This is a genomic window from Streptomyces sp. NPDC001480, from assembly GCF_042894725.1.
Taxonomy (GTDB): Bacteria; Actinomycetota; Actinomycetes; order Streptomycetales; family Streptomycetaceae; genus Streptomyces.
In genome coordinates this window covers 1-57671 of sequence record NZ_JBIAVX010000031.1, presented here as the reverse complement: position 1 = coordinate 57671, position 57671 = coordinate 1, and the positions used below count along the sequence as shown (strand labels likewise).

At 67.9% G+C, this 57671-nt stretch carries 47 protein-coding genes and 6 pseudogenes (1 of these 53 running past the window's edge); 34 read left to right on the top strand and 19 right to left on the bottom strand.

What is annotated here, in order from left to right; genetic code table 11:
• A protein-coding gene (locus ACFY01_RS43115; RefSeq protein WP_390741236.1) for an alpha/beta fold hydrolase crosses the window boundary here: on the top strand, nt 1–231 show its 3' end. Its footprint begins 738 nt before the window's first position; the window shows 231 of its 969 coding nt (coding positions 739–969); its start codon lies beyond the left edge, outside the window; its stop codon occupies nt 229–231.
• A 157-nt stretch (nt 232–388) separates the two neighbouring features.
• Here the strand turns inward: ACFY01_RS43115 and ACFY01_RS43110 are convergent, their stop codons facing one another.
• A complete protein-coding gene (locus ACFY01_RS43110) occupies nt 389–982 on the bottom strand; it encodes a transposase (protein WP_390741235.1) in 594 nt (197 codons plus the stop codon).
• A 236-nt stretch (nt 983–1218) separates the two neighbouring features.
• A complete protein-coding gene (locus ACFY01_RS43105) occupies nt 1219–2058 on the bottom strand; it encodes a hypothetical protein (RefSeq protein ID WP_390741234.1) in 840 nt (279 codons plus the stop codon).
• 353 nt (nt 2059–2411) lie between these two features.
• On the opposite strand from ACFY01_RS43105, the pseudogene ACFY01_RS43100 reads away from it, so the two are divergent.
• The 5 genes and pseudogenes from ACFY01_RS43100 to ACFY01_RS43080 all read left to right on the top strand — a co-directional run.
• Nucleotides 2412–2744, top strand: a pseudogene (locus tag ACFY01_RS43100) (transposase); the annotation flags it as partial.
• Nucleotides 2745–3153: 409 nt separating this feature from the next.
• Entirely contained in the window at nt 3154–3915 is a 762-nt protein-coding gene (locus tag ACFY01_RS43095) for a transposase family protein (RefSeq protein WP_390741233.1), read from the top strand.
• A 39-nt stretch (nt 3916–3954) separates the two neighbouring features.
• Nucleotides 3955–4200: a DUF2283 domain-containing protein gene (locus tag ACFY01_RS43090; RefSeq protein ID WP_055589532.1), complete on the top strand. Its 246-nt coding sequence runs from the start codon at nt 3955–3957 to the stop codon at nt 4198–4200.
• 290 nt (nt 4201–4490) lie between these two features.
• A pseudogene (locus ACFY01_RS43085) lies at nt 4491–4592 on the top strand (transposase); the annotation flags it as partial.
• A 375-nt stretch (nt 4593–4967) separates the two neighbouring features.
• On the top strand, nt 4968–5705 hold the full coding sequence (locus ACFY01_RS43080; protein ID WP_390741232.1) for an aminoglycoside phosphotransferase family protein: 738 nt from the start codon (nt 4968–4970) through the stop codon (nt 5703–5705).
• Nucleotides 5706–5722: 17 nt separating this feature from the next.
• On the opposite strand, the gene ACFY01_RS43075 is transcribed toward ACFY01_RS43080, so the two are convergent.
• The 4 genes from ACFY01_RS43075 to ACFY01_RS43060 all read right to left on the bottom strand — a co-directional run bounded on the left by ACFY01_RS43075 (nt 5723) and on the right by ACFY01_RS43060 (nt 10567).
• Complete coding sequence (locus ACFY01_RS43075; RefSeq protein WP_390741231.1) at nt 5723–6496, bottom strand: hypothetical protein; 774 nt, start codon at nt 6494–6496, stop codon at nt 5723–5725.
• A 75-nt stretch (nt 6497–6571) separates the two neighbouring features.
• Nucleotides 6572–8245 carry an urease subunit alpha gene (locus tag ACFY01_RS43070; RefSeq protein WP_390741230.1) on the bottom strand — a complete coding sequence of 558 codons (1674 nt, stop codon included), beginning with the start codon at nt 8243–8245 and terminating at the stop codon, nt 6572–6574.
• Complete coding sequence (gene ureA, locus ACFY01_RS43065; protein WP_390741229.1) at nt 8242–8952, bottom strand: urease subunit gamma; 711 nt, start codon at nt 8950–8952, stop codon at nt 8242–8244. The genes ACFY01_RS43070 and ureA overlap by 4 nt, the downstream gene beginning before the upstream one ends.
• 28 nt (nt 8953–8980) lie before the next feature.
• Nucleotides 8981–10567: a B12-binding domain-containing radical SAM protein gene (locus ACFY01_RS43060; protein WP_390741228.1), complete on the bottom strand. Its 1587-nt coding sequence runs from the start codon at nt 10565–10567 to the stop codon at nt 8981–8983.
• Between the two features lie 125 nt (nt 10568–10692).
• Between ACFY01_RS43060 and ACFY01_RS43055 the strand changes: the two genes are divergently transcribed.
• The gene (locus ACFY01_RS43055) at nt 10693–11595 is read left to right on the top strand and encodes a phosphotransferase (protein ID WP_390741227.1); all 903 of its coding nucleotides are present in this window, start codon (nt 10693–10695) and stop codon (nt 11593–11595) included.
• 26 nt (nt 11596–11621) lie between these two features.
• On the opposite strand, the gene ACFY01_RS43050 is transcribed toward ACFY01_RS43055, so the two are convergent.
• Nucleotides 11622–13064 carry a condensation domain-containing protein gene (locus tag ACFY01_RS43050; RefSeq protein WP_390741226.1) on the bottom strand — a complete coding sequence of 481 codons (1443 nt, stop codon included), beginning with the start codon at nt 13062–13064 and terminating at the stop codon, nt 11622–11624.
• Entirely contained in the window at nt 13061–14809 is a 1749-nt protein-coding gene (locus tag ACFY01_RS43045) for an AMP-binding protein (RefSeq protein WP_390741243.1), read from the bottom strand. Before ACFY01_RS43045 ends, ACFY01_RS43050 begins: the two co-directional genes overlap by 4 nt.
• 99 nt (nt 14810–14908) lie before the next feature.
• Between ACFY01_RS43045 and ACFY01_RS43040 the strand changes: the two genes are divergently transcribed.
• The 4 genes from ACFY01_RS43040 to ACFY01_RS43025 all read left to right on the top strand — a co-directional run bounded on the left by ACFY01_RS43040 (nt 14909) and on the right by ACFY01_RS43025 (nt 19518).
• Nucleotides 14909–15214, top strand: coding sequence for a hypothetical protein (locus ACFY01_RS43040; protein ID WP_390741225.1), 306 nt, complete (start codon nt 14909–14911; stop codon nt 15212–15214).
• Nucleotides 15215–15304: 90 nt separating this feature from the next.
• Nucleotides 15305–15790 carry an SRPBCC family protein gene (locus tag ACFY01_RS43035; RefSeq protein ID WP_390741224.1) on the top strand — a complete coding sequence of 162 codons (486 nt, stop codon included), beginning with the start codon at nt 15305–15307 and terminating at the stop codon, nt 15788–15790.
• Nucleotides 15791–15915: 125 nt separating this feature from the next.
• Nucleotides 15916–18399, top strand: coding sequence for a GH92 family glycosyl hydrolase (locus tag ACFY01_RS43030; protein ID WP_390741223.1), 2484 nt, complete (start codon nt 15916–15918; stop codon nt 18397–18399).
• Nucleotides 18400–18948: 549 nt separating this feature from the next.
• Nucleotides 18949–19518 (top strand): DUF4232 domain-containing protein, encoded by a 570-nt coding sequence (locus ACFY01_RS43025; protein WP_390741222.1) that lies wholly within the window; start codon nt 18949–18951, stop codon nt 19516–19518.
• A 323-nt stretch (nt 19519–19841) separates the two neighbouring features.
• Here the strand turns inward: ACFY01_RS43025 and ACFY01_RS43020 are convergent, their stop codons facing one another.
• Nucleotides 19842–20375, bottom strand: a complete 534-nt coding sequence (locus ACFY01_RS43020) for an AAA family ATPase (RefSeq protein ID WP_390741221.1) — start codon at nt 20373–20375, stop codon at nt 19842–19844.
• 81 nt (nt 20376–20456) lie between these two features.
• Between ACFY01_RS43020 and ACFY01_RS43015 the strand changes: the two are divergent.
• From ACFY01_RS43015 to ACFY01_RS42970, 10 genes and pseudogenes are all read left to right on the top strand, one after another.
• Nucleotides 20457–21566: pseudogene (locus ACFY01_RS43015) on the top strand (IS630 family transposase); the annotation flags it as partial.
• Between the two features lie 110 nt (nt 21567–21676).
• A pseudogene (locus tag ACFY01_RS43010) lies at nt 21677–22006 on the top strand (transposase family protein); the annotation flags it as partial.
• 65 nt (nt 22007–22071) lie between these two features.
• Complete coding sequence (locus tag ACFY01_RS43005; RefSeq protein WP_390741220.1) at nt 22072–22611, top strand: winged helix-turn-helix domain-containing protein; 540 nt, start codon at nt 22072–22074, stop codon at nt 22609–22611.
• A pseudogene (locus tag ACFY01_RS43000) lies at nt 22608–22871 on the top strand (IS630 family transposase); the annotation flags it as partial. The gene ACFY01_RS43005 and the pseudogene ACFY01_RS43000, both read left to right, overlap by 4 nt.
• Before the next feature lie 224 nt (nt 22872–23095).
• Nucleotides 23096–24187 carry an IS110 family transposase gene (locus ACFY01_RS42995; protein ID WP_390741219.1) on the top strand — a complete coding sequence of 364 codons (1092 nt, stop codon included), beginning with the start codon at nt 23096–23098 and terminating at the stop codon, nt 24185–24187.
• A 17-nt stretch (nt 24188–24204) separates the two neighbouring features.
• A pseudogene (locus ACFY01_RS42990) lies at nt 24205–24489 on the top strand (transposase); the annotation flags it as partial.
• A gap of 136 nt (nt 24490–24625) precedes the next feature.
• Nucleotides 24626–25996: an IS701 family transposase gene (locus ACFY01_RS42985; protein ID WP_390741218.1), complete on the top strand. Its 1371-nt coding sequence runs from the start codon at nt 24626–24628 to the stop codon at nt 25994–25996.
• A gap of 990 nt (nt 25997–26986) precedes the next feature.
• Nucleotides 26987–27856 carry a hypothetical protein gene (locus ACFY01_RS42980; RefSeq protein WP_390741217.1) on the top strand — a complete coding sequence of 290 codons (870 nt, stop codon included), beginning with the start codon at nt 26987–26989 and terminating at the stop codon, nt 27854–27856.
• Complete coding sequence (locus ACFY01_RS42975) at nt 27853–32034, top strand: caspase family protein (RefSeq protein ID WP_390741216.1); 4182 nt, start codon at nt 27853–27855, stop codon at nt 32032–32034. Before ACFY01_RS42980 ends, ACFY01_RS42975 begins: the two co-directional genes overlap by 4 nt.
• A gap of 352 nt (nt 32035–32386) precedes the next feature.
• A complete protein-coding gene (locus ACFY01_RS42970; RefSeq protein WP_390741215.1) occupies nt 32387–33067 on the top strand; it encodes a hypothetical protein in 681 nt (226 codons plus the stop codon).
• 225 nt (nt 33068–33292) lie between these two features.
• On the opposite strand, the gene ACFY01_RS42965 is transcribed toward ACFY01_RS42970, so the two are convergent.
• Nucleotides 33293–34663: a hypothetical protein gene (locus ACFY01_RS42965; RefSeq protein WP_390741214.1), complete on the bottom strand. Its 1371-nt coding sequence runs from the start codon at nt 34661–34663 to the stop codon at nt 33293–33295.
• Nucleotides 34660–34920: a sigma factor-like helix-turn-helix DNA-binding protein gene (locus ACFY01_RS42960; RefSeq protein ID WP_390741213.1), complete on the bottom strand. Its 261-nt coding sequence runs from the start codon at nt 34918–34920 to the stop codon at nt 34660–34662. Before ACFY01_RS42960 ends, ACFY01_RS42965 begins: the two co-directional genes overlap by 4 nt.
• A 10-nt stretch (nt 34921–34930) precedes the next feature.
• Here ACFY01_RS42960 and ACFY01_RS42955 point away from each other — a divergent pair, with 10 nt between their 5' ends.
• Nucleotides 34931–35368 carry an aldo/keto reductase gene (locus ACFY01_RS42955; RefSeq protein WP_390741212.1) on the top strand — a complete coding sequence of 146 codons (438 nt, stop codon included), beginning with the start codon at nt 34931–34933 and terminating at the stop codon, nt 35366–35368.
• 579 nt (nt 35369–35947) lie between these two features.
• On the opposite strand, the gene ACFY01_RS42950 is transcribed toward ACFY01_RS42955, so the two are convergent.
• Entirely contained in the window at nt 35948–36598 is a 651-nt protein-coding gene (locus ACFY01_RS42950; RefSeq protein ID WP_390741211.1) for a helix-turn-helix domain-containing protein, read from the bottom strand.
• Nucleotides 36599–36739: 141 nt separating this feature from the next.
• On the opposite strand from ACFY01_RS42950, the gene ACFY01_RS42945 reads away from it, so the two are divergent.
• Complete coding sequence (locus tag ACFY01_RS42945) at nt 36740–37729, top strand: alpha/beta fold hydrolase (protein WP_390741210.1); 990 nt, start codon at nt 36740–36742, stop codon at nt 37727–37729.
• A gap of 10 nt (nt 37730–37739) precedes the next feature.
• Here ACFY01_RS42945 and ACFY01_RS42940 read toward each other — a convergent pair whose 3' ends face one another.
• Together ACFY01_RS42940 and ACFY01_RS42935 are read right to left on the bottom strand one after the other, a co-directional pair.
• Entirely contained in the window at nt 37740–38438 is a 699-nt protein-coding gene (locus ACFY01_RS42940) for a hypothetical protein (RefSeq protein WP_390741209.1), read from the bottom strand.
• Nucleotides 38435–38857, bottom strand: a complete 423-nt coding sequence (locus ACFY01_RS42935) for a hypothetical protein (RefSeq protein WP_390741208.1) — start codon at nt 38855–38857, stop codon at nt 38435–38437. The genes ACFY01_RS42940 and ACFY01_RS42935 overlap by 4 nt, the downstream gene beginning before the upstream one ends.
• Before the next feature lie 35 nt (nt 38858–38892).
• On the opposite strand from ACFY01_RS42935, the gene ACFY01_RS42930 reads away from it, so the two are divergent.
• Entirely contained in the window at nt 38893–42702 is a 3810-nt protein-coding gene (locus tag ACFY01_RS42930) for a DNA-binding protein (protein WP_390741242.1), read from the top strand.
• 517 nt (nt 42703–43219) lie between these two features.
• On the opposite strand, the gene ACFY01_RS42925 is transcribed toward ACFY01_RS42930, so the two are convergent.
• A complete protein-coding gene (locus ACFY01_RS42925; protein ID WP_390741207.1) occupies nt 43220–44002 on the bottom strand; it encodes a transposase in 783 nt (260 codons plus the stop codon).
• A gap of 293 nt (nt 44003–44295) precedes the next feature.
• Between ACFY01_RS42925 and ACFY01_RS42920 the strand changes: the two genes are divergently transcribed.
• The 6 genes from ACFY01_RS42920 (at nt 44296) to ACFY01_RS42895 (ending at nt 49268) form a co-directional block, all read left to right on the top strand.
• Entirely contained in the window at nt 44296–44820 is a 525-nt protein-coding gene (locus ACFY01_RS42920) for a GNAT family N-acetyltransferase (RefSeq protein ID WP_390741206.1), read from the top strand.
• A gap of 170 nt (nt 44821–44990) precedes the next feature.
• On the top strand, nt 44991–45905 hold the full coding sequence (locus ACFY01_RS42915) for an NAD-dependent epimerase/dehydratase family protein (RefSeq protein ID WP_390741205.1): 915 nt from the start codon (nt 44991–44993) through the stop codon (nt 45903–45905).
• A gap of 175 nt (nt 45906–46080) precedes the next feature.
• On the top strand, nt 46081–46485 hold the full coding sequence (locus tag ACFY01_RS42910; protein ID WP_390741204.1) for a Dabb family protein: 405 nt from the start codon (nt 46081–46083) through the stop codon (nt 46483–46485).
• 156 nt (nt 46486–46641) lie between these two features.
• The gene (locus tag ACFY01_RS42905; RefSeq protein ID WP_390741203.1) at nt 46642–47052 is read left to right on the top strand and encodes a nuclear transport factor 2 family protein; all 411 of its coding nucleotides are present in this window, start codon (nt 46642–46644) and stop codon (nt 47050–47052) included.
• A 4-nt stretch (nt 47053–47056) separates the two neighbouring features.
• Nucleotides 47057–48247, top strand: a complete 1191-nt coding sequence (locus ACFY01_RS42900) for a cytochrome P450 (RefSeq protein ID WP_390741202.1) — start codon at nt 47057–47059, stop codon at nt 48245–48247.
• Between the two features lie 43 nt (nt 48248–48290).
• Complete coding sequence (locus ACFY01_RS42895) at nt 48291–49268, top strand: IS3 family transposase (protein ID WP_390741201.1); 978 nt, start codon at nt 48291–48293, stop codon at nt 49266–49268.
• Nucleotides 49269–49939: 671 nt separating this feature from the next.
• Here the strand turns inward: ACFY01_RS42895 and ACFY01_RS42890 are convergent.
• Nucleotides 49940–50806 carry an alpha/beta fold hydrolase gene (locus tag ACFY01_RS42890; RefSeq protein WP_390741200.1) on the bottom strand — a complete coding sequence of 289 codons (867 nt, stop codon included), beginning with the start codon at nt 50804–50806 and terminating at the stop codon, nt 49940–49942.
• A 105-nt stretch (nt 50807–50911) separates the two neighbouring features.
• Between ACFY01_RS42890 and ACFY01_RS42885 the strand changes: the two genes are divergently transcribed.
• The gene (locus tag ACFY01_RS42885) at nt 50912–51388 is read left to right on the top strand and encodes a CGNR zinc finger domain-containing protein (RefSeq protein WP_390741199.1); all 477 of its coding nucleotides are present in this window, start codon (nt 50912–50914) and stop codon (nt 51386–51388) included.
• 398 nt (nt 51389–51786) lie between these two features.
• Here ACFY01_RS42885 and ACFY01_RS42880 read toward each other — a convergent pair whose 3' ends face one another.
• Nucleotides 51787–52398 carry a TetR/AcrR family transcriptional regulator gene (locus ACFY01_RS42880; protein ID WP_390741198.1) on the bottom strand — a complete coding sequence of 204 codons (612 nt, stop codon included), beginning with the start codon at nt 52396–52398 and terminating at the stop codon, nt 51787–51789.
• 93 nt (nt 52399–52491) lie between these two features.
• Here ACFY01_RS42880 and ACFY01_RS42875 point away from each other — a divergent pair, with 93 nt between their 5' ends.
• Both ACFY01_RS42875 and ACFY01_RS42870 read left to right on the top strand, forming a co-directional pair.
• A complete protein-coding gene (locus ACFY01_RS42875) occupies nt 52492–53241 on the top strand; it encodes an SDR family NAD(P)-dependent oxidoreductase (protein WP_390741197.1) in 750 nt (249 codons plus the stop codon).
• A 264-nt stretch (nt 53242–53505) separates the two neighbouring features.
• The gene (locus ACFY01_RS42870) at nt 53506–54615 is read left to right on the top strand and encodes an SDR family oxidoreductase (RefSeq protein WP_390741196.1); all 1110 of its coding nucleotides are present in this window, start codon (nt 53506–53508) and stop codon (nt 54613–54615) included.
• Between the two features lie 356 nt (nt 54616–54971).
• Here the strand turns inward: ACFY01_RS42870 and ACFY01_RS42865 are convergent, their stop codons facing one another.
• Nucleotides 54972–55553, bottom strand: a complete 582-nt coding sequence (locus ACFY01_RS42865; protein WP_390741195.1) for a TetR/AcrR family transcriptional regulator — start codon at nt 55551–55553, stop codon at nt 54972–54974.
• A 50-nt stretch (nt 55554–55603) separates the two neighbouring features.
• Here ACFY01_RS42865 and ACFY01_RS42860 point away from each other — a divergent pair, with 50 nt between their 5' ends.
• Nucleotides 55604–56560, top strand: a complete 957-nt coding sequence (locus ACFY01_RS42860) for a quinone oxidoreductase family protein (protein WP_390741241.1) — start codon at nt 55604–55606, stop codon at nt 56558–56560.
• Nucleotides 56561–57000: 440 nt separating this feature from the next.
• On the opposite strand, the gene ACFY01_RS42855 is transcribed toward ACFY01_RS42860, so the two are convergent.
• Nucleotides 57001–57426 (bottom strand): nuclear transport factor 2 family protein, encoded by a 426-nt coding sequence (locus tag ACFY01_RS42855; protein WP_390741240.1) that lies wholly within the window; start codon nt 57424–57426, stop codon nt 57001–57003.
• Nucleotides 57427–57671 lie beyond the last annotated feature (245 nt).

Sequence of the window (57671 nt, the reverse complement as noted above, 5' to 3'; positions counted from 1 at the left end):
AAGTCACGACCGCTCACTCTCCCCGTCCTGACGATTGCAGGAGCGGACAACTCGGGCGAAATGGTCGGCAACACTATGAGGCTCGCGGCCGACGACGTGCAAAGCCTCATCATTCCCGAGTGCGGCCACTACCCGCCGGAAGAGGCACCGGAAGCGATGCTGGCCGCCCTCACCACGTTTCTGGCCCCATACCGGGACAACCCGAACAATTCCCCGGCAATGTCGCGGTAGAAGGGCTCCCAGACACACACAGCCACCTCGGAAGAGCAGCTTCAACCCGCGTCGTCTTGCCGTCCCTCTGCGTTCGACCGGGCGGCGTTCGGTCCGGTCGTGACGCTCGCCGAACTCCTGAGAGGGCATTTGAAGTGGGCAGATTGCCGTTTACGTCCTAGTACGTTCCTCGCCAGGTGAGTGTCGTCTCGTCTGTTATGCGCCTCGCGAGGTTGTCGATCGAGGCGATGTGGATCATGGCCTCGGAGCTTGTGGTGAGGGTCTCGTAGTCGCGGGCGAGGCGGCGGTGCATCATGATCCAACCGATACTCCGCTCCACCACCCAGCGCCTTTTCACAACCTGAAAGCCACGGGTCGCCGGGTTCCGGTTGACGACTTCGACGTCGATCCCGAGGGTGGCACCGTGTTCGACGACGGCATTCTTGAAGCCGGTGTCGACCCAACTCTTGGAGATGGTCGGGTACGTCGCCTTCGCCTGGTCGAGGAGGCGGATTCCCAGGGCGTTCTCCGACAGGCCAGCGGCGGTGACGGTCACGGCGAGGATGAGGCCGATCGTGTCGGTGAGGATGCCGCGCTTCCGGCCGACGATTTTCTTCGCGGCGTCCGTTGCCTGGCTGGTCACGGGCACGTTGGTGGCTGTCCGGTCGGTCTGCGGTCGAGCCGGGCCTTTTCTCCAGGCCGTCAACGTCGGCTCGATCAGGGCCCATCGGGCGTCGGACAGGTCGCTGGGGTACGGATTGCGCTCGCTCACGGCGTAGCGTGATCAAGTGCGAGGCGGAGGGCTCGCTGTTCATTGGGCGATTCCGCGGCAACTTCAAATCAGACGGACTTCCAAGTACAGAAGCGAACGAGACGGATAGCCGAGCATCCGCTCTGGAGAGCGTCATTCGCCACCTACGGGATGAAGACCCTCAAAGCAAGGCAGGAGCGAGAGCCGCATATAGGGCTTGACCTGCATAAACGCCCTCTAAGGCCAGGGCCGTCCCGTCAGGGGGTGCCCTCCTGGGTCACGCCGATGTGGGTCCAGTCCCCGAACTGCCCGTCGGGGAAGTGCTTCAGGTGCACGTAGTTGCCGCTCTCATCGAGTTCGCCCGATGCGGCGGCCCGCGTGTCCCTGTTATAGAAGAAGAGCCGGCGGCGGGTCGGCACGACGTGGGTCCAGCTCCCGAACTGCCCGGCCGGGAAGCCCTTCAGGTGCACGTAGTTGCCGCCCTCGTCGAGCCTGCCCGATCCGGCAGCCCTCGTGTCCCGGCTGTAGAAGAAGAGCTTGGAGGCGTTTTGGTCGAAGGCGACGTGCGTCCAGTTCCCGAACTGCCCGGCCGGGAAGTCCTTCAGGTGGACGTAGCCGCCACCGTCGTCGAGCTCGCCCGATCCGGCAGCCCTCGTGTCCCGGCTATAGAAGAAGAAGCGGGCGAAGAAGTCGCCGCCGGCCCAGAGGACGTGGGTCCAGCTCCCGAACTGTCCGGCCGGGAAGTGCTTCCGGTGGACGTAGTCACCGCTGGCGGTAAGTTCGCCCGATGCGGCGGCCCTCGTGTCCCGGTTGTAGAAAAAGACCTGGGTGCCGTCGGGCACGATGTGGGACCAGTCCCCGAACTGCCCGGCCGGGAAATCCTTCAGGTTGACGTACTCGCCACCGGCACCGAGCCTGCCCGTCCCGGCGGCATGCGTGCTTCGGCTGTAGAAGAAGAGCTGGCCGTCGCCGGGCACGATGTGCGTCCATTTGCCGAACTGCCCGGCCGGGAAATCCTTCAGGTTGACGTAGTCGCCATAGGCGTCGAGCCTGCCCGTCCCGGCGGCTCCCGTGTCTTTGCTGTAGAAGAAGAACATGGCGTCGCCTCCTGCTTCCCCTGCCGTTGTTCCGTACGTGTCGGCGCCGACCACACCGACCGGACATATCGGCCGGGGCCCTACGGGCCATCTTGCCCACGCCGAGCCTCCACGGCGCGCGGGCGGGGCCATGCGGGTGAGCGGCGCCCGGCTCAAGGCTCGGTCTCGTCCCCGGTCCAAAGACGCACCGGCTCAGCCGACTGATCCCGCCGTCATCGGTGATCCGAACGACACCCCCTGTAGTGCTTCGTTACGTTGAGTCTCGCCTGGTGCTGGGCAGTTTCCTGGTATGAGGGGAGGCGGAACGGCTCCGGGGTGAGTTATCGGAGTTCGTTGCCGATGTCTTCGGGTCGGTGCGGCGGCGGGATCAGCGGCGGTGAGGGGCACGTCCGCGGGGATTGATGCGGGACGGCCGGCGTAAGTCGATCCAGCCGATGGGTGAGCGGCTGCCGGACGGGAACATGTAGGCCCTGCAGCAGTTCGTGAACCAGTCGCCGTGGGATCCGCTGCCGGTCAGGCGGCGGATCGCCCAGAGGCTGTCCGAGGCTGAGGTGTGGGTGATCGACGACGTGTCGTTCCCCAAGTGCGGCACCGCCTCGGTGGGGGTGGCCCGCCAGTACTGCGGAGCGTTGGGCAAACGGGCGAACTGCCAGGTGGCGGTCAGCGTGCACGCGGCCACCGACGCTACTTGTCAGGTGCACGAATCGGTCCTCGATGCCCTCAAGGTCCTCGTCCATGGGGTAGGGGTAGCCGGATTGGCCGTCCGTGAAGTCCTTGTGATTGCCGCTGACGAAGTACACCTGCTCTTCAGGGTGCCATCGGGCGTAATCGATGGCCGTGAGCCAAATCGCTGCGTCGCGACCCTCGATCCTTTGCTGCTTCTTCTGGCCGTCCGGCCAGGATTCATAGGGCGGAAGCGCATTTGCCTCTCGAATCACGGCCTGCTCCATGACTGGAAGGCTGCTCGGTAGCACTGAGCCTTTTCCAACCTCGCGGTGAGGGTGGCTGGTTGGTCGCGGAGGTCTGTACAGCGCAGTGAAGCTCCTGGTAGACGGGTTCACGACCAAGATCACCCGTTGTCTTCCAGGAGCTTCCGTGCTTGTCTACCCGTCGGGGATCGACCTGTCCAGTTCGACCCTACAGTTCCTCGCCCGTCACCTGCGTCTGCGTCGCCATGAGATCGGTAGCCGGTGGCGACGCCTGCCATCGGGACGTCAGGCGCTCCTCACCCTCGCACATCTGCGATGCGGCGACACCTACGGCCGGCTCGCCGCGGCGTTCAACGTCGGCATCGCCACCGTCTACCGGTACATCCGCGAAGCCGTCGACGTCCTGGCCGCCCTCGCCCCGGCGCTTGAACAAGCCGTCAGCGCCGCGGCGATGAAAGCGTTCGAGATCCTGGACGGCACCCTGCTGCCGATCGACCGCATTGTCGCCGACCGCCCCTTCTACTCCGGCAAGCACAAGAAGCACGGCATGAACGTGCAGGTCATCACCGACCCCTTCGGCCGCCTGCTCTGGGTATCGCCCGCACTGCCCGGAGCGGTCCATGACATCAAGGCCGCCTGCACCCACGGCATCCCCGCCGCACTGACCCAAGCGAGCGTCCGCTGCTGGGCGGACAAGGCGTACCAAGGGGCAGGCGGCACCGTCCGCGTCCCCTACCGCGGCCGCTGGGACAAACTCTCCGCAGGCCAACGAACTGTCAACGCCTCCCACGCCAAGATCCGCGCGCTGGGCGAGAAGGCCATGGCCACCCTCAAGACGTGGCGCCTCCTGCGCAAACTCCGTTGCGGTACGACCCGCGTCACCACCATCGTCAAGGCCGTCCTCTCCCTGCAACTCGCAGCGCACTGACGAGACCGGAACCAACAACACAGAGAGGACCCCTGCATCGTGCCTGACGTCAAAGTCACCTACGACAAGACCGTGAATGCGGCGTACATATACTTCACCGACCCGCAGGTCAGCGTGAGATCAGCACATACCTATCCCTGCGATCCGATCGATGTCGACGGCATGATCAACCTCGACTTCGACGAGCAAGGCCGCCTCATCGGCATCGAGGTCCTAGCCGCCACGTCGAAGCTCCCCGAGTACGTGCTCCAAGCCGCCGAGCGGCTGGACTCCGAGGGCAGTTGAGTCCCGGAGCAGCCCGGCGATTGTTAGCCTGCACAGCCGCCAGCACAGGTTGGAAAAGGCTCCCTACGTTGTTCTGCGGGACGCGGTGAGCCCCTCGTATGGTTCACCCACCCTGGGGTGCCGGGTGTGGTTCAAAAGGCTCTGCCGCTTGTGGCTTTCAGTGATTGGCCGCTCGGTGCCCCACGACGACTCGGCTGCCAATTAGGAATTGCGAATGATCGCTGAGTAGGGAATCGACAGCGAGGTCGTCCGTCGGGAGGCACCAGCACCACACCTCATGGAGGCACCACATGCCCGCGATATGCGCCGGCATCGACGCAGGCAAGACCCATCACCACTGCGTCGCGATCGACGAGAGCGGCCGTCGGCTGCTGTCACGACGCGTCGCCAACGTCCTCTGGGCTCTCCTACGCGACGGACGGACCTACGAGGCCGTGCCTCCCACCGCTCTCGCCGCTTGACAGGCAGCATTAGGCATCACTGATCGTGGTCGAGCGCTTCATGAGAGAGTGGGAGGCTGACGTGGTCGAATCTAGCGCTATGTACCCCGCCCCACGACCAGGCCAAGCCGAAACTTCACCAGGTAGGACTGGTCCTAACCCCCTACGCTCACGCCAGGTCGCCTGTCGTCAGGCCGAAGCCGTGGACGGGCTTTCGTTGCATAGACAACATCCTGTGCGCCGGTCCGACTCCTGCGGCTAGCATTACCGACGTTGCGGTAACTGCCGGGCGGTGACGAGACTGGGCGGAAAGGGCTGTTTGCTGTCGTGGCTGATACATCCAGCGGTGGGACGACGCTGAGCGGTGGCCGGATTACCGAGGGCGTCGTTCAGGTGGGCGACACCGTGCGTAGGCCCGTGAATTCCTCCTCGGAATTTGTCGCGTCCCTGCTGCGGCTTCTGGAGGAGAGGCACTTCGATGGCGTACCCCGCTATCTGGGGCAGATCGATAGAATGGACGTGTTCAGTTACATTGCCGGCGATGTGCCCAGCCGCTTCCAGACGTGGTCCGACGAGCAGGTTGCGACCGCTGGAGTCCTGCTCCGTTCCCTGCATGACGCAACCCGCGGGAGCGCGTTGGCTGGCCGCTGTCCGGTGGTCTGCCATCACGATGCAGGACCGAACAACGTCGTGTTCCGCGATGGCACACCCGTCGCCTTCATCGACTTCGACACGGCAGCCCCCGGCAGTCCCCTGGAGGATTTCGGTTACATGGCGTGGACTTGGTGCATCTCGTCGAAGCAGAGGCTGCCCGTGGAGAGCCAAGCAGCACAGGTCCGCGTCCTGGCCGACGCGTACGGCCTGGACAGAATCCAGCGCAGCGTCGTCGTCGACTGCATTCTCGAACGCCAATCACGCAACGCAAGATTCTGGGCAGAGATGTTGGTGTCCTCCGAGCGGGCGCCGGCCACTCACGAGGTGATCGGCACCCGCATCGCCTGGAGTCAGCGGGAACACGCCTTCACGCACGCCCAAGGCGATGTCTTCGCCCGCGCGCTGGCGTGAGCGGGCAAGGCGAGGCGTCAGCACTCCAGAGGTGAGGGCAGGACCGGCGCCGGAGGCAGCCCGAACATCGCGCCACTCGTGCGCGCCTGCGCCGCGATGTCCAGCGCGTCGTGCTGTGTACCGACGTAGGGTCGAGTCGGCTGGTCGAGGGGCGGATTGGCGAGGAACAACACTGTGATGCGCCTCGGCAGCCTGTGGTTGCTGACCTGGTGGTAGAGGGGTTGAACCTGACCGCCCGTCATCGCGGTGAGCAGGCTTCCCGGCATGGCGAGCAGCGCGCCGTCCTGGATTTCGGCTGGCTGCATGCGTCCGGCGATCTCGATTTCGAGTCCGGGGCCGTCCGAGGTGGCGAGTGTCAGGAGGTGGCCGTCCTCGTGCCGGTCCTGGAGCAGATCGCGTTGGTCGTCCCGCAAGTACCAGTTGACCTCCACATAGGACGAGCGTCGGATCAAGGGCCCCGGCTCTGTATATCCGTACCGATCGGCAAGTCCCGCGAGAATGCCTTCCGTGGCTCGGGCGGCGATCTCCCAGTACGCACTGAGGGCGTCGAGGAACGGCGTTATCCGGTTCCCGTTCGGGATTTTCGAACGGTGGTTCGCCCAATAGACGAAGGACTCGTTGAGGTCCGGGCGGTCGGGGCTGACCGAGTACTGCCGCCCATAGGGCCGGAAACCAAAGTTGAAGTCGGCGCTGCCGTGCTGTCGTTTGACGCTCTCGGGCAGGGAAAAGAAGGCGGCCGCCTCGGCGCGCAGTATGCTGAGGGCGGCTTCCGCGCCCGCCGGCGGAGTCACGTGGGCACGGCCCAGCTGGAGGATGCTTTCGGCGGTGTGTGTCAGGCACGGGTGAGCTCCTGAGTCTCGTGCGGGTCACAGAAAGTAGAGTTGGCTCAGCGGGGTGCTCTCCGTCGGAGGAGAGCTGAGGGGGGCGCCGTCCAGCGTCACGGCTCCGCCGTCGGGCTGGACGCGTACCTGGCTCAGCCGACCGTTGCGCACCATCCCGGCCAGTCCGATCGTCCGGGTGTCGCGGACCGCGACGCGGCGTCGACGCGTGGGAAGTTCGTCCGTACCGCTGTCCCGGGCGGCCTGGCTGACGAACGCGACCGACAGATCGGCGGCGGTCGCTCCGAAGGCGCCGAACTGCGGTCCCATGACGAGGGGCTCGCTGGTCTCGGTCGAGGCGTTGGGGTCGCCGGTCACGCCGTAGGCGGGATAACCCGCCTTGAGGACGAGCTGGGGTTTGGCTCCGAAGTACCTCGGGTCCCACAGCACGATGTCCGCCAGGCGGCCAGGAGTGAGAGCCCCGACCTCGTGGGCCATGCCATGGGCGAGAGCGGGGTTGATCGTGAGTTTGGCCATGTAGCGCAGGACGCGCTCGTTGTCGTCGGCGCCGGGCTCAGGATCGGTCGCCCTCATCTTGGCGGCCACCGCGAAAGTCCTGCGGACGGTCTCGCCTATGCGGCCCATCGCCTGGGAATCGGAAGAGGTGATGGGGATGACGCCCAGGTCGTGCAGGACGTCCTCAGCACCGAGCGTGCCGGGCCGGATACGGTCACGGGCCAGCCGGACGGAGTCCGGATCGTCGAGGTCGAGCCGGTGGACGGTCGCGATCATGTGCAGGTGTTCGTCCACGGTGTCTCGGGTGAAGGGCAGGCTGGGGTTGGTGGAGGAGCCGATGATGTTCGGCTCGCCGGCCAGCTCCAGCATGTCCGGAGCGTGCCCGCCACCGCATCCTTCGACGTGGAAGGCGTGCAGATTGCGTCCGGCCGCGACCGCGAGGGTCTCCTTGACGAAGAGGGCTTCGTTCAGGGTGTCACTGTGCAGTGCCACCTGGACGTCGTGGTCATCGGCCATGGTCAACGCGGTGTCGAGTGCGCGTGGGTGGGCCCCCATGTCCTCGTGGACCTTGAACCCGGACGCTCCGCCCTCGACCAGGGCACGCACCAGGGCCGCGGGACGGGAGGCCGAACCGCGCGCGAGGAGCGCGACGTTGACCGGCCACGCGTCGAATGCGCGGAGAGCGTGTCGCATCTCGGTAGGCGTCGTGATGCCGCAGCCCCACGTCGGCCCGAAGTTCTGGGTGACCACGGTGGTGACGCCCGCTGCCAGCGCCGCGTTCAGGATGCGCGGGGAAACCAGGTGCACATGGGTGTCCACGATGCCCGCAGTGGCGATCATGCCCTCACCGGCGATGATGGTGGTACTGGTGCCCGCTACGACGTCGATGTCCTCCAGGATGTCAGGGTTGCCCGCACGGCCGACGGCGCAGATGCGGCCCTCCCTGATGCCTAGCGATGCCTTGCGGATTCCCAACAGCGGGTCGACAAGGACGACATTGCTGACGATCAGATCGCAGGTGGCGTCGGTGAGATCGGCCTGTAGGTGGATGCCGTCGCGAGCGGTCTTGCCGTAGCCGGTTAGGAACTCGTCGCCCGCGCGCTGGGCGTCGGCCTCGACGCGAATAGTCAGTCCGGTGTCCGCCAGCCTGATCCGGTCACCGGTGGTCGGGCCGTGCACCCGTGCGTGCGGAGCGGTGTCCCTCATGCGGAGCCTTTCTCGGTGCGCGAACGAATGTCGAGATATCCGGCGGCGCGGGCCCGTGCGAGTGCCTTCTCCCGTGCCCCTGGGCTGTCGAGCGGTCCGTCCACCAGTCCAGCGAAACCGATGACGCGGCGTCGGCCCCTCAGCGGCGTCAGCTCCACCGAGCGAGTGGTGCCCGGATCGAACGACGCGACCGCGCCGACCGGCAGGGCGAGACGGTGGCCGTAGGCGGCGCGGCGGTCGAAGGCCAGAGCCCGGTTGGCCTCGAAGAAGTGGAAGTGCGAGGTGACGCCTATGACCCGGTCGGAGGTGTTGGTGACCTCGACGCGAATACGGTCGGAGCCGTCGGGCTGTGGCCGAGCGGCCGGCACTTTCGCTCCCGGTGTCTGGCTCGGCTCGTCCTCCGGCCGGCCGATCGGATCGGTGATGACGACGAGCTTGGTGCCGTCCCGGAATACAGCTTCGACCTGTATCTCGGACAGAATGGCCGGCACCCCCGGCATCACGTCCCGCGTGGTGAGTACGGCACGGGCCGCATCGATCGCCTCACTCAGCCGGGCTCCGTCTCGAGCGGCTTCACAGGCGGCGTGAACGATCAGCGCGGTGGCCTCCGGAACGTTGAGCTTGACGCCTCTGGCCCGGCGCTCCCGGGCAAGTTGCGCGGCGAGATAGGACAGGAGGCGGTCTTGCTCGGCGGGTGTCAGTCGCACGGATGCTCCTTGGTGTCTGGAAAGCGGATCACTCGCCGATGACGACGCCGAGACCCTTGGCGTGGGCGCGGATGGCCGACCGGGCTCCAGCCAGATCGTCGAACGCGAGGTCGGGCATCAGCGCCCGGGTGTAGTCCCGCATCGCGTCCTCCGGCGCGACGATGTCCTGACGTCGCCACGCGCCCGCGATCTCTTCGAGGGTGGCGTCGGACGCGACGGACAAGCCGAGGCGGGCGGCCCCATCCTTCGCCGCCGACGGCGACGTGAGGTAGGTGAAGTCACGAGCACCGGGCTGCGGTGACAGCACCTCGACGTCGACGGCCGAGAACACTCCGCCCTTGGCGCCCTCGGTGATCAACGCCAGGATTCGCTGCACGTTCTCGTCCAGTAGTTCCCGGGTCATGCCGATGTGGCCGATGACGAAGCCGGCGCGGATGAGGAGTCCATGGTTGCGGGCGACTGTGACGGCGTCCCAGTTGAGTGCATAGAGCCGCTCGGCCTCGGCAACCACCTCGCGACGTCGGCCGCCCACCGGCTTGTTCATCGCGGCCAACGACAGCGGCGCGCCCGCGTCCATGCCGATCATGATCTGCCGGATGCCGAGAGAGGTGAGCAGCGCGGTCCTGCGGGCGTCCGCTATACCGTCGGCACGGCCGTATCCCACGAGGACCGGCCGCTCGTCCTCCGGCAGGGCGGACCACCAGTGCGGGGCACTGCGGCTCATGCCGGACAGCAGTGTCGCGAAGGTCAGCGGCAACTCGTCCGCGGTCAGATAGAGGTAGTCGTACCCGTTGCGCCAGGCTCCCTCCATCGCCGACCACGCCTGGTGCGGGGAGAGCTGATTGCGCCACAGATGGCCCGGCTGGATGGAGCAGAAGCTACAGGCGTCGTCGCCGGCGAACTTGACGCAACCGCGGCCGATCTCCACCGGAACACCCGCGGTGACCCGGCGGCCGGTCAACTGACGCATGCGGGGAGCGATGCGCCGCTCGAAGTGCTTGGCGTACAAGGGCGTCTGTGAGAAGGCACGGTCCACCAGACCGTAGTCGTAATCCGCAAAAACGGGCTCGCGGCCCGGCGGCGTGATGTGCACCGCGCCTCCGCCGCGGTGCACCAGCCCGGGATGCGCGGCCGGGTCGATCGGCGCTCCCGCGCGGAGGGCGCTGATCAGACGGGTGAAGCCGTTCACGACCTCGTTGCCGACGAATCCGTAGTCCAGAGCGGGCGCACTCTCCATGCACAGGCGCGGCATGGCCGTGAAATGGTCGTTGCCGACGACGGTCGTGATGCGCGGGTCTGCGTCCTTCGCATGACGGGCGATCAGCAGACCGGCCTCGTAGTTCGCGGTCAGCACGCCGAGACAGACGGCGAGCAGGCGGCCGGCGTTGTCGGAGATGTACGCGAGCACGTCGTCCAGCGGAACCACGGTTCCGTCCAGGTAGACCGGCTTCAGCCCCGGCTCCTGCTCCAGGGCGGAGACCAGTGACAGGGCGCCCAGGCACAGGAAATCAGACCAGTCGCTGTGTTCCTCGGGACGGGTGACCGTCAGCAGTCGGCCGTCGATCACTGTGTTGGAATTGGGCGGGACGAACACGAGTACTTCGTCGCGCGTCACAAGCTGCTCGCTCTCTGCTCGGAGGGACGGGGATGCGGGAGTGCGCGCGGCGGGCAACGCGAGGAGTACGGGCTCTGAGGATCGGGGCGCGGTGACGAGCGGCGGTGGACGTGGTGCGGGCAACGGTGTCGGAGGCGGACGTCGCGCGGGTGTTGGCGGACTACGGGTTGCCGGTGCGCCGCGTGTGGCCGCTGACCGGTGGCATGGAGAACACCCATGTCCGAGTGGAGTCGCCCGGCGGGGACGTCGTGCTCACCGTGCTGCGCAAGAAGACTCGCGAAGAGGCGGAACACTACGCGCGGTTCCTCCGGGACCTGGCCGGTACCGGTGCTCCTGTGCCCCGCCTGCGGGCACGGCACGACGGAGGCTGGGTCAGCGCCCACAAGGGCCGACCCGTGATCGTCTGTGATCACGTTCCGGGCCGCAGCCTGGAGCGCCTCACCCCGGATCTTGTGTACGAGGCAGGCGTCATCCTGGGCGGGATACATCGCGGTGCGGCAGGGATCGACAGTCCGCTGCCCCCCTCTCTGCGGCTGACCGCAGGGGAGGCGCAGGCCATGGCGGCGCTGCCGGAGGGCCCCTTCGCCGAGTGGGCGACCTCCACCCATCGCGCGGTGTGGCAGGTGCTGGACCGGCCGGGGCCCCGCGTTCCGGTCCATGCTGACCTCTTCCCGGACAACATCATCGTGCGGCCCGACAACGGCCTCGTGTTCATCGACTGGGAAGACGGCTCCCTCGACCTGCCGTACCTGGACATCGGGATGGCGGTACTGGGACTGTGCGGCGGCTCGGTGTTCTCGGTCCGGGACGCTGGCCGTCTGCTGCGGGGCTACCAGGAGGGCAGCGGCTCCGACCTGGACCTGGAGGCAGTCCGGGACGCCGCGCTCCACGCGGCCGTGCTCACCGCCCTGCGGCGGTACCGCTGGCACCGGAACGGTCATGTCTCGGTTCATCCGCTGCGCTCCCACGCCGACATGCAGGCGCTTGCCGAGTCGCTGGCCGAACGCTGGGACGCCGTGCGTCCGTGAGCGGTCCTCGACGTCGTGCACGGCCGTCACCGGACGCCCTCGCCGGCTCGCAGGACCGGTTCCAGCGACGCCGCGACGTCCCCGACCGTGGTGTCGGCGTCACCGATCAGGCGTAGCGCCCGGTCGAGGTCGGTGAGACAGTCCCGGATCTCCTCCCGCGTGAAGGTGCCGGTCCGGTAGGTGAGGGTGCCGGCGAGCGAACCGGCCCGCTCCTCCAGGACCCAGCGCTGCTCGATGGTGGTCGGGGCGACCTTGGGGTCCATATCCTCCACGTCGAGGTCGTGGCACTCGAGGCCCGCGAGGCGAAGCGAACCGGCCCGCATGGTGTTCAGCGCGACCGTCACCTGGTACAGCGGTTCCGGCGCGCCTTCCTCACGAAGGGCGTGCCGCAGATCCTGGATGGGGAGAGCCTGGTGCTCGATGGCCTCGGTCACGGCGACGTTGGCCGCGGCGACCAACTGCCGCGTGGTCTGGGCCGGATCGATGTGGAGCCGGACGACCACCGTGTTCACGAAGTAGCCGATCAAGTGCTCGGTGTCCGGGCGGGAACGGTTGGCGATCATCATGCCGACGCGGATGTCGGTGCCGGCTGTCCGGTGGTGCAGGAGAATCGCGAGGGCGGCGAGGAAGGGTCCGGCGACGCCACCGCGGTGCTCGTTGTTGCGCGCCGACTCTCGGAGACGCCCGACCACGGCGGACGGAACGACGACGCGCTCGACGTCGACGTGGGACTCCGCAGTGCGGGAGAGGGCAGGCCGAGGGGAGAAACGCAGCGCCGGCCCGGGTGCGGCCAACCGCTCACGCCAGAAGGCGGACTGGCGCCGCTCCTCGGCGCCGCCGCGCTCACGGTGCATCCGCCGGCAGATCTCGGCGAAGCTGACCGGCAGCACGGGCAGATCCGTGGGTTCACCGCGCACCTCGGCCGTATAGAGGGCCGACAGGTCGCGATAGAGCACACTGACGGACCAGCCGTCGCTCACGAGATGGTGGATTTGGAGCAGAAGGACGTGGTGGTCTTCTCCCATGTGGACGAGATGACCGCGGAACAGCCGGGTGTGCCTCGGGTCGACGGTCTCCGCGAGGGTCCGCCGCAGGATGTCGTCGACCACCGGCTGCCCCCCTTCGTGGAAGCTGAGGGCGCCGCGGTCGGCCGTGCCGGGAGCGTGGGCGGTGACGAGCTGGACCGCTCTCGCGCCGGACAGGTGACGGAACGTGGTGCGCAGCGCGGACTGGCGGAGGATCAGCGCGCTGAACGCCCTGCTGAGGGCTCGCCGGTCCAGCGGACCGTTGATCACGACGGCACCGGTGTCTACGGGCCGCAGCCATGATCGCTGCCCGACGGCGGGCCAGGTCCCGTCGGGGAGGGCGAACTCGGCTTCGATGATGCGTTCCTGGCCCGGGGACAACGGCGCCGCGTCGCTGACCGCCGAAGAGGCGGACGCGTCGGATGCCGGAGGAACGCCGCTCATCGTCCGGCCTCCCCGTGTGGTGCGGGGACACCCCCGACGAGGGTGTGCAACAGGACGAGACGCTCGCCGTCCGGGAGCAGCCAGCGCACCGTCTCGAAGTCGACGCCGTGCACGGGGCACAGCCCGAGCCCGAGATCCGCCGCCGTGCGGCACAGCAGTTGTCCCATGTAGCCGGCGTTGAGAAGGGCGAGGGGTTCGGCGTCACGGCCGTACAGGGGCGCGGAGTCGGCGGGATCCGTGGTCAGGAACAGGGTGAATGCCGCGGAGGCTGCCAGGGGCCGATTGACCGGTCCTATGTGCAGGTTGGTGTCCAGGTCGATGTCCTGCACCTGCGGTATCAGATCATGGGCGTCGGGGTGATAGGTGTAGGTGCCCCCGGGGGTGCCGTCGATGCGTCCCGGCCGCAGGTGGACGTGAGCGCGGACGTTGTAGAGGCCCCCGGCGGATGGGTATGCGAAGACGGATCGGCCGTCCCTGTCGGTCCGGCGCATGCAGCTGAGCAGGCGGGACAGGGCTTGTGCCGATACCGGCGCCGGGGTGAACGAGCGGGGCGTGGCGGCGCGGGTGGTCGCCGGGGGCGACAGGGCGGGCAGGGTGCGCGTCGGCGGTGCGGGCGGATAGAAGGGCGCGGCCGCCCGGAAGTTCGCCCGGTCCGCGGGATCGGTGAGTTCGCGGAAGCTGGTCCACGGTGTGGCCGCGGTGGGGGCGTCCCCTGGGCTGTCCGGGGGGCCGGTGTGCTCCAGCAGGGTGCGGAGGACCGGGTTGCGGTAGAACGTCTTGAGGTCGGGCCTGCGGCCGTGCTTCTCCATGGCGTTCGCCAGCCGTATGAAGTCGACGGAGGTCAGTCCGAAGGCCAGCAGATCGTCGTCCAGGCCGGGGTGGCCGGGCAGGAGGTCGTTCAGGGTCTCCCGTACCAGTTGTTCGGTGACGGTGTTCCAATGCGGTGTGTCCGATGCCGGGGAGTGCTGAGGTGCCGGTGACGTCTGCGCGGGCGGCCGTGGCGCTGCGAGGGCTTCGGCGGTGTGCACGAGGGCGGCTCGGTCGAGCTTGTCGGTGGAACTCATCGGCAACGCCGCCAGCGCGGTCAGGGTGGCCGGCAGCATGTAGTCCGGCAATCGGCGTGCCAGGTCCTCCCGGATCTCGGGTGTGGGGCTTTCGCTGACCACGAACGCGGCCAGACGCCGGTCGTTGCGGTCCTCGGTCGCGACCACTGCCGCCTGCTCGACGCCCGCGAGCCCGGCCAGAGCCGACTCGACCTCGCGCAGTTCGATCCGGTGCCCGCGCACCTTGACCTGGGCGTCACGCCGGCCGAGGAACTCGATGGTGCCGTCGGGACGCAACCGTCCCCAGTCGCCGGTCCGGTAGAGACGCCGACCGGTGCGCCCGTCGAACACGAAGGACTCCCGCTCGCCCTCGGGGAAGCGCCAGTATCCGAGGGCGGTGCCGTGTCCGCCGATGTGGATCTGCCCCGGGGTCCACGTCGGGCAGGGCGTGAGAGCGTGGTCGAGGATCTGCACGCTCTGGCCGTTCATGGCCCTGCCGTAGGGGATGCTCGTCCAGTCGGGGGCGACGCGGTCGATCTCGTGGAGGATCGACCAGATCGATCCCTCGGTGGCGCCGCCCAGGCTGACGATGCGGCAGTCGCGGGTCCGTTCGCGGATCCGTTCGGGAAGGGACAGCGGGATCCAGTCGCCACTGAGCAGGCAGACCCGCAGACTGTCGAGGGCGGTGTCCGTGGCGGGCAGAGCGTCGAGGATGATCTACTCGGCGAGATAGGCCCGCCCGCCTCCGCCGCACTGCCGCGCCTGCGCAACCTCCTGACGCACGAATACGAAGGGGTTCGGGTGCACTGCGCGGCCGCGTTCTGGGAGATCGGCGGCGAGGCCGAGGCACCGGCCGTCCTGGACGCCCTGCTGCAGGCCATGGCCCAGAACTCCGCGACGGCGAACCATGTCGTGGCCTGCCTGGACCGCATGGGATCCCTCGCGGCACCAGCCCTGCCCCTGCTCCGCGAGCAACTAAGCCTGCCCCGGCGCGGCGGCAGGTTCCAGAGCGTCGACCACGACGAGGAACTCCAGCGGCTCGGAGGTACCCTCCTCGCCCGGCTCGATCCTCCAGCTCCGGTAGCCCCCGCTCCGCGAACGGCCTGAGGCTGCACCACCCTTCCTCCACCGGCATCGCACTTCGTGGCGGCTTTGGTCGTGTTCGGGCCGTGTGTGGAGGGAGCGGGTGTCGGTGGCGTGGTGGGTGCCTGCCGCTTCCCTCGAGCGGTTCTGATCCGGGCCCGCTTCCGGCAGACCTGCACCCGGGAGCTGCGCGCGTCCGCTGGGACGATCTTCGAGCAACTCGCTGAAGAGCCGGGGGACTGGCCCCGCTGGTTCGCTCCCGTCAACGACGTCCACTTCGAGGGACCGCCCCCGTACGGCGTGGGCGCCGCACGCTGCTTCCGGCTCTATCGCACCTTCCGGGCCCGCGTGCGGATCATCGCCTGGGACGCCGGCAGGCGCTTCGCCTACCATGCTTGTGAAGCCAACGTGCCCGGCGTCTCGGCGCAGGTGGAGCAGTGGACCCTGGAACCCGCGGCCGATACGGCGACCACCGTCAGCCGGACGCTCGCCGTCGATGCCGAGCCCCCGGTGCACCTGCTTCTGCGTGCGGGCCGGGGACACATCGACAAGCTCTTCCGGGAGGGGATGCGGCGACTCGAGGTCCTGTGTCGCGACTGACGACCGGAGAGCGGTGCGGCGTACCCGCCTCGTTTGCCTCATCCACTTGCTCACTCACAGCTCAACCCAGGGATACTCCTGGTGACGGGGTGGCTGTTGGGTCGATGTGGTCGAGGAGGCTCCGTATGCCGACGCCGGCGAAGTCGTGGCGATGGGGCCGGTTATTCCTGGCCATAGCCGTCGCCGCCGGAATACCGACCGCTGCCGCGGCCCCCGTCCGGGCGGCGACCGAAGACGGGACCGGCAGCATTCCGGGGGACCTCACCCAGTACGTCAACCCGTTCGTCGGCACGAAGAAGACCGGCACCACCGGATACGACGGAGGCAACACCTTCCCCGGCGCAGACGCTCCCTTCGGCATGGTGCAGTGGAGCCCGGACACCCACGGTCCCCAGCCCGGCGGCTACGCCTACACCGACCATGAGATCCGTGGCTTCAGCCTGACCCACCTCTCCGGCGCCGGCTGCACCGCCGCCCAGGACCTGCCTTTCATGCCCCATGCGGGCTCGGTGACCAAGTCGCCGGCCGCCGAGCCCGGCACCTATCTGGACGGCTTCTCGCACGACGCCGAGTCAGCGCGGCCCGGCTACTACGGCGTCACGCTCGCCTCCGGTACGAAGGTCGAGCTGACCGCGACCCAGCGTTCCGGCGCCGGCCGCTTCACCTATCCCGCCGGCAGCAGGGCATCACTCCTCATCGATGTCTCCGGCTCCGTGAATGGCGCCTCCGACGCCCGGGCGACCGTGGACCGGGCTCGCCGCACCATCACCGGCTACGTCACCAGCGGCGGCTTCTGCGGCAGTGGTAACCGCTACCGCGTGTACTTCTCGGCCACCTTCGACCAGCCCTTCGCCGCTGTCGGCACCTGGCACGACGCCGTCGTCTCGCCTGGTGGCGAGAGGGTCGACACGGCCCGGGCCGACTCGGGGGCCTACGTCACCTTCGACACCACCCGATCACGGACCGTGGGGGTCAAGGTCGGCCTGTCGTACGTGAGCATCGCCGGCGCCGCCGAGAACGCGGCGCAGGAGCAGGGGTCGGCCTCGTTCGACACCATTGCCGAGAAGACCCGGAAACAGTGGAACGCCCGGCTGCACCAGATCGAGGTCGCCGGCGGCACCGACGCCCAGCGGACGACCTTCTACACGGCCCTCTACCACTCACTCCTCCAGCCCAACGTCTTCGACGACGTGAACGGCCGGTACATCGGTTTCGACGGCCGGATCCACGAAGTCCGGGACGGCCACCACCAGTACGCCAACTTCTCCGGCTGGGACATATACCGCTGTGAGGCGCAGATGCTCGCCCTCCTCGCACCGGACGTGGCCTCGGACATCGCCCAGTCGATGTACAACCAGGCGCACCAGGCCCGTGACGTGTGGGACCGGTGGTCGGTCGACAACGACTTCACGGGCGTCATGAACGGCGACCCGTACCACTCGATACTCGCCGGCATGTACGCCTTCGGGGCGACCGACTTCGACGCCAGGGCGGCCCTGGCGTCCATGGTCAAGGGCGCGACCACCATCCAACAGACCGGCGCCCGTTACGTCGAGCGGCCCGGACTCGCCGACTACCTGTCGCTCGGGTACGTGCCCGACGACGTGTCGACCACCCTTGAGTACACCACCGCCGACTTCGGAATCGCGGCGCTGGCCGGACGGCTCGGCGACACCGGGACCCAGGCGACGTTCAGGAAGCGGGCACAACACTGGCGGAACCTGTTCCACCCGGCCGGCTCCTGGATTCAGCCGCGTGGCCGTGACGGCTCCTTCGGGTCCCATTTCGACCCGGCCGGCGAAAAAGGCTACGTCGAGGGGAACGCCGCCCAGTACCAGTGGATGGTGCCGTACGACCTCGCCGGGCTGTTCACGGCGATGGGCGGCGACGAGAAGGTCGTACGGCGGCTCGACGAGTTCTTCAGGAAGCTCAACGCCGGGCCGGACGAGCCGCACGCCTTCCTGGGCAACGAACCGTCCCTGAACTCTCCCTGGACGTACGTCTACGCGGGCGCCCCCCACCGCACCCAGGGCGTGGTCCGCCGCGCCGTCAACACGCTGTGGGGCCCCGGCCCGGACGGCGAGGTGGGCAACGATGACCTGGGCACCCTGTCGTCCTGGTACGTCTGGGCGGCACTCGGCATGTACCCACAGGTGCCGGGGCGGGCCGAACTGGTGCTGGCCAGCCCCCTGTTCCCGGCCGTCACCGTGCACCGTGACGGCGGTCGGTCGATCAGAATCGACGCGCCCGGTGCGGACGCGGACACGCCCTATGTGCATGCCTTGAAGGTCAACGGCGTCGCTTCCTCAAGGGCCTGGCTCCCGGAGTCCTTCGTACGTGACGGCGGGACCCTCGACTACACGCTCGGCGACACCCCCGACACGGCGTGGGGCGCCGCGCGAAGTGACGCCCCGCCGTCCTTCGGCGGGGGCGCAGACCCCGTCCCTCACAAGCGCACACCCGGCCGCGCGGCGCTCCGATCGGCCACCGGGCGCTCCTGCGCACCGCAGGGCTGCCACGCCGGACGACGCCACCATCACCCCGGCCGGGGCCGCCACCACCATCACGGCTGGCGTCACGCGGTCGGCCACCGTCCCGTCGACGGCTGACCGCCCAAGGCCCGAAGCGGCTCGCGCCACGAGGGACTCCGCTGTTGCGGAGGGGCGTGACCCGGCGTTGGAATCAACTGTGAGGCACTTCGGCAGCACCGTGTCCGCCGGTCGCCCCGCTCCCGGGACGGGGGCCGGGAGCCGCGACGGCGCATCGTTCACAGGTTCGATTTTATGATCCAGACCCTCAGCGGTCATGGCTCCTCTGGCTCGTTGTCCCGTGCCACTGAATCTCGACGTTTGCCACCGGACTTTGACGGACGCGAGTATGTGTCATCGGAGTTTGATCACCGCAGGTCAGCGACTCAGCGCACCTGCGGTGCGCGCCGGGGGCGTGGTAAAACCCGTGGCGCGCTGGAGGTTCTTCTGTCTGCCCTGACGGCCATCTGCACGGGTGCAGCCTGTCGTCACCGTTACGTCACAAGTAGTCGCGCACGGAACCTGCCGCTCTCCCGCCCTGTCTGCACTCACGTACCACGACCACGCGTACCGCGGGGCAACAACCGACGACCGAAACCCGCGGACGAGACGACTCAGGGGGACGACAGCATGCGTCACAGCAACGGCATTCGCAGGGCGGCTCTGGCGACGACGGCGGTCACCGCCGTCGCGGCGGCGGTGACCGGCATCCTGCCCGGCACCGCCATGGCGGCGAGCGCCACCACCTCCACCCCGCCGCCCGCCTGCCCGGCCTCCGCCCTCGAGGTCAGCGCCTGGCAGGCCGTCCACCGGCCCGTCGGGACCGGGACCGGGGCGGCGGTCGTGCAGTTCACCAACGTCTCTGGGAGGACGTGCGTCCTGAAGGGCCATCCGACGGTCGCGGGCGCCGGCAACGGCTCCCCCGCCCACAACACCCCGCTCAAGGTCACCCCCACCGGCAGGGCGGCCACCGTGACGGTCCGGCCGCACGGCAAGGCGTGGGTGAAGCTGACCTTCGTCCAGGTCCAGGGGGAGGCCGACGGCTACTGCGTGTCGGGCAAGGACCCGGTGACGTATCCGACGATGGTCATCGGGCTGCCGCACTCCGGGAAGCACCAGGTCGCCCTGAACGACGGGGTGTGGGCCGAGTGCGACAACAAGGTGACCGTCACCCCGGTCTCGGCGGTCAAGCCTTCCTGACCCCCCGTCCCACAAATCGAGCAGCCTGCACGACGATCGCAAGGCTCTGACCTACACGCTTACGAGGAACTGCGCATAAGTGCAGGTCAGCGACTCAGCGCACCTTCGGTGCGCTGAGTCTCTGACCTGCGGTGATCAAACTCCGGTGCCACAAACACGCGTCCGTCAAAGTCCGATGGCAGACGGTCAAGAGCCAGTGGCACGGGACACTCGCGGTGAAGGACTGAGCGGTCTCGCCGATTCCTAGTGCCGCATCAGGCAACGTTTGCCCTGCGGCTGTTGAACTCGCTCTGCCTTGCGCAGGGCGTGCGGTTGCAGGCTTCTCAGGAAGCGGGCTGTGGAGGTTGTGCTGCTTCGGTCAGATGCTCCTGGGCCTTCGTGACGTTCGAGGCCAGGTCGGCGATCGAATCGAGCACCAGTCGGTGCTCGGTCCAGGGCTCGTACTCGGCTCGTCGCTCCTGAATCGCTTGCCAGGTCGGCTCCTCGAAGCCCACGATGCCCCGGGAACGGCGCTCCAATCGCTGCTGGTGCACCCGCAAGTCTGAGCACACCACCTCGACGAACACCACCGGCACCCGGTGCCGGTCGGCCAGTGTCCGCCACTGTTGGCGAGCCGCCTCCACCGCGTTGACCGCGTCGATGATCACGCTTTGGCCCAGCGCCAGCACACCGTCGGCCACTGCCTCGGCAACGAGGTAGGCCGCCAGACCCGTTGGCTGACCGCGGTCCACGCCAGCACTCCACATCGCCGCCTCGATAGGGTCGACCGGCACCACCGCAGCGGGCAGCGCCCGTCCAAGCCTCTCGGCAACCGAGCTCTTTCCCGCTGCGGGTAGACCGGCCATCACGATCAACATGTCGGCACTGTCGCATACCCGGCCGTTGGCGTCCGGTCGGGCGTCGATCCGCTCGGGCGCCCGCGGTAGACACTGGTCGGCATGGCCGAACGGGTGCGAGTGCGCGAGATCGGTGATGACGAAGGGCGACGCCTGTTACGCATCATTCGTAGAGGCACCGGGTCGGTGGTGACCTGGCGAAGAGCCCAGATGGTGCTGTTGTCCGCGCAGAGCATGCCGGTGGCGAAGATCGCCGAGGTGACGTTCACCGGCACGGACCGGGTCCGGGACGTGATCCACGACTTCAACGCCGACGGCTTCGATTCGCTCTACCCGAAGTACAAGGGCGGCCGGCCTCAGGTATTCACCCTGCCCGAGCGACGCGAGATCAAGAAGGTCGCCAAGTCCAAGCCAGCCGAGCACGGCCTGCCGTTCTCGACCTGGAGCCTGGCCAAGCTGGCCGACTTCTTGGTCGCCGAGGGGGTGGTCGACGACATCAGCCACGAGGGCCTTCGGGTGCTGCTCCGCGAGGAGGGCGTCTCGTTTCAACGCATAAAAACCTGGAAGACCTCCCGTGACCCCGACTACGCCGCCAAGAAGGCCCGCGTCGAGCACCTCTACGCAATCACCGACGGCGAGGTCATACCCGAGGACGATGAGCCCGAAGTCGTTTGCTGCCTGGACGAGTTCGGGCCGCTCAACCTTCAACCCCACCCAGGGCGGCAATGGGCCGAGCGCGGCGGGAAAGACAAGGACCCGAACCGGGCACCGAGGGCTCGCAGGCGTGCGACCTACACGCGGCCGCACGGGGTCCGGCACCTGCTCGCCGCCTACGACCTGGGCAAGGACAAGCTCTACGGGCACATCAAGCCGAGGAAGAACCGCACGAGGTTCCTGGAGTTCTGCCGCTATCTGCGCAGCCTCTACCCTGCGGAGGTCCGGATCGCGATCGTGCTCGACAACTTTTCCCCGCACCTGACCACGAAAAAGGACAGACGGGTTGGCGACTGGGCCGCGGTTAACAACGTCGAGTTTGCCTACACGCCGACCAACAGCTCGTGGCTGAACCGGATCGAGGCCCAGTTCACCGCCCTGCGCTACTTCGCGCTGGACGGGACGGATCATGCCAGCCACAAGGAGCAGGGCAGCATGATCCGCCGCTACATCATCTGGCGGAACAAGCACGCCGCCGACGAACGCCTACGCGAGGTCGAGAGGGGGGTCTGTCAATCGAGTGGCCCTGTCTCACATTCGGTGGTGACGGAGAGTCCTGATGCATCGTTGGTATCTGTGTGAAGGATGTCAACGAGCTTGTGCAGACGGTGTTTTCAGGGCTGTCCCCGCTGGTCATCGGTGATGTGGTCGACGAGGGCGAGCGGGTCGTGGTGCGGGCACGTACTCCGCAGAACACTGCGGTCTGTCCGGTGTGCGGGGCGCTATCAGGGCGGGTGCACGGCTATCACTGGCGCACGGTGGCCGACGTGCCGATCGATGACCGGCGGGTGGTGGTCCTTGTGCGGGTGCGGCGTCTGGTGTGTCCCACGCGCGGTTGCTGCCATACCTTCCGCGAACAGGTGCCCGGTGTCCTGGAGCGATACCAGCGACGCACGGCCCGCCTGACCATGCAGGTCAAGGCCGTGGTCAAGGAGTTACTGACCTTTGTGGCGTGATGTCGTTGGGGGCTGACGATGTGTGATCGTCGCGGTATGCCTGTTGTGTGAGATATCCGCAGGGTGGTGGGCTGACGCCTGAGCGGCAGGCGTTTCGCGAGCGGATCCGGCTGGAGGCCGCGGAGCGATTCGCTGCGGGTGCCTCCAACGCCGAGGTCGCCAAGGACTTACGGGTGAGTGTGCGCTCGGTGCAGCGCTGGCGCCGAGACTGGCACGACGCCGGCACCGAGGGGCTGCGGTCTGCCGGGCCGGTGTCACGGCCCAAGCTGAGTGAGGCCCTGTTCACTGTGCTCGAGCAGGAGCTTGCCAAGGGGCCGGTCGCGCACGGCTGGCCGGACCAGACGTGGACGCTGGCGCGGATCAAGACGCTGATCGGGCGCCGGTTCCACAAGAGCATGACGGTGTCGGCGATCGCGCGGATGCTGCACCGGCACGGCTTCAGCCACCAGGTCCCGGCCCGCCGAGCCACCGAGCGCGACGAGGAAGCCGTCACCGGCTGGGTGAAGGAGACCTGGCCGCAGGTGGAAGGTCCATGGCGGCGCTCGACGCCTGGCTGTGCTTCGAAGACGAAGCCGGCTTCTCGATGACGCCGCCCACCACCCGCACCTGGGCCCGACGCGGACGCACACCCGTCATCCGGGTGCGGGGACGCTCCCAGCGCCGCTTCTCCATCGCCGCTCTGGCCTGCTACAAGCACGGTGAACGCTCACGGCTGATCTACCGGCCCAAGCGGCATGTTGATCACAAGCGCGGCGGCAGACGCAGTTTCACCTGGACCGACTACCGCGACCTGCTCATCGCCGCCCACCAGCAGCTCGGCGCACCCATCGTGCTCGTGTGGGACAACTGTGAGACTCGTGGGGCGCCGTCCGGGGCCAGGGTCTGACCCGTGGGACAACTGGCCACGCTGCCTTGTTGAGGATCTGTCGGCCTGTGGTCCCGGGCGGTGCTTGCTGCCGCCGGACCAGCGAGCGTGTCTCAATAGGGGCCTTGCCGCACAAGGCACCGTCACAGTTCTGACCGCCCACCGGCCCGACGGCGGCCACAGCCCTGTGCCGATCGAGGAGCCGTGTGACCATCATCAGCTTGCCCCAGCCGACTCTGCCCGCACAGCCGGAAGAACCGCCGGCAGAGGACGTGATTTTGGGGGTGGACACCCATAAGGACGTGCATGTCGCCGCCGTGATCACCGTGCTCGGCGCGCTCCTGGCCCACCAGGAGTTTCCAGCCACCGCTGCCGGATACCGGCAACTCCTGTCCTGGGCAAGCTCTTTCGGCGCTCTGCGCCGAGCCGGTGTGGAATGCACGGGATCCTACGGATCAGCCCTGGCACGCTTCCTGAGCCGGGAGAACGTGCAGGTCGTCGAGGTCAATCAGCCGGACCGCGCCATCCGCCGCAAGCGCGGCAAGACCGACGCCGTGGACGCGGAGGCCGCCGCCCGTGCAGTGCTGTCCGGACGCGCTGACGTCACACCCAAGACCGGTGAGGGCCCGGCGGCCGACATGCGAGTGCTGCGGCTGGCGAAGGAATCGGCCGTCAAGGCCCGCACGCAGGCGAAGAACCAGCTCAAGGCTCTGCTGCTCGGAGTTGATCCGACGCTGCGCGAGGAATTCTCGAAGCTCACCAACGCGGCGCTGATTGCGAGGTGCGCCGTCCTTCCCGACACCGGCGATGCGGCGGTCTTCACGCTCCGGCTGCTGGCCCGGCGCATCCAGCAGCTGACTGCCGAGGTGAAGGAGCTCGCCCACCGGGTCACCAAGGCCGTCCGTCGCTGTCATCCGCAGCTTCTGGACGTCATCGGTGTCGGACCCGACAGCGCCGCTGCCCTGCTGATCGCCGCCGGCGACAACCCGGAGCGGCTGGCCAGCGAGGCGTCGTTCGCCGCCCTGTGCGGCGTCAGCCCGGTCGAGCAGTCTTCCGGGAAGACCCAGCGTCGCAGACTGAACCGCGGGGGCAACCGGCAGGCCAACGCCGCCCTCTACCGCATCGTCGTGACCCGCCTCCGGCGGGATGCCCGCACACGTCTCTATCTCGAACGACGCACGAAACAGGGCATGTCGAAACGCGAGATCATCCGCTGCCTCAAACGCTACGTCGCCCGCGAGATATACCGTCAGATCCAGCCGACGTCGGCCCTTACTGCCTCGCCTTCTGCCGCTTGACGCAACATAGGGGCATCCTCAACGTCCACAAGGACCGCCGATTACGGCAGTTCATCGACACCCACGACTGGATCACCTGCTACTTCCTGCCGGCCTACGCACCCGACCTCAACCCCGTCGAGGGCATCTGGTCCCTGCTGCGGCGCAGCAGCCAGGTCAACACCGCCTTCACCGACCCCGACCACCTCATCAGCACGCTCCGACGCGGTCTCCGCCAGATCCAGTACCGCAGCAACCTCATCAACGGATGCCTCACCGAAACCGGCCTCACCTTGACGACATCACGGCGACAACGTCAGTAGCGGTAGTTCGTTAAATCCGGTGGTGGTGTGGGTTGACGTTAGGTCGGGTTGGTCGTAGGCCGGTGGGAGGAGTCAAGTGCCTTGCTGGGGGCTGAAGATGACTGCTCGCCGTCCGTGTCCGCCTGCGCCGGGGCCGTTGGAGGACTACGCGGCACGGTTCGACGACCTCTTCTTCAGTCTGGCCCAGCGGCGGGGGTTTCGCGAGTACCTGACCGGGCTGCTGGCGCCGCAGGAGCGGAACAAGACGATCACCTGTCTGGCCGGGGCGGAGCCGGTGGCGGGTGCGGGGATGCCGGGGGTGCAGCGGCTGCAGTTCTTCCTGTCCGAGTCGCCCTGGGAGGCCGAGCTGGTCAACGACCGGCGGCTTGAGCTGCTGCGCGAGCAGTCGGCGACGGCTCCGCACGACGGCGGGGTGATCGTGATCGACGATTCCGGGGACCGCAAGGACGGCACGGCGACCGCGCACGTGGGCCGGCAGTGGCTGGGCCGGTTGGGCAAGACGGACAACGGCATCGTCACGGTGACCACGGTGTGGACCGACGGCCGCGTGTATTACCCGCTGCACGCGACTCCCTACACCCCTGCCCACCACTTCGACCGCGGCCGCTCGGATCCATCCTTCCGCACGAAACCGCAGCTGGCTGCTGCCCTCGCGGCCCGCGGGAAGGAGGCGGGCTTCGGCTGCCGGGCGGTGGTCGCCGACTGCGCCTACTCCGTCAGCGACGACTGGTATCTCGCACTGCGCGAGGCCGACCTGGCCTACGTGGTCGCGCTCAAGCCGCACCGCGGCACCTGGGCCCGGGCCGACCAGCCGCACACACCCATCGAAGCCGCCCATGCCCTGACCTGGCGCGATGCCAGGCGTCCCGGCGACTGGACACCCGTGAAGCGTCACTTCCGCGACGGGCACACCGAGACCTGGTGGGCCGCTGACGCCCGCCTGGGCGGCTACGGACCTGACTCACCCTGCCGACTGGTCGTGACCACAACCGACCCGGCCGGCCTGCCGGAGAAGGCCACCTGGTACCTGGCCACCAACCTGCCCCACCCCGACGCACCCCACGCCACCACCAGCCCGCACCCACCAGCCGATCTCGCCGAGATCGTCCGCCTCTACGGACTGCGGCCGTGGATCGAGCAGAGCTACAAACAGATCAAGGACGAACTCGGCTGGGCCGACTTCCAAGTCCGCTCCGACCGCGCCATCCGCCGCCACCAGACCCTGGTCAACTGCGCCTTCTCCTTCTGCTGGGACCAATGGTTCGCCCCACCCGGACCCATCGATGCCACCGCGCCCGACCCGTGCCCCGACGAGGGCCCAGAGAGGGGGCCCAGCCATACCCCACCAGCCCCAACCGCCCTGCTGGCCAAGGGCCTTACGGGCCATCCGCTCCTGGCTCACCCCCGCCATCGCCCTCACCCGATGGTGGCGAGCCTGGACGGACACCGACCCACCCTGCGAACTCCAGGCGCTGATCGACGCAGTCACCACCGGACACGGCATTGACCTCTACCTCCGGATTTAACGAACTACCGGTAGATGAGTCGTTCGTGGCTCCTTGCGTGGACGCGCATGATTTAGGCGAGCGGCCTCTCGACGAGCGAGCGACGGAACAGCACGGCGAAGCTTGAAGGCGCCCCTGATATGGCTGCTCGGCCTCCCGCTCTGTTCTGTGAGGCAGCCGCAAAGTAAGACCTATCGGGTGTCGTCATCGGTCGCGCTGGAGCAGCTTGGTTGAGACGGGACCCCCGGGATGCGCGTGCGCCCGTGTGCCGGGCCGTTCCCCGCCCCGCCGGCCCGGCCCCGCGCCGCGCGGGGCCGGGCCGGTGTTTCAGGCTGTGCGTGCCGGGCCGCGGTCTTGTGGGGCTTGCCGCCTGCCGCCGCAGGGTCTGGCCCGTCAACCAGCCCCTGCGAGGACGGGAGTTCCCGCCGTGACGATCAACGCCATCCGCCCGCACACCGCCGCCTGCCCCCACACCGCCACCACGCCCGCCGGGACCGGCCAGCCCGGCACACCGCCCCCCGCCCCCGAGGCGGGCGGCCCGCGCGGCGACGCCTACACCGTCACCGCCTACCTGAACGCCGCCCACGACCACCGGGGCGGCTACCGCCCAGGCCAGGCAGTCGCCGAAGCCACCCACCCCGACGGCACCCCACTGCGCCTGACGTTCGCCCTCAACCGGGCGTCCAGCGCCCACTGCCGCGTTCCACGTCGGCAACCGTCACACCAGCGACGACCACGGCCAGCACTGGTCCGCCGACATCCGCCCCCTGTCCAGGGGCGACGTCCTGCGCATCACCGCACCCGACGGCTCCACCGGGCTACTGACGAAATACGGCGGACAGGGTGACGAAATGGCCGACTGCACTGGCGTCCAGTCCGCGTTCGCCTCGCCTGGTCGAGTGCGGCTGTGTTCGCCGCGTTTGCCCTCATTGGATGCGCGCCGGCCTCTACAGTGCTTCCCGTAGCTGGGGCGAGTGCCGGGGGGTACGCAGGTGGCGCGTGTCGTAGGGGTGCACGGGATCGGCAAGCAGCTGCTGGGGGAGGACTCTCTCCTGAAGGAGTGGCGGCCTGCTCTGACCGACGGGCTGCGCCGGGCTGGAGCCGCAGGGGCCGTGGCCGAGGCGGATGTGGCGATGGCGTTCTACGGAGACGTGTTCCGCCCGGCCGGGGAGTTCCTTGCCGTGGGTGATCCGCTCTATACCGCTGCCGATGTCGAGGACGGCTTCGAGCAGGAGTTGCTGCTGGCGTGGTGGCAGGCGGCCGCCGAGTCTGATCCGGAGGTTGTGCCTCCGGGTGCCGATACGCTCGTGACGACGCCGCGGTCGGTGCAGGCTGCGCTGCGGGCGCTGTCGGGGTCGCGGTTCTTCGCTGGCATCGCGCTGCGGGCGATGGTCTTTGACCTGAAACAGGTTCACTGCTACCTGATGGACCCGCAGCTGCGGGCGCGGGCCCGTGACCGGGTGCTGGACGCCATCGGGGAGGACACCCGGGTGGTGGTGGCCCACTCCCTGGGCTCGGTGGTCGCCTACGAGGCGTTGTGCGCCCGGCCCGGACACCCGGTGCGGGCCCTGGTCACCATCGGCTCACCGTTGGGCATCCCACACCTGATCCTTCACCGGCTCCAGCCGGCGCCGCTCGGGACGGGGCGCGCGGTGCGGGGCGTGTGGCCGGGCGGGGAAGACCTGGTGTGGACCAACATCGCCGACGACGGCGATGTCGTGGCGCTGGTGAAGGATCTCCGCCCCCTCTTCGGTGGCCGCCTGCGTTCGGTGCGGGTGCACAACGGTTCGCACGCACACGATGCGACCGCGTACCTGACCGATGCTCTGTGCGGGCAGGCGATCGCCGGGGCCCTGTCGTGAGCACCCCACCGGCCAACGCGGCTGGGGACGGTGATGGGCCGCGCAGGTTCCTGATCGCCACGGCCATCGCGCACTACCCCAAGTGCCCGGGGTGGGACCGCCCGGGGCTGGTCGAGGCCCGCGAACGAGTCATCGACCTGTTCACACACAAGCTCGGGTATCAGCATCAGACGGCGCTCGGCCTGAACCCGACCCGGTTACAGCTGACCGACCAGTTACGGGCCTTCTGCAAGGCGCCGGAGCGCCGCGAGGACGATCTGCTGGCCGTCTATATCTCCGGGCACGGGGACGTCCTTACTGACGGCGGCGACCACGTGCTGTACACCTGGGACACCGACCCGGACGACATCGCCTACACCGCGCTGCCCACCGTGGACCTGGCCCGGGCGATGCTGCGTGACACCATGCTGCGCCGCCTGCTGCTGATCCTCGATACGTGCTATTCCGGCCAGGGCGGCAACGAGCTGGCCGCGGCCGCGCTGGAGCGCATCAGCACAACGTGGAGGCAGGCAACCGGCTCCGGCCTGGTGATCGTCTCGTCCGCCCAGCCCCACCAGCAAGCAAAAGCCGGCCTCTTCCCCCAGCTCCTCAACGAGGCCATCGGCAGCTGGGCCACCGCCGGGCATGGACCGCAGGAGCTGTCGCTGTCCAGCGTGGTGCAGCAGATGAACGACCACCCCGACCGGCCCGGCTACCAGCGCATCAACCTGGCCCTGGTCGGGCTGACCGGTGAACCGCCCGCGTTCTTGGCCAACCCCCGCCACAGCACCCGGCTGACCGATGTGGACCTGGCCATCCAGCAGGCCGCCGAGTTCGACGAACAGGCCCGCCGTCGCGACACCGAACTCACCACGCGCCTGCTGGTGCGCGCCATGGGCTACCACGGCGACGCCTCGCAAGGCTGGTGGTTCTGCGGCCGCCACACCGCACTGACCGATCTCACCCGCTGGCTTGACCATCCCGGCACAGATGGCAGTGCGGCCTGCCGGGTGGTCACCGCCGGGCCCGGCTCAGGCAAGACAGCCGTCCTCGGCCTGGTCGCCGCGCTGGCTCACCCCGAACGCCGCCGCACCGTCCCCGTGGACGCCCTAGGCCTCGCCCCCCACCTGGTGCCCGACGAAGGCGCGGTCGACGTCGCCATCTACGCCCAGAGCCTCACCGATTCCGACGTGCTGCACGGCATGGCCTCCGCGGCCCAGGTCCGCGCCGACACCGTCGGCGAACTCCTCGAAGCCCTCGAAACCCGCAACAGCCAGCAACAGCAGCCGTTCACGGTGCTCATCGACGCACTCGACGAGGCCGCCACACCCGACACCCTCTGCTCACAGGTCCTGCGACCGCTGATCGCCCACTCCCGCGGCCGCATCCGGCTCCTGCTGGGCACCCGCCCACACCTCCTGGACCGCCTCGGCACCCCGCACACGGCGGGCGGCCGCGAGGAGGTCATCGACCTCGACTCCCCCCGCTACGCCGACCACGAGGCCCTGCGCTCCTACACCATCCGCACCCTCCTCGAAGCCCGCCGCACCTCCCCCTACCGGCGCAACCCCGAAGCACTCCGCCCCGTCGCCGCAGCGGTCGCCGCAGCGGCCGGCACGTCGTTCCTCGTTGCCCGGATCACCGCCGGCACCCTCGCCGCAGCCGACCACGTCGTCCCCGACCCCCACGACCACACGTGGCGAAAGAGCTTGCCCAGCCTGCCCGGACAGGCCATGCGCGACGACCTCATCCGCCGCCTCGGCACCGACGCACAACGCGCAACAGACCTGCTTCGCCCGCTGGCCTTCGCCGAAGGACAAGGCCTTCCCTGGGAAGACATCTGGGCACCGCTCGCCTCCACGATCTCCGGCCGCACCTACACCGACGACGAACTGCTGTGGCTGCGCCGCACGGCCGGCTCCTACGTCGTGGAAGCCACCGAGAACGGCCGCTCCGCCTACCGGCTCTACCACCACGCACTCGCCGAGCACCTACGCGAGCACACCGACCCGCAAACGGTGCACGCAGCCTTCACCGACGTCCTCACCGACCGTGTGCCCTACCGCGGCGATGCCACCCGCGACTGGTCCCGCGCCCACCCCTACACCCTCACCCACCTCGCTACCCACGCCACCGCAGCCCGGCGCCTCGACGACATCCTCAACGACACCGAATACCTCGTCCACGCCATCCCCCGCCGCCTCACCCCTCACCTGCACCACGCCCACACCCAACCCGGCCGACTCGCCGCAGCCATCTACCGCACCTCCCTCGACGTCCACGCCACCGCCCCCACAGCTCTGCGACGACAAGTCCTCGCCCTCAACGCCGCACGAGCTGGCGCCACCACCCAGCACCAGCAACTCACCCACCACATCCCGCATGGCAACTGGACCCCACGATGGGCCACCGGGACCGACTTCTCCCCACCCCTACGCGACACCCTCACCGGCCACAACGACTTGGTGACCGCGGTGACGTGCACGGTGCTGAATGGCACCCCGGTCGCCGTCACCGGCAGCCACGACCGGACGGTGCGGGTGTGGGATCTGACCTCCGGCACCCAGATCGGCCAGCCCCTGACCGGCCGCATCGGCTCGCTGGACTCAGTAGCAGGCACCGTGCTCGAGGGCACCCCGGTCGCCGTCACCGGTGGCGACTACGACGGGACGGTGCGGGTGTGGGATCTGACCTCCGGCACCCCCATCGGCCAACCCCTGACCGGCCACACCCGCCGAGTGACCGCGGTGGCGTGCACTGAGCTCGAGGGCACCCCGGTCGCCGTCACCGGCAGCGACGACGGGACGGTGCGGGTGTGGGATCTGACCTCCGGCACCCCCATCGGCCAACCCCTGACCGGCCACACCCTCGGGGTGACCGCGGTGGCGTGCACGGAGCTCGACGGCACCCCGGTCGCCGTCACCGTCACCGGCGGCCACGACGGGACGGGGCGGGTGGTGTGGGTGTGGGACCTGACCACCAGAGCCACTATCGGCCAGCCCCTGACCGGCCACACCGGCCCGGTGACCGCGGTGGCGTGCACCGTGCTCGACGGCACCCCGGTCGCCGTCACCGGCCACTACGACGAGACGGTGCGCGTGTGGGATCTGACCTCCGGCACCGCCATCGGCCAACCCCTGACCGGCCACACCGGCCCGGTGACCGCGGTGGCGTGCACTGAGCTGGACGGCACCCCGGTCGCCGTCACCGGTAGCCACGACCGGACGGTGCGGGTGTGGGATCTGACCTCCGGCACCCCCATCGGCCAACCCTTGACCGGCCACACCCTCGGGGTGACCGCGGTGGCGTGCACGGAGCTCGAGGGCAGCCTGGTCGCCGTCACCGGCAGCAGCGACGGGACGGTGCGGGTGTGGGATCTGACCTCCGGCACCCCCATCGGCCAACCCCTGACCGGCCACAACGACTTGGTGACCGCGGTGGCGTGCACGGAGCTCGAGGGCAGCCTGGTCGCCGTCACCGGCAGCGACGACGGGACGGTGCGGGTGTGGGATCTGACCTCTGGCACCCAGATCGGCCAGCCCCTGACCGGCCACAACGGCTCGGTTTATGCGGTGGCGTGCACCGTGCTGGACGGCGCCCCGGTCGCCGTCACCGGCAGCGGCGACGAGACGGTGCGGGTGTGGGATCTGACCTCCGGCACCCCCATCGGCGAGCCCCTGAGCAGCCACACCGGCCCGGTGACCGCGGTGGCGTGCACCGTGCTGGACGGCACCCCGGTCGCCGTCGCCGTCACCGGCGGCCACGACGAGACGGTGTGGGTGTGGGATCTGACCTCCGGCACCCAGATCCGCGAGCCCCTGTCCGGCTACGACGACGGTGTGTTCGCGGTGGCGTGCACCGTGCTGGACGGCACCCCGGTCGCCGTCACGGGTGACGTCGACGGGACGGTGTGGGTGTGGGATATGACCTCCGGCACCCAGATCGGCGAGCCCCTGACCGGCCACACCGGCCCGGTGACCGCGGTGGCGTGCACCGTGCTGGACGGCACCCCCATCGCCGTCACCACCAGCCGTGACGACACGGTGCGGCTATGGAACCTGCGGCGCGGCGCATCCGCAGCTCTCCTGGCAGCGGCTGATCCGCGTGCTGTGGCCCTAACCTCGGAGGGTGACCTTGTGCTGAGTATGGGCCGCGACGTAGCGGTCTTCAGCCGACGTCCTCAGCGCAGTCCGCACTGATTCCGAACTACCGCCCCCGACCGGTCCTCATATGAACGACGCCGCGGCCTCAATGGCGGAGCCGAGCCAATTGCCCGGAAGAAGTCACTGGGGATTGGGGAAATGATCAGACCAACCGTGGGAACTAGCCATAGCTCCACCTTCATCGCCCCTGGCCAGCTCTTTTCGTCGGCTTCCACCACCCACCACCTCGCCATCGCCCTCCCGGCCTTCTCCACCGTCGCGCTGCCCACCGACCACATGCATCTCGCCGCCGCCGCGACCAGCCGCCGCGCCTTTTGCTGGCAGCCCGGCAATCTTCGTCAGTGCCAACACCAAGGACTTCGGCAACGGGACCGAGTACCCGTACCCGATGAACGATGACATCGTCCACATGCAGAGCCGATTCATCCACCTGACCAGCATGGATGACGTGGCGAGCCACTTCACGCAACCCACCGACACGGACGAAGCGCTCGTGCTCCGCATCCTGAAGTCCAACGCTGTTGCCAGGACGATCGTCATGGAGGTCGACAGCGCCATCCCGCTACCCTTCAACTCAGCGTTCCGATGCACTGTCACGCTCGAGAACGGACAGGCCTTCGCCGTTCCGGCCCCGTGGTGGAGGACGGACGGGGCAAGCTTCGGGACGGCCGAGAGCGTGCAGACCTACCGCATCGGTGACCATGAGTGGTGTACGGCGGTAGTCGAATGGCGCATCGTTGGCGCCGTGAAAAACAGTCTCTTCGACCGCCCCGTGCCGGGCGCGGTGAGCTGGACGCCGTCGGTGCTGTTCAGCCTGAACACCGAGGAACCGCGCCTGACCATCCTGCGGAGCTCCGCGCCCCAGCCGGCGGGTGGAGAGGTCCTCGACGGCCTGGACTTGGCGGCGCTCGCTGCGACCGACGTCGAGACCGCTCTTATCGAGCTTCAGCAGGCCGCCGCGCCAGCCGCCGTAAAGCTGCCGCACCAACTGCGGGGTCTGCCCCGGGCCTACGAAGGAGCGCTGCTACGCAACGCTGGGATCTGCTTGGGTGACACGTCAGCGGGCTGAACGGGACAAGCCGCCTGTCAGCTGACTTGCCGATCCTCCGCCCGTATATGGATGCCGCATCGCCGGGCTGCCCTGCCGTGCGGCCAGGCCGGGTGGCCTGCGGGGCATTGGGCAACGGAGCGTGCGCACGACTTGCAGGGGACGCGGGGCATCTTCACGCGATCCAGTGTGGCGACACCCGGCCTGCCTGTGCGGGCAGGCCGGGCATGCGGGTTCCACACCTGTTCACCGCATATTGTTCGAACTATGCCGTTGGAGTCGGACGGATGGCCAAGGAGACTCGTCCCAGCATTCGCGGGAACCGGCGGCGCCGCGCCGCACACCGGCCGGCCAACGATTTGGCGCAGCAGCCTGCGCACAGGCAACAGCACGCCAATGTGCGGGCGTGTTGACGCGCGCCCAGACGATCTTCCCGCTCGCGGGGGCCTGGCGTAGCCCCAGTGACTGGCCAGAGTATCCAGGATGACCAGTCCCAGCGGGTGGCCGGGTGCATTCGGGACCGAGTTGGTTTGCCCGCCCCTTGGGGGAGGGGGGGCATCCTCGGTCGGCGAAGTCGCGGATGGTTGCCGGATCCGGCTGGACGGTCCAGGTCCCTCTGCCTGGCGGGGTCTCCTTCGAGCGAGCCTTGAGGTTTTCGACCTCCAAGGTCACTGGCCATTGCGTTGTGTACTGCGACCAGCGCACGCCGCCGAGGTCGATCCCGGCCAGGTCGGCGGTGCGCAGGTCGGCTGTGGTGAAGTCGTTCAGGAACGTGCGAACTGAGGCCTTGTCGAGGGTGGGTGTCTTTTGGCGCATGGCCGAGCCGATGGCTCGGCAGACTTCGTTGGTACGGACGGCGACGATGACGCGGGCGTAGGCCCGGGGGTTGGATTGGGCGTGGGCGCGGTCATGCCCGCGGGTGAGCTTGCGGCTGAGGTCGTGGGCGCGGTCGAGAACGCGGGTGAGGTCCTGGGCCCGGTCGCGGGCGCGATCGAGGTCGAGGTCCCGGTCGTGAGTGGTGCCGAGAAGGTCGGCGAGGTTGCGGGCGAGGTCTCGGGCGTCGCTTGGGCGGACGTGGGCGCGGTTGAGGCTGCGGGTGAGGTCGTCGGTGAGGTCGCGGGCGCGGCCGAGCTCGCCGGCACGGTGGAGATCAGCGTCAAGGGCATGGACGAGGTCGCGAGCGAGTTCGAGGAGGGTGCCGAGAGTGCGCAGGGGGTTGGGCTCGCGGGAGAGAGAGTAGTAGCGGTGACGGGCGAGCGCCTGGCTGACCGCTTTGACCTCAGGGTGATTGCGCAGGGCCATCCGTTCCGCCGGGCTGACTGAGCGAAGGAATTCCTCAGCGCTGGCATGGTCGTTCGCCACGCCGTGGGCGTCATCCAGGTTTACCGGTGGGCGTTGAGGTGTGGTGGGCAGGATGGTGGCGAGGCCTGCTTCGGTGTCGAGGAGGGTGTCGAGGTCGTCGATGGCCGTGTCGTGGCGGGAATGGAGCGGGATTTCGCGCAGGCCGGCTTCGATGTCGAGTGCCGCGTCGAGTGCGTCGGCCAGGGCGTCGGTGTGCTGCTCGAGCCACTGCGCCACACACTGCGTTTGGGGGTCGTGGTCCGGGTGCTGGTTCACTGTTCCTCCTCCCGTCCCTTGAGGTAGGCGGCTGCGGTGCGGCGGGCTTTTTTGAGGTTGGCGCGTACGGTCTCGGCGCTCAGGCCGAGGTGGTCGGCGATGTCGGTGGGGGTGAAGCCGGCCAGCGTCCACGACAGGACCTGACGCTGTCTCGGCGGAAGGCGGCGCAGCAGCGGCAGCGCGTCGTGTCGGGTCTCCCACTCGGCGATGGCGTCCGGGCGCGCCAGCAGTGACGTCGGCTCAGGCGTCCGCGGCATCGAAGAGGACGTGCTGCCGACCGTTCGCCGCCACGGCATGGGCACCCTCACCTACAGCCCGCTCGCTGGCGGCTGGCTCTCGGGCCGCTACCGCAAGAATGCCACCGAGGGCCCGGCCTCGGCCGCCCGTCCGCAGGCCCGCTTCGACATGAACACCCCCGCCAACCAGCGCAAGCTCGACGCCGTCGAACAGCTTGCCGTCCTGGCGGAGAAGGCCGGCCTTTCCCTGATCGAGCTGGCCGTCGCCTTCGTCATCAACCACCCTGGGGTCACCTCGGCGATCATCGGACCGCGGACCATGGAGCAGTTGGAGGCGTTCCTGCCCGCCGCCGACTTCACCCTGTCCACGGACGTCCTCGACGAGATTGTCGCCCCTGGCGTCACGGTCAACCCGGTCGACAACAGCTACGGAGACTTCGAGCTGCGGGCCGACCAGCGACGCCGCTGACATGAGCCGACTCCACCCGTCACGGCCAGCCGAGCCGGAGCACCAACGCGGCCCATCGGCGAACAAGCGCCCCGGACGATGCGCCGGGGCGCTCCACCGGCTTCCGGGCCAGTGCGAGCACACCTCGGCGCTGCAGGCGCGGCACTGAGAGATAGCGCTCCTCGCAACAAATTGCGATCACTCGAAATAGAAGAAACCGCACATGTCAGGCTTCGAACTGGCGGGCATTTCGGGCGACATTCATCAGCGCGCCCCTATCGCCCTGGTAGTGTCTCGGCTGAGCGGCAACACACAACAACCGTCCGCAAAAGCGGTGAGCGCCGCGGTGGCGTACGTTGCGAGCCCCGGCCGCGACCAAGGCCTCCCGGAGCCAGACGGCCCGGTTGCCGCCAGCCTGCGGTACCGGCGCTCCGAGCGCGATGAGCTGGTCTTCTGCATACTCGTGGCCCTGCTCTTGGCGGCGGACCTTCTGTGCCGCCCTGTCGGTAGCGCGCGAGTTCCAGGAATCTGGGCGGCCCTTGGCCGCGAACCTACGTGCAGGTCGTGATTTCGCTGTCTTGTCGGAGCGGGTTCCGGATCCTACGGCTGTTCTTCGCGGCCGGCCTGGGCGCGATTCGGCTGGCGGTTCCCGCGGCCAACGGCCGGAGGGGTGCGCAGCCGTAGGCGCTCGCCCTGGGGCCCGAACATAATCAGGTACTCAACAGGCCCGCCGGGGCCGGCGTTCACCATCCCATGCGGGGTGCGGGTGTCGAACTCGGCAACGTCCCCGGCAGTCAGGACAAGGTCTTGGTCTCCGAGCGCGAGCCACAGCCGCCCGTACAGGACGCACAGCCACTCGTAGCCCTCGTGGGAGACCTGCCGCGGCCGCGCGGGCGGACCCTCGACAGCGGGCAGGACGTGCTTGTGGGCGTGCAGGCCGCCGACGTACCGGGTCAACGGCAGCACCGCCTTGTCATCGCCGAAGCTCAGCGGCGCCGTAGCGCGCGGCTCGGCCGCGGGGGCGGGCGCGGTGCCGGCCAGTTCGTCCAGGGAGACGCCGTACTCCTTCGACAGCTGCAGCAGCACCTCCAGAGTGGGCTTGCGCCGGCCGGTCTCGATCCGGGACAGCGTGCTGGTCGAGATGCCGGTCGCGCAGCTGACACCGGCGAGCGTCGCGCCGTGGTGCTCGCGCGCGGCCCGCAACCGGGACCCCATCGCGGCCAGCGTGCCGTCCACGTCGTCGACTGCCACCTTTCCCGCTCCTTCTTACCGTGCCGCTCCACCGCTCTGTCCTGCGAGTTTGCCAGAATGGCAAGGCTGATCGCGTCGGGCGGGTACCGCGCCGCATGATCGATGGGTAGCCACGTCCGCCCGCGAATCGAGGAGAAGCCCATGCAGCCCGAGCCGACCGCCGAGCTCCGCCACCGCACCGTCGAGGCCCCAGCCGGGCGCCTGCACCTGGTCGAGCAGGGCACCGGCCCGCTGGTCCTGCTCGTCCACGGCTTCCCCGAGTCCTGGTACTCCTGGCGCCGCCAGCTCCCGGCCCTCGCCGCGGCCGGCCACCGGGCGGTGGCGATCGACGTGCGCGGCTACGGCCGCTCCTCCAAGCCCGCCGCGACCGACGCCTACCGGATGCTGGACCTGGTGGAGGACAACGTCGCCGTCGTGCGCGCCCTCGGACAGGAGAACGCGGTGGTCGTCGGCCACGACTGGGGCGCCAACATCGCCGCCGCATCCGCCCTGCTCCACCCCGAGGTCTTCCGCGCCGTCGGCCTGCTGAGCGTCCCCTACGCGCCGCCCGGCGGCCCCCGCCCCACCGACATCTTCGGCCAGATCGGCAGCCCCGAGCAGGAGTTCTACGTCTCCTACTTCCAGGAGCCCGGCCGCGCCGAGGCGGAGATCGAGCCCGACGTCCGGGGCTGGCTCGCGGGCTTCTACGCGGCCCTGTCCGCCGACACCATGCCCGCCCAGGGCGAGCCCGACCCCCACTTCGTTTCCCGCGGCGGCGGCCGGCTGCGCGACCGCTTCCCCACAGGGGTCCTCCCGGCCTGGCTGAGCGAGGACGACCTCGACGCCTACGCCGGGGAGTTCGAGCGCACCGGCCTGACCGGCGCACTCAACCGCTACCGCAACATGGACCGAGACTGGGAAGACCTCGCCCCGCACCACGGAGCCCCGATCAAGCAGCCGTCCCTGTTCATCGGCGGCGCCCTGGACGCCTCCACCACCTGGATGGCCGACGCCATCGACGCCTACCCCACCACCCTCCCCGGCCTGTCGGCCTCCCACCTCTTGGACGCCTGCGGCCACTGGATCCAGCAGGAGCGCCCCGACGAAGTCAACCGCCTGCTGACCGACTGGCTCGCCACCCTCCAGGGCTGAACCAGGCGGGCTACCTGGGCAGCTTGGCGGTTCGTTCGGGGTGGGCGGCGCTGACGTAGCGCATGGCGGTCTGCTCGGTGATGCCGAACAGCCGCATCAGCCTGAGCGGGTCGGCGCTTTCGGCTGCTTCGTGGAGGATGCGGTCTTGTCTCAGGCCGCTCAGTGTCAGCCCGCGGGGAAGGGCTCCGCTCAGGGTACCGATGCTGACGGCCGGGTGGTCGGGGTCGACCGCGCTCTTCTGGCTGACCAGCAGGTGGGGGTTGGACGAGGCCGGCCAGCGGTGGTGGCGGTAGGTCGTCCAGTCGGCGGCGAGTTGGTGGGTGAGCTCCTCCAGGTAGAGGGTGTGCCGCAGCAGACCGCGCCGGACTTCGAGGGTGCCCCGGGAGAGATCCAGGCCCGTGGTGTGCAGGGTCTGGCTCTCCTTGCCGGGCAGCGCGTGGACGGCGGCGAGGGCCACAACGAGGCGGCCGAGCGGTGTGGTCGCCTGGTCGAGCAGCCCCATGAGGAGGTCGGAGGGGATGGACTTCGGGATGCCCTTGATGTCGCCGACCGGGAGGTCCCGGGCGAGGTTGCGGAAGATCACGCGCTCACGCTTCAGCGCACGGAAGAGACTGCGCATGGCCGTGGCCAGCCCACGGCGGGCGTAGCCGGACACCCCACCTACGGCGTCCTCCACCTGGTCCTTGGTGATCTCCCTCAGCGAGGTCACACCGACGGTCGTGGTCCAGGCGGTGAGGGCGGGCTGGGGTTGCTGAGGAAGCGGCGGATGCTGTCGTACCTGCGCGGCTCACCCTCGCGAGGGCCCTGCTCGCGCAGGACCTTCACCCAGGTGCGCACTTCGCTCGCGACCGGCCCCGGCAGCGCGGCCAGGACCGACTCGATCCACACCTGATCCGCATCCCGGTGCAGGGCGGGATCCTCCACCAGCATGCCGCGAGCGCACAGGAACTGGCAGACGGGCTTGCCCGCGAGGGTCATGTCGATCCGGGCGAGGTCGTACACGTCGCGTGCGAAGACCGCCGTGTCGGCGCCGAGCCAGTACAGCAGGATCGTCAGCGTGCGGGGCTGACCAAAGAAGTCGCCTGTTGTTGCCGTTGCCTCACGGGTGCGCGTAGCTTCACGGACCACAGCGCTGCGTCCACGGGGGAGCGGCGCAGGGGGTGATGTCGGTGGCGGGACGTCCGGAGAGTCCGCTCGATCCGAACGCGGGTCCGGTGCAACGGCTGGCGGCCGAGTTACGCAAACTCCGCGCAGAAGCCGGGAGCCCGACCTACCGGGTGATGGCGCAGCGCGCGGGGCAGGGGGCGAGCACGCTGTCGCAGGCGGCCGCGGGGGAGCGGCTGCCGACCCTGCCGGTCGTCCTCGCTTATGTACAAGCCTGCGGTGGCGACCCGGAGGATTGGGAGGCACGTTGGCGGCAGGCGGCCGCTGAAGCAGCGGCGGAAGCCCGAACCGAGGATCAGCATGCCGAGCCTCCGTACCGGGGTCTGGCCCGCTTCGAGCCAGGCGACGCCGATCTGTTCTTCGGCCGCGACCGGCTCACCGACCGCCTGTTCGAGCTGACCCGTATCCGTCGGTTCACCGCCGTGTTCGGCCCGTCCGGCAGCGGCAAGTCCTCTCTACTGCGTGCCGGCCTCATCCCCCGCCTTCGTGCCCCGGATCAAGCCACCCCTCAGCCGGCCGCGCTGCGCGTTCTCACCCCTGGCGAGCACCCCCTGCGCACGCACGAACAGCGGCTGACGCCGAAGGACGGCGACGGGGACACGTGGCTGATCGTGGACCAGTTCGAAGAGCTATACACCCTCTGCCACGACCCGGACGAGCGCGACCAGTTCATTGACCGCCTCCTGACCGCCATCGATCCCGGGAGCAGACTGCGTGTCGTCATCGCCGTCCGGGCCGACTTCCTTGGCCGCTGCGCCGAACACCCGGCCTTGACAGCGGCCCTGCAGGACGGGACTGTGCTGGCCGGTCCCATGAGCCGCGACGAGCTGCGTGAGGCCATCGTCAAGCCCGCCCAAAGAGCGGGGATGATCGTGGAACGTGCCCTGAGCGCACGCCTCTTGGACGAGGTCGAAGGCGAACCCGGGGCCCTGCCGCTGATGTCGCACGCCCTGCTCGAGACCTGGTACCACCGCAAGGGCCGAGCTCTCACTCTGGAGGCCTATGAGTCCCTCGGCGGCCTGCACGGTGCCATCACCCGCACCGCCGAAGACATCCACGGCCGGTTTACGCCAGCCCAGGCCGACCTCGCATGTCGGATCCTGCTGCGTCTGGTCACCCCGGGAGACGGAGCCCCTGATACCCGCAGACCTGCCCGACGCGAGGAGTTCGACTTCGGTGAGCCCGCCGACACGGCGACGGTCATCGAGCAGTTGGTCCGTGCCCGGCTGCTCACTCTGGACGACGATCAGGTCGACCTGGCTCACGAGGCGCTCATCAGCGCCTGGCCTCGTCTTAGAAGCTGGATCGACACCGATCGTGAGCGGCTGCGTGTCCATCGGCGGCTGACGGAGGCCGCCACCGCCTGGGACGCGCTGGACCGCGATCCCGGAGCTCTGTACAGGGGCATACGCCTGGCGGCCGCCGAGGATGCCTTTGCAGGAGACAGGACTGCTGAACTAACCCGTCTCGAGCAGGCATTCCTCAGGACAAGCCGCGCACGCCGTAGCGGAGAACGCCGACGACTGCGTACCTTCTCTGCCTCCATGTCGATCTTGCTGGTACTCGCCCTGGTGGCAGGCGCGATTGCATGGCAGCAGAACAGGGCCAACGACCGCCGTCACGTGGAGGCGGAGGCCCGCCGAGTCGCGGCTGTCGCCGGCAGCATGCGGTTCTCGGATCCCGTGACAGCCATGCGGTTGAGTGTCGCCGCCTGGAAACTGGCGCACACGACGGAGACCAGAGCGGCGCTCGTAGGGGCTATGACGCAGCGCGAGCAGGACGTGTTCACGGTGCCGGACCCCGACTCCCCGACGGCCGTACGCCACCTGACAGCAGACGGAAGAACGTTGGTGTCCGTCTCATCCGATCACGTACAGACGTGGGACCTGCGCACACACCGCCAGACCCATGAGTATCGAGGTCCCGGCCGGTTGGCGAGCGAGGCCGACGACGTGGTCCTGAGCCCGGATGGCAACATGCTCGCTCTCGTCATGCAAGGCGGCGTCCGGCTGTGGGACGTCCGTGCCGGACGCACCGCCGCGCAGCTCGGTCATGGTGCACCGTTATTCGCACATTTCTCCGCCAGCGGGCACACCCTCCTTGTGCTGGACGAGGCCACGGATCCCTCGTCGATTCAGGTCTGGGACGTGCGCAAGCACCGACTCCTCACGCAGGTCAGGCCTCGTTTCACGAGCGGCTCGGCCGTCAGTCCGGACGACCGATGGCTCCTGATGTGTGAGGATGACCGGCCCCTGCAGGTCTGGGATATCGCGAAGGGGCAACGTGCGACACCGCTTTGGGCACGCAAGCTCGGACGTGGCTCCTGTCACGACGGCTGGCACGCCTTCTCCCCAGACAACCGCCAGCTCATGTTCGTCACCGACACAGCGATCCGCAGGTGGGATCTTCACACTGGACGCGAACTTCCTCAGCTGGCCCAGGAAGGCTACTCGACGGAGGAATCGCAATTCAGCGTGGAAGGCGATTTCCTGGCAACCACCACCGCGTCAGGAATCGTCCTGTGGCGCTTCTCCTCCCCCGACACGCCGGTCTTCCGTCATGCTCTGACCAGCGAGGCACCAAGCGAACTCAGACTTGATCTCGCCGCCGGGGTAGTGCGTTACCTCAACAAAAGCGGGACTGCTGTGCGGTCGCTGAATCTGGGCCGAGCGACGACGGCTCAGTGGCACAGCCCTCCGTACGACGGAGCCCAACTAAGCGATGACGGCAGACACCTGGCCGTACTCCGATGGGCCGGTGACAAGGCCTTCAGTCTGCGGGACACGCGCAACGGGCGGGTCGTCTCCACTCCGCCGGGGAACCCGTGTCTGCTTGAGAGGCCCGGTGCGGATAGGTCGAAGGGCAAAAGGGAGGGCACTGTCGTAGCCGACTGCAACGCGCCGATGGCACTCAGCTCCGACGGTCGCATCTTCGCCTACTTGGAAGCCGGGGCAAGCACAGATGTGCGCTTTCCGCGCCGCCAACGGATCACGGTGTGGGATGTCACGGCCCAGCAGAGAGTGGCCAGCATTGACATCCGGTCCAGCCTTTCCGGCCTCGAAGATGTCAAGGGGCTTGCTCTCGACGCCCGCGGCCGCACTCTTTTCGTATCACGTGACACGACGCAGTCGACCAGGATCGAACTGTGGGATGTACACCGACAGAAGAGGATCAAAACCCTCGTCGGGATCCTCGCAGACGATCACTCTTTAGGAGAGATCATCTCCATGGGAGGGATCACAGCCGTCCGCCCAGACACGCACAAGCTGGTGTCGGGGCAGGGTGCGGTCATCGACATGCCCAGCGGGCGGGTGATCCATCGCGTGCTGAGCGACGACGACGCCGAAACGCTGGCCTTCAGCCCCGACGGAGAGCACCTCGCGGTGGGCGATATCTCGGGCCGCGTCACCCTGTGGGACGGAGATGTGCGCCGACGCGTGGGCGTGCTTCCGGGCACATACACCGGCTCGCCCTCAGACAGCCCAGATCCCATCGACGCACTGGCCTTCTCCCCGGACGGCCGCACCCTCGCGGTCGCGGCCGGCTCCGGGACCGTGCAGCTGTGGGACGTACCGTCCAACCAGCCGCTCGGGTCCCCGCTTCCCACCGCTGGCGACGGGATCTTCTCCCTGGCTTTCGGCGCCGACGGCGATACCCTGTATGCCGCAGGCACCAACGTCTTCCTCCAGAGGTATGACCTCACGCCCGCCCACCTGGTCCGCCAGGCCTGTGCTCGCGCCCATTCTGGTCTATCCCGGTCGGCTTGGAAGACATACCTTCCAAGCCTGACCTACCGCCGTACCTGCTGAGCGCGCTGCCCGGCAGATTGCCGCCCAGCCCGAGCTCATGCGTTGATGGGCGCATGAGCGTGTGTGGCCGGGTGTCGTAGCAGGTCATGACGCACTCACTCGGCGAAAGGGAGAGGGACGAGTCTCCGGGCGCCGTCGCGTTTCGTCAGGGCGAGGTTCTCGTGGTGGGGGTTCGCGAGCCGTCCCGGCTCCCGGTGGCGCCTCCGCCTGTACCGGCATGCCAGACCTGCACGGCCTCTGGAGAGTGCCGGCGTGCAGCCCCGGGCGGGCGGCGCTCATCTGCCCCGCTCTTGACCTGGGATCTCACGCGCTACGATGCTCGAACAGGCATTCGAACTGGGAGCGGTGCACCACGCAGCGGATCGGAGGGGCAGGAGGTGGGAGGCGCGCCATGGGCGGGTTTACCCACCGCAACGTCACCTCCGGGTTCTCCACCCGCTACGGCGCCGCCCACCCCGAACAGCTCGTCCGCCGTGCAGAACCGCCTTCACGGGTGGGAGGCCATCCTCGGGCGCGTCTACTTGAACCAGTGGCGGACACGGTGATGGTGGGAGCAGGTGCGTGGCGTAGCGCAGCAGGTCACCCGCCGCCGCGACCTTCGGCAGGTACGGCTTGCCCGGTGGGCCCTGAACCGGCAGCGTGAGCGGCACCGCGAGCACGTAGCGGATCCTCTGCCCGTGCACCAGGACCTCAGAGCGGGGTTCTTGCCCGAGTCCGCGTCGGCAGCCACCCAGGAGAACGGCAGCCCACCGGCCACCGCGCCCTGCAGCATGGCGATGCCCAGCTGCGGCTTGGTGGCGAAGGCGACCTCGTCGGGGACTCCGGCTGCCCGGCACCGCTCACGATCGCCGGTCCAGGACTGCGGCAGGTACAGACGCCGGTCGTAGAAGGTGTGGCCACTCGCGGCGGCATAGGTGAGCATCACCATGACTTGGCAGTTGCGGACGTCACCGGTCGTCCCGCAGTGCTGGTGGCCGACCCCGACGGACTTGTCACCTTCTTGATCACCTGGGTGCCGTCCAGCACCAGCGTCGCGCTCGGATCCCCCAACTTTCGTGCCGCGTAAGCCTGCACCTCGGCCAGCAGTCCGTCCGCGCTCCAGGACGCCTCTCCCAGAAACTTCTGGATCCGGTGCGGGGTGGCATGCCCGGCTCGCCCTGCCATCGTCCAGCCGTTCTTCCGGCCCAGGCCAGACGGCAGCCCCTCGATCAGATCGGCGAACACCTCCCGCGGCCCCGGCCGGGCGAACAGATGCCCCAACCCGCCCGTCAGGGCAGCGAGTTCTCTGCCCACCCCTCAACGTGCTCCACGCTCACATCCATCAGCATGACCGGACAACAGTCAGCACCGATCACCAGTCACAAGATCTGAGGTAGTACCTGACAGTGTTAGAAAAATCTATGTCTGCCAAAGCGCAGCGAGTCCCGGCTAGCGTCACGACTCGTGCGACACCGCCGGTGACGAAGTACGAAGACGGGCGACGAGATTGATACGAGCCCATAGCTCACTGAGCCTCTTTCATCCTGTCTCGATGGGGTGAAATGGCTGCTCAGCAGGGGTGGAAGTTAGCGAGTAGCCAGACAGGACATCGCCATGGACAAAAAGATCCGCCTTATTCCCGTTTCCGAAAAAGACCTCGGGCTCCTCGACATCCTGTTCAACGCCAGCCCGGAATCCGACGAGGCATTCGACTGGTTCGGTTTTTCCGATCCCATGGCCAAGCGCAGGCGCTGGTCGGAGAATGGCCTGCTCACCGCCGATTCAGGCACACTCACGGTCGTGAGCGGCCAGGAGGCACTGGGAACAGTCTCCTGGCGGCCCGTCCCTTACGGGCCGCTCAACCGCGGCTGGAACATCGGCATAGGTCTCCGCCACGAAGTTCGCGGTCAGGGCATCGGCACACAGGCCCAGGCATTGCTCGCCCGGTACCTCTTCGCCCATACCGAGGTAAACCGCGTCGACGCGCACACGAATGTGAAAAACATTGCCGAGCAACGTGCCCTGGAGAAGGCTGGCTTTACGCGTGAAGGCGTGCTGAGGGGCGCCCAGTTCCGCAATGGTTGTTACCACGACATGGTCGTATACGGAATCGTCCGCAGCGAAGTCACTCTCGACTGAACCTCTTTCCTCACTGACAGGCGGCAGCATACGGCAACGTGAAGACCGCCGATCCGAGGTCTGCCCTGCGGCCCAAGCTCAGGCCGATTAGTTTCCACAACGACCATCGACGAACTTTGTCCTGAGTCATTAACGAACCCGGGACACCTCTCTATATGAAAGAGCCTATCATGGACATACATGTCGTTATCGGCGCCGGTTCCATCGGCACGAATGTCGCTCGGCTGCTCGCCGACCGCGGTGAAAGGGTCCGCATTGTCACGCGCAGCGGCTCGGGCCCGGAGTATCCGCAGGTCGAACGGGTCGCCGCGGATGCTTCCGACCCGGGCCGCTTGACCGAACTGTCTCGCGGCGCAAAGGTGATCTATCACTGTGCGAACCCGCCTTCCTACACAATGTGGGAACGACTCTTGCCGCCCATACAGAATGCGGTCATCGCAGCAGCGAAAGCAAACGGGGCCGTGCTGGCAATTACTGGCAGCATGTACGCTTACGGCCCGCAGCCTGACGGTATGATGAACGAATACACCCCCATGGCCGCCACTGGGTCTAAAGGTCTTCTCCGTAAACGGCTGTGGGAGCAGGCCCTTAACTCCGGAGTCCGCACCGTGGAGGTTCGCGGGTGCGACTACATCGGCAGGGACTCGAATGGCGTATTTTCCATAATCATTGAGCCGGCAATGAAGGCGGGCCGAGCAGCCTGGGTGCCTGCCGATCTAGACGCGCCACATACCTTCACCTTCAACGGAGACATGGCTCGGGCCCTGGTCACACTGGGAAACGATGAGCGTGCGTGGGGTCAGGCGTGGCATGTGCCGTCGCCACCGGCCATCAGCATCCGTGAACTGGCGCGGCGCTACGCCGCCGCTGCAGGCCGGCCCCCGGTCAAGCTGATCCCGTTGCCACGCGCGGCAATGCGTACAGCTGGGCTTTTGGTACCGGCAGCCCGTGAAATGGCCGAAATGGACTATCAGTGGTACTCGCCGTTCCTCATGGACGCCTCAAAAACAGCTGACACCTTCGGTCTCACCGCCACCGACCTGGACATCGTTATCAATGATCAGGTGAGCGCGGCGGCGGCTTGACCCCGCCTCCCGGGTTCGACAGCAAACAGCGATTCCGGCACCGCGCTTCGTCATGACACGTCCGGTGAATCGGCCCTTATCGCATTCGAGTGAATCCTGCGATGAGGCCCACCATCTGGGCTGTGTCGTGTAAGGCATCCCTCTTCGGCAGTAATAAACAACAACAGGAGTAGCCATGATCTACCACATCAACCGCGCGAAGGCCAAGGCCGAAGTCACACCCGAGCAAATCGAGGCTGCCTTGGAAAGTTGGCGCAACCAAGGACGGTCCAACCCGGCCGTGAAGTCTTTCATGGTTGGCCGCGATCTCGGCGGGGAATTCGACTACAGCTGTGTCTTCGTCGTTGAGGACCTCGACGGCCTCTACGAGTACCTGACCCACCCCGCGACCATCGGGACTGACCATCTGGGCCTGGCGCTACTCGAACGCCTCGACATCTTCGACATCAGCGACGACGACGATCCTGACCTGTACGCGAAAATCGAAGAACTGCACCGCCGCCGCAGCACCCTGAACCCGGAGATTCCCGGCATGCTTTCGGACGTCCCAGAATTTCGCGGCGCCGGCGCGAACGACTGATCAGCACGTCATGACCGGCAGGTATGCGTAGCAAGGCACACGGCACCTGCCGGTCGTGACGCAATCACCCCTCGATAACTTTTACGATGGTTACGGCACCGGCTCAGTGAGGACCTGGCCAGACATTCCGATGCGGCCGGGCCGGGATCGAATGACATGCAATCCTTGAGAAGGAGTAGTTCCGTGCACCTAATTGACGCGGTAGATCGCCTTTGTGACGCCATCAATTCGCATTCAGCGCAACGAGTCGCCGACTGCTTCACTGCCGACTACGCGGCGGAGGTGCCGCACCGTCCTGCAGAAAGTTTTACCGGGCGGGAGCAAGTGCTGACGAACTGGTCCTTGATATTTACCCGAGTGCCCGATCTGAAAGCAAGAGTTCTACGGACAGCGATTTCGGGGTCCGAGGTGTGGTCCGAATGGGAAATGGGTGGAACTTCTCCTGAGGGACTACCCGCCCTCTTGGTCGGACCTGTAGTAATGACCGTCCGCGACGATCGCATAAATTGGACTCGCTTCTATGTGAGTCCGGTCTCGTCCGTCTCATCCCATCCTGGCAAGGAGTGACGTCATGACGGTCCCGGGTTTCGATGAACTTCCCGTCTTCCTTCAACGCGATGGGCTGCTACCCGCCCCGGCGCTGCTCGCAGCGAGAGACCAGGCGCGCCTGACCCGAACCACGACGGTGTTCGGACAGGAGGCATGGCTGGTCACTGCCGCCGAGGACGTACGTACTGTCCTGGGTGATTCTTCGCTGTTCACCACGGGCGACTCGGTACCGATGTTCCGCAGCGGCGACCCGGACATCCTCGACATGCCCGGGGCGCTGCTGTTCATGGACCCGCCCGAGCACACGATCCTTCGTAAGATGCTGGCCCCCAGGTTCACCGGCCGAGCGCTCGCACGCTGGCAACCGCGGATCGTGGAGATCATCGAGGAACATCTCGACGCGTTGGAGCAGGCGGGCCCGCCTGCCGACCTGATGAGTCACTTCACCTGGCAGGTGCCCTCTCAGGTCATCTGCGAGATGCTCGGCGCTCCGCTGGACGAGCGCGAAAGGGTCCAGAAGCTGCTCGACGCGAGCTTCGACTTCACGATTTCGGAGGCCGAACGGACCACCGCGAACGAGGGGATCAACACCTATATCCACGAACTCGCCCTGCGGGCGCGCGCCAACCCCGGTGCCGGCCTGCTCAGCGAACTGGTCGTCGAACACGGCGATGAACTGACACCGAAGAACCTCGCCGCCATCGGAGCCACCCTGCTGCAGGCCGGCCACGAGACCACGGCGGACATGATGGCATCGTCTGTGGTCGCGTTGCTCGCAAACCCGGACCAACTGGCGCAGCTGCGTGCGGACCCGACCCTGATCGACAAGGCCGTGGAGGAGTTGCTGCGCTACCTCTCGGTGGTACAGATCAACCCACCACGTCGCGCCACCCGGGATACGATCGTCGGCGGCCAGCCCATCAGCAGCGGCGATCTACTGCTGGTCGCGCTGCCCGCCGCCAACCACGACGCCGCTCTCGTCGACAGGCCCGGCCGACTGGATATCACCCGGGATACCACCCATCACCTCGCCTTCGGGCACGGCATCCACCATTGCCTGGGAGCACCTCTGGCACGCCTCGAGCTCACCCTCGGGCTGCCCATGCTGCTGAACCGCTTCCCCGAGCTTGCACTGGCCGTGGAGCCGAGCGCGCTGAGGTTCAAGGTCGGTTCGGTGGTGCACGGGCTGCGGGAGGTTCCGGTGACATGGTGAGTCGGCGGATGGAAGCCGAGCAACTCGACCCGACCCGGCCCAGGTGACGGCGCTCCTCGACGAGCATCCCCGCCGGGGAGTCGAATGCGTACTTCGGGAACTGCACATCGCCTCCTCCACCTACTACCGGTGGCGCCGGGCCGAGCGTGAACCGTGCGAACGGCGGCGCCGCGACGTCGAGCTGACCGAGCGGATCAAGGAGATCCACACGGAATCCGGTGGCGTCTACGGCTCACCGCGCGTGCACGCCGTCCTCAAGCGGGAGGGCGTCCACGTCGGGCGCAAGCGCGTCGAGCGGCTGATGCGCGAGGCCGACATCGCGGGCGTGAGCCCGAGGCGGAAGGGCTTCACGCGCCGCGACCCGAAGGCCACGCCGGCCCCGGACCTGGTGGAGCGGGACTTCACCGCGAAGGCGCCGAACCGGCTGTGGGTCACCGACCTCACGATGATCCCGACCGGCGAGGGGCCGTTGTGGCTCTCCGCGATCCGGGACGCCTTCTCCCGCCGGGTGGTCGCGTGGGAGACCTCCGCCCGAGCGGACGCCGACTTGGTCCTGACCACGCTGGAGTACGCTCGCGCGTCCCGCGACGTCGAGCCCGGGCAGATGCCCCAAAGGTGCAACCCGAGCCGGGGGCACGACGCGGTGGCCGGCGGCCGACGCACTGTGCGAACGCAGCCCCGTACTTGCGGGCCGACGGGCGAAGTTGGCGCGGCCGAACATCTGCCGCGCGAGCATCTTAAAAGTTGCGTGGAATCTGTCGGGGTGATCATGTCTCCCCGGTGCAACCACGGACTTGGGAGAAGCTTTGAGCGGCACGGCGGTGTTGACGGAGAAGTGGCCGGTGCTCGGTCGGCACGAGCAGGCGGCGGCCTGGCTGACGATCTGGAGGGACCTCGGACGCGCCCCGCGCACGATCGACGCCTACGGCCGGGGACTGGCCGAGTACCTGTTGATGTGCGAGCGCGAGGGCGTGGACCCGGATACCGCGAACCGTGCCCATGTTGCCGTCTACGTACATGAGGCCGTAGGTGCAGTCACGGGTCCGTGTCCGTATGACCCGTCCCCGCCCCTGACGTGCGATGCCGGTAACGGCGTGGTGCGAAGCTCGGGGGAAAACCCAAGGGCTCCCGCTCCATCCGGGAGCTACCGGCAAGGGGAAGACCGGACGGGTGAACGCAAATGAACTCCCCTTGATGCCTCGTGATCCCAGGCCCCGTCGATGGAAGGTTCCAGCGGGGTGCATGGCTGGCCGCTGAGAAGCGGCAGGCGCTGGCCGGCAGAGGTCACTTCGGCCAGGTGGACACCGCCGCCTCGGGGCAAAGGGAGCACCCACCCCGGTCGTATCTCATTCGTGTGGAACGTGGAAACCCCGTTGGGGTCCGGGTCTTCGTGACTCGGTAGGCCGACCGCGAGGAAGGCTCAACTCCCTAGCGGGAACAGGATGGCCCAAGAAGCCAATGCCGGAAGCCGAAAGGAAACGGGAACCCGGGACAGCATGACCGGCCTCTCCGCTGGTCGCCCCGCATAACCGTCCGGATACGGGTGCACTGCCCGGACCCGAAAGGGTGCTGACATGGGCCGGGTGAGCCTGTGCGGACTCACTGGGCAAGGACGACGGAACCGAGGGGCCCTGGACTGCCCTGTCGGCGCGGTGGCCTGTGAAGAGCTCCACTTCCAGCTTCCGGCCCCACCTACCCCAGCACTCGCCCGAGGAAACCGCGCAGGTAACCCGCGACGACGTCCAGGTGGCTCTCCAACAGGAAGTGACCGCCGTTGACCAGGTGCACCTCCGCGTCCTTGGCGTCGCGGGCGAAGGCTCGCGCGCCTCCCGGGCCGAAGATTTCGTCGTTGCGGCCCCACACGGCGAGCACCGGGACCTCACTGGTACGTAGGAATTCGTGCAGCAGCGGGTAGAGCGGGCGGTTGTTCTGGTAGTCGCGGAACAGCGCCAGCTGGACCTCGTCGTTGCCCTCGCGGGACACGAGGGCGAAGTCGTGCTCCCAGGTGTCCGGGCTGACCAGGCTCGGATCGGGCACGCCGTGCAGGTACTGCCAGCGGATGGCGTCGATGCCCAGCGCGGCGCGGACGGCGGGTTCGGTGTCGGGGCCGGGGTTCGCCCCGTAGGCCCACACGTCGGTCCAGAACGACTCGACGAAACCGTCCTCGTAGCCGTTGCCGTTCTGGGTGACGAGGGCGGAGATCCGTTCGGGGTGCTGGAGCGCCAGGCGCCATCCGATGGGGGCGCCGTAGTCCTGGACGTAGAGGGCGTAGCGGTCCAGGCCCAGTTGGTCGAGCAGTCCGGAGGTGAGTTCGGCGAGGGCGTCGAAGGTGTAGGTGAACTCCCCTACGAGGGGGGCGTCGGAGTGGCCGAAGCCGAGGTGGTCGGGCGCGATGACGTGGTAGTTGTCGGCCAGCAGCGGGATGAGTTCGCGGAACATGAACGAGCTGGTCGGGTAGCCGTGCAGCAGGACGATCGCGGGGGCGTCGGCGGGGCCGGCTTCGCGGTAGAAGATCTCACGACCGTCGACGGTGGCGGTCCGGTGGTGCACCGAGCTCATTGTAACCCCTTCGAATATTTGATCTGGTTAGTCTCTCGTCAGGCAAGCACGGAATGATCTAACCTGTCAAACGACTCGATCAGGTTAGAGGGAGAGTGGCATCCGATGGACACGCTGCTGGACCTGCTCAACAGCAGGCCACTGGTCAACGGCGAGGAACGTGACGCACTCGACCCGGTCGGAGGCAGACGCTGGGCGCGAGAGCACGGCGGTGCAGGCAGCCTCGCGGAACTGGCGCTGCTGCGCGAGACGCGGGACGTCCTGCGGGACATAGTGCGCGGAGAAAGCTCGCCCGCCGCGTTGAGCCCGCTGCTCGAAGGGGTCCACCAGATCCCGGAGATCACTTCGGATGGTCTTCAGTGGATGGTCAAGACTCCCCCGCACGCCCGGCTGGCTGTCGAGGTGGTTCTTGCCTGGGCTGCCACCGAGAAGCACATGCCCGGCCGGCTACGCCCCTGCGCCAACGTTGAGTGCCGGCTGTTCCTGCTCGACCGCAGCCGCGCCAACCGTGCCCGCTGGTGCTCGATGGCCGTCTGCGGCAACCGCGAAAAGGCACGCCGCCACTACGAACGCACCCACTGACCTTGTTCTCGTCCCGACCTCCGACGGTGCCCCGAGCGTGATCGTCCGTCGGAGGATTCCGATGACGTGAACACGGCCTCCGCCTGATCCTGCGCTCCGCCCAACAAGGCAGCTGATCTTCCGGTGAGCTGTTCGTCCAGGCGAGCCCCCGACGCTCCGCTGTCCGCGTGGGGCCTTGACTCAAGCCCTGACGAGTTGGTGCGTGATAGGGGGTGAGGCAGCGTGCCTGGCCGCATCCCTCTGCACGTTGACCTCGCGGCCGCCGAACTGGCCGTCAACGACACCGACGAGCGGTGGAAGGGCAAGGCCTGACCAGCCCTCCGATGCCCGAGGGACACGTATGCAGGCGGCTCCGGCCGACGCTGTCGTTCTGAGCGCGGGCGTCGGTCAGTGAGGTTTCACAGAGCAAGCGTCCAGTGCTGCACGGCTGTGTCGACCAGCTTCTGGAGTTCACCGCGGCCTGCTCCGCAAGCCGCTTGGACGGCGATTCCGTTCGCCATCGTCATGAGGTAGCCGGCGAGTTCGTCCGGATCGGCGCCCGAGCGCAGGTCGCCCTCGTCGACGGCTCGCTGGAAGCGGCCGCGGAGACGCGAACGGTTCGCGTCCCGCCAGGCGTTCAGGGCATCGCGCGCGCTCTGCCCGAGGTGTCCGATGGCCAGGAAGCCCTGCACGCCCAGGCATCCGGCGGGGCAGCCGTGCTGAGTGGAGGCGTTGACCGAGCCAGTGAGGTAGGCCTCGGCCACCTCCCGGGCGGTCGGCTCCTCCAGTGCGCGCGAGCTGTAGGAGGCCGGGCCTTCGGCGTAGCGTTCCAGGGCTCTGCGGAACAGTTCTTCCTTGTTGCCGAAGGCCGCGTACAGGCTCGTCTTCGTGATTCCCATGGCGCGAGTCAGGTCGGTCAGGCTGACGCCGTCGTAGCCGTGTTCCCAGAAGACCACCATGGCCCGTTCGAGAGCCTCCTCGGTGTCGAACCCTCGCGGCCGGCCCACCGGCGCCCTTCGAATGCCTTCCATGGTCGAAATCATACCTCTTCTGTACCGGGCGGACTGGAAGTGCTATGGTCTCATTCAGTTCCGATCGGAACATAAATAATGCGAGGTCAAGCAGTGGACAGATTCAAGGACAAGATCGCTGTCGTGACGGGCGGCGGGACGCGGGGCATCGGCCGGGCCACCGCTGCGCGGCTGGCGGCCGAAGGGGCGCACGTGTTCATCACCGGCCGGCGCAAGGCCGAGCTGGACGAGGCTGTCGACTCCATCGGCTCCGCGGTCACGGCGGTGCCGGGCGACATCACCGATCCGGCCGACCTGGACCGGCTGTACGACATGGTCCGCGAGCGGGGTCAAGGCCTCGACGTGCTGTTCGCCAACGCCGCCACCGCCTCGTTCGCGACGGTGGAGACCATCACCATGGAGGACTACGATCGCGTCTTCGCCGTCAATGTCAGGGGCACGCTGGCCACCGTCCAGAAGTCCCTGCCGCTGCTGAACGAGGGCGCCTCGGTGATCCTCAACGCCTCCACCGCCGCCGACCACGGCACACCGGCCTTCGGCGCGTACGCGGCTTCCAAGGCCGCTGTCCGCTCCTTCGCGCGGACCTGGGCCAACGAACTGATCGGCCGGGGAATCCGGGTGAACGCGATCTCGCCGGGGCCGATCGACACCTCCGGCATCACCGAACTCGTCGGCGAGGAGAACGCCGCCGCCTTCAAGGCGAAGCTCGGCGCGGACGTCGCGATCGGCCGGATAGGACGCCCTGAGGAGGTTGCCGCCGCTGTGGCCTTCCTCGCCTCGGCGGACAGCAGCTACGTCATCGGCACCAACCTGTACGTCGACGGCGGAGAGAACCAGATGTGAAGCGGCCGCACTGCGCAGTGGACGGCAATGCCGTCAGGGCTGTTCCGGCCGAGCACCGTCGGACAACCGGCCGCCGGTGCGTGCGGACGCGGTTCACCGATCGCGGTCCGGGTTCACCGTCCGGGGGGCTTGAACCGCGACGGTCAACACGACCCGGTGGGTCTGGCCCGCAGTCTGGCCCGCTGATGACACTACTGCTTCTTCGATCACATCATCCGTTTGGCACTCGGTTTTCGAGCAGTCAGCAGACCCGACAGGGGAATCATGAGCTTTACCCAGTCCGGCCCCGTCCTCGTCACGGGTGCCTCCGGCTTCATCGCCGGGCATTGCATCGAGGAACTGCTCCGGCACGGCTACGCGGTTCGCGGCACTGTCCGCGACGTGGCACATACCGAGAAGGTCGCCCATCTGACCGCCCTCGCCACCGAATACGGCGGCCGTCTCGACTTCGTGGCCGCCCGGCTGGACAGCGACGAGGGCTGGGCCGAAGCGGCCGCCGACTGCGCCTTCGTCCTGCACGTGGCTTCGCCGAACCCGCCCGCCGTCCCGCTCGACGAGGACGAGGTCATCCGTCCCGCTGTCGACGGCACCCTGCGTGTACTGCGTGCCGCAGCCGAGAGCGGAACCGTCAGCCGGGTGGTGCTGACCTCGTCCTCCCTGGCTGTCAACGCCGGCCGTCCCGCCCCGACGGCCGACAGCTACACGGAGGACGACTGGTCGCTCATCGAGAACTGCGACCCCTATGCGAAGAGCAAGACCCTCGCCGAGCGCGCCGCCTGGAAGTTCATCCATGACCAGCCCGAGGGGCGCCGTCTCGACCTGGCTGTAGTGATACCCACCCTCGTCCTGGGCCCTCTGCAACGCCCCGAGGTGACCACCTCGAACGAGGTCGTCCAACGGCTGCTCGACCGCTCCATGCCGGCCGTTCCGAACCTCGGCTTCAGCCTTGTCGACGTCCGGGACATCGCTCTCGCGCACCGGCTGGCCATGGAGAGCCCGAAAGCCACCGGCAACCGCTACCTCTGCGGCGGTCCGTACACCTGGATGTGGGACATTGCCCGCGTTCTCGCCGCCGAGTTTGATCCCGAGGGCTTCCGCGTCCCCACTCGCCGACTGCCGTACTGGGCGATGTGGCTTGCCGCACGCTTCGACCCCGCCCTGCGCCTGGCACTCGGCTACGTCGGCCGTCCAGAGCGCTTCTCCAGCCAGAAGGCGATCGACGAACTGGGCTGGAGCACCCGCCCGATCGAGGAGATCCTGCGGGACACCGGGCAGAGCCTGATCGACCACGGCTTCGTCCACCCGCGTCGCGCAGGTCGTGCGCCTAGGCCTGCACCGCCATCACCACCTACGCCAACCGTATCCAGGTATTGAGCCTGCCCAACGCCGAGTTGGAAGCGGAGAACGCCGCCTTGCGTGAAGCCCTCCGGGCCGGCGGCGACTCGCCGTGCTTCCGGGGACGCCTTGAGTCAACCGCCGCTCAGGGGATGCAGTGTGTCCAGGGGTGCGGTCGGCCTGGCTCGAGCGCGCAGATGGTCGAGAAGGGTCGGCCGGGGCTGGGATGTGCTGGTGCTTGCTGCCCCGGCCGTAGGTGGGGACAGGAGCCGTTCTCGTGAGGTGCGGGAGCCTTCGCAAACGTTTCGGGTCTCGGACGTTCGGTGGTGGAGACTGGTCGCCTTGAACTTGCCGCCGAGGGGGAGGCGATCGCCCAGCTACCGTTGATCGTGCGGCTATGACAACAGGTGGTCGAGGCAGAGGTTCAGTCCGGCCTCCAGGTGTTCTGCGGAGCCGGTGGAGAGCAGGACGGTGACACCGCCTTGGACTGCGGCGATCACGGCCGCGGCAGTGCGGTCGGGGTCGAGGGCCGGGTTGGCCTCGCCGGCTGTTTGTGTGGCCTCGATGCCGGCGCGGACGCACTCTTGCCACCGTCGTAGCAGTTGTGCTGATACGGCTTGCGCCGCTGGGCTGTACCGGCCTACGTCGGCGATCAGGACCCCGAGCGGGCAGTGCAGTCCTTGGTCGCGGTAGCGCTCGACAATGAGGTCGCGCCATGCCTCCCATGCCGCTCGCGAGGTGAGTTCGCTCAGGTAGGGCTCCTGGTCGTTGAAAACGCGTTCGGCTTCAAGTTCGGCGACCGCGAGCAGAAGCTGTTCCCGACCTCCGGGGAAATAATGGAAAATCTGCCCTTTTCCGGTGCCGCTACGCCGGCCCACGTCGTCGAGCGTGGTGGCGTTCGTGCCGCGTTCCCGGATTTCTTCTGCGGCGGCTTCGACGATGCGTAGGCGGGTCGCGGTGCCTTTCCTAGTGGTCACAGAAAAAAGTGTACTTGCAGGTACATTTTTTGCTTCGTATCTTCGGCCGCATGAGAGCGATTGTTGTCAATGAGGCAGGGGGACCCGAGGTGCTGCAGCTGCGCGAGCGGCCGGCCCCTCGTCCGGGCCCGGGAGAAGTCCTGGTGGACGTCCGAGTGGCGGGTGTGAATTTCTTCGACACCGCCATCCGCAGACAGGCCCTGGCCGAGGTGCCGGGCGCGGAAGGCGTCGGCGTGGTGGGAGAGACGGGCGAGGGTGTGCACGGGTTCGCCCCGGGTGATCGGGTCGCGTGGTTGACGATCAATACCCACGGCAGTTACGCCGAGCAGATCGTGCTCCCTGCGAGCGGTGTCGTCCCGGTGCCCGACGCCATCGGTGACGAGACGGCCGCGGCGTTGCTCCTGCAGGGCCTGACCGCACACCACTTCGCCACTGTGTCCCACCCGGTGCAGCCGGGGGACGTCGCACTCGTGCACGCGGTTGCCGGCGGGGTCGGGATGATGCTCACCCAGATCGTCAAGGCCCGCGGCGGCACCGTGATCGGCCTGGTGTCGCGACCGGAGAAGGTCAAGTCCGCTACCGACGCGGGCGCCGACCACGTCCTGGTCTCCACCGGTGACGCGTTCGTCGAGCCGGTGCGCGACCTGACCGGCGGGGAGGGGGTGCACGTCGTGTTCGACGGTGCGGGCGCAACCACGTTCGCCGCATCGCTGCAGGTACTGCGCACGCACGGCACGATGGTGTTCTACGGGCCGCTGATCGGGGACGTGCCGACCATCGCAATGACCGACATCCCCCGCAGCACCCGCCTCACCTACGGCGTGACCGAGGACCATATCCGCACGCCCGAGGAACTCAAGGCGCGCACGGCCGAGCTGTTCACACTCGTCGAAAGAGGCGAGCTGGTTGTCCGGATCGGCGGCCGCTACCCGCTGGCCGAGGCCGCGAAGGCCCACGCGGACATCGAGTCGCGCACGACCACCGGGAAACTCCTGCTGATCCCGTAACGAGTGCCCGGTGGTGCAGCCTGGTGGTCGGCGACGCCGGCGTGAGCCGAGAGAGGCCAGCGCTCGCCCACACGTCGTCCGGCTTCGGGGCCGGTGAGCCCGTATAGGCGTGTACCGCATATGCCGGTCCCCGGGAGCACCATCGGTCCCATCTGCCAGCGCTCTGTGGGGACCCGAATATGCCGGACATCTGGGGTGGTGTCGTCCGTGCGGGAACGCCTCGCGGTCGGCGGTCTTTGTGTTCTCTGACAGAGTCAAGTGGTCACCAAGATTGGGAAATGCCCCATTGATTCCCGGGTTGCCTGCGCCAGACCGGAGGCTCGGTTCGTCCGGCTGAGAGCTGCACCCATGCCTGAGAAGCCCGAGCAGCGCCGTTGGAAGCGTCGCCGCCGTCACTGTCGGCCCGCAGATGCCAACCGAGTCCTGGGAAACCGTGAGGATCAGCCGCGGTGGAGTTGCTGGACCTTCTCTTGGTGGCTGCTGGTGAAGTCTGGATCCGTATAGACGTGGAGCTTGCTGATCAGGTGGCCTCGGAACGTGAACACGTTGCAGAACATTCCTTTGGAGATTTCGCCGTCGGGCCACGTCTGGCCGTCGCGAGTGGTACCCCACTCGCGTCCTTCGACGATCACGCGATCCCCGCTCGTCATGATGTCCAGGCCATCGATGTCATGTTCGAGGTGTTCGAGATCGAGCCGTCGCGCCAACTCGGCAATAGCATCTTTGCCCTGCCCGAATCCGAACTTGGGGAAGTAGAGCTCAATGTCATCGGTGCAGATATCGGCGAAGCTTGAGTCCCCTCGGTCTACTCGCCTGAAGTACTCCCGGACGGTTTCATGTCGCTGAGTCAGCGTTTCATCGTTCATCTTCTTGCTCACCACTTCTTGTAGCCTCCTTGTTTCATGAAAATCGTGGTCAGTGAAGGTTTGACTGTGTGCGCCACCATGAGTTGAATCAGTTTCTTCAGGGCCTGTGGGAGGGGCGGGGGGGCCCCCCCGGGGGGGGGGGCCCCCCCCCCCCCCCCCCGGGAACCCGGCCCATAGCCGGTTTAGTCCAGGTAGGTTTCTGTAGGTGCGTACCCGGCGCGCGTGGCGGGGCGCACGACCACCCT

Excerpts from the sequence above, each read along its gene's own strand:
- ACFY01_RS43105 (WP_390741234.1), bottom strand. The coding sequence starts at position 2,058 with ATGTTCTTCTTCTACAGCAAAGACACGGGAGCCGCCGGGACGGGCAGG.
- ACFY01_RS43070 (WP_390741230.1), bottom strand. The coding sequence starts at position 8,245 with ATGAGGGACACCGCTCCGCACGCACGGGTGCACGGCCCGACCACCGGT.
- ACFY01_RS43050 (WP_390741226.1), bottom strand. The coding sequence starts at position 13,064 with ATGAGCGGCGTTCCTCCGGCATCCGACGCGTCCGCCTCTTCGGCGGTC.
- ACFY01_RS43030 (WP_390741223.1), top strand. The coding sequence starts at position 15,916 with ATGCCGACGCCGGCGAAGTCGTGGCGATGGGGCCGGTTATTCCTGGCC.
- ACFY01_RS43025 (WP_390741222.1), top strand. The coding sequence starts at position 18,949 with ATGCGTCACAGCAACGGCATTCGCAGGGCGGCTCTGGCGACGACGGCG.
- ACFY01_RS43020 (WP_390741221.1), bottom strand. The coding sequence starts at position 20,375 with ATGTTGATCGTGATGGCCGGTCTACCCGCAGCGGGAAAGAGCTCGGTT.
- ACFY01_RS42970 (WP_390741215.1), top strand. The coding sequence starts at position 32,387 with ATGAACGATGACATCGTCCACATGCAGAGCCGATTCATCCACCTGACC.
- ACFY01_RS42960 (WP_390741213.1), bottom strand. The coding sequence starts at position 34,920 with ATGCCGCGGACGCCTGAGCCGACGTCACTGCTGGCGCGCCCGGACGCC.
- ACFY01_RS42945 (WP_390741210.1), top strand. The coding sequence starts at position 36,740 with ATGCAGCCCGAGCCGACCGCCGAGCTCCGCCACCGCACCGTCGAGGCC.
- ACFY01_RS42930 (WP_390741242.1), top strand. The coding sequence starts at position 38,893 with ATGTCGGTGGCGGGACGTCCGGAGAGTCCGCTCGATCCGAACGCGGGT.
- ACFY01_RS42920 (WP_390741206.1), top strand. The coding sequence starts at position 44,296 with ATGGACAAAAAGATCCGCCTTATTCCCGTTTCCGAAAAAGACCTCGGG.
- ACFY01_RS42915 (WP_390741205.1), top strand. The coding sequence starts at position 44,991 with ATGGACATACATGTCGTTATCGGCGCCGGTTCCATCGGCACGAATGTC.
- ACFY01_RS42910 (WP_390741204.1), top strand. The coding sequence starts at position 46,081 with ATGATCTACCACATCAACCGCGCGAAGGCCAAGGCCGAAGTCACACCC.
- ACFY01_RS42905 (WP_390741203.1), top strand. The coding sequence starts at position 46,642 with ATGCAATCCTTGAGAAGGAGTAGTTCCGTGCACCTAATTGACGCGGTA.
- ACFY01_RS42900 (WP_390741202.1), top strand. The coding sequence starts at position 47,057 with ATGACGGTCCCGGGTTTCGATGAACTTCCCGTCTTCCTTCAACGCGAT.
- ACFY01_RS42890 (WP_390741200.1), bottom strand. The coding sequence starts at position 50,806 with ATGAGCTCGGTGCACCACCGGACCGCCACCGTCGACGGTCGTGAGATC.
- ACFY01_RS42885 (WP_390741199.1), top strand. The coding sequence starts at position 50,912 with ATGGACACGCTGCTGGACCTGCTCAACAGCAGGCCACTGGTCAACGGC.
- ACFY01_RS42880 (WP_390741198.1), bottom strand. The coding sequence starts at position 52,398 with ATGGAAGGCATTCGAAGGGCGCCGGTGGGCCGGCCGCGAGGGTTCGAC.
- ACFY01_RS42870 (WP_390741196.1), top strand. The coding sequence starts at position 53,506 with ATGAGCTTTACCCAGTCCGGCCCCGTCCTCGTCACGGGTGCCTCCGGC.
- ACFY01_RS42860 (WP_390741241.1), top strand. The coding sequence starts at position 55,604 with ATGAGAGCGATTGTTGTCAATGAGGCAGGGGGACCCGAGGTGCTGCAG.
- ACFY01_RS42855 (WP_390741240.1), bottom strand. The coding sequence starts at position 57,426 with ATGAACGATGAAACGCTGACTCAGCGACATGAAACCGTCCGGGAGTAC.